The organism is Microcoleus sp. Pol17C6 (assembly GCF_036701145.1).
Lineage (GTDB): Bacteria > Cyanobacteriota > Cyanobacteriia > Cyanobacteriales > Microcoleaceae > Microcoleus.
The window spans coordinates 1-55694 of record NZ_JAUBQH010000044.1; the positions used below are offsets into that span (position 1 = coordinate 1).

Annotated in this window: 41 protein-coding genes and 1 pseudogene; 21 read left to right on the forward strand and 21 right to left on the reverse strand. The window is 44.7% G+C overall.

Going from position 1 to position 55694, the window contains the following annotated elements; all coding sequences use genetic code 11:
* The 4 genes from QUA25_RS20250 to QUA25_RS20265 form a co-directional block, all read right to left on the reverse strand.
* Positions 1-235, reverse strand: a 235-nt coding sequence (locus QUA25_RS20250) for a hypothetical protein (protein WP_333040876.1), incomplete at its 3' end; no start/stop codon positions are given.
* Positions 217-783 (reverse strand): diheme cytochrome C, encoded by a 567-nt coding sequence (locus tag QUA25_RS20255; protein ID WP_333040877.1) that lies wholly within the window; start codon positions 781-783, stop codon positions 217-219. The genes QUA25_RS20255 and QUA25_RS20250, both read right to left, overlap by 19 nt.
* Positions 784-803: 20 nt before the next feature.
* Positions 804-1712, reverse strand: a complete 909-nt coding sequence (locus tag QUA25_RS20260) for an MBL fold metallo-hydrolase (protein ID WP_333040878.1) — start codon at positions 1710-1712, stop codon at positions 804-806.
* A 526-nt stretch (positions 1713-2238) separates the two neighbouring features.
* A complete protein-coding gene (locus QUA25_RS20265) occupies positions 2239-2751 on the reverse strand; it encodes an inorganic diphosphatase (protein WP_006634582.1) in 513 nt (170 codons plus the stop codon).
* Between the two features lie 31 nt (positions 2752-2782).
* Here QUA25_RS20265 and QUA25_RS20270 point away from each other — a divergent pair, with 31 nt between their 5' ends.
* Positions 2783-2962 (forward strand): hypothetical protein, encoded by a 180-nt coding sequence (locus tag QUA25_RS20270; protein ID WP_333040879.1) that lies wholly within the window; start codon positions 2783-2785, stop codon positions 2960-2962.
* A gap of 37 nt (positions 2963-2999) precedes the next feature.
* Here the strand turns inward: QUA25_RS20270 and QUA25_RS20275 are convergent, their stop codons facing one another.
* From QUA25_RS20275 to recN, 5 genes are all read right to left on the reverse strand, one after another.
* Complete coding sequence (locus QUA25_RS20275) at positions 3000-4505, reverse strand: serine/threonine-protein kinase (protein WP_333040880.1); 1506 nt, start codon at positions 4503-4505, stop codon at positions 3000-3002.
* A 142-nt stretch (positions 4506-4647) separates the two neighbouring features.
* Entirely contained in the window at positions 4648-5955 is a 1308-nt protein-coding gene (locus QUA25_RS20280) for a serine/threonine-protein kinase (protein WP_333040882.1), read from the reverse strand.
* Positions 5956-6113: 158 nt separating this feature from the next.
* Positions 6114-6662: an inorganic pyrophosphatase gene (locus QUA25_RS20285; protein ID WP_333040883.1), complete on the reverse strand. Its 549-nt coding sequence runs from the start codon at positions 6660-6662 to the stop codon at positions 6114-6116.
* Between the two features lie 453 nt (positions 6663-7115).
* Positions 7116-10301, reverse strand: coding sequence for a GAF domain-containing protein (locus tag QUA25_RS20290; RefSeq protein WP_333040884.1), 3186 nt, complete (start codon positions 10299-10301; stop codon positions 7116-7118).
* 600 nt (positions 10302-10901) lie between these two features.
* Positions 10902-12659, reverse strand: coding sequence for a DNA repair protein RecN (recN, locus tag QUA25_RS20295; protein WP_333040885.1), 1758 nt, complete (start codon positions 12657-12659; stop codon positions 10902-10904).
* On the opposite strand from recN, the gene QUA25_RS20300 reads away from it, so the two are divergent.
* Positions 12658-12861, forward strand: a complete 204-nt coding sequence (locus QUA25_RS20300; protein WP_333040888.1) for a hypothetical protein — start codon at positions 12658-12660, stop codon at positions 12859-12861. The genes recN and QUA25_RS20300 overlap by 2 nt on opposite strands.
* A complete protein-coding gene (locus QUA25_RS20305; RefSeq protein ID WP_333040889.1) occupies positions 12861-14192 on the forward strand; it encodes a TAXI family TRAP transporter solute-binding subunit in 1332 nt (443 codons plus the stop codon). Before QUA25_RS20300 ends, QUA25_RS20305 begins: the two co-directional genes overlap by 1 nt.
* A gap of 136 nt (positions 14193-14328) precedes the next feature.
* Here QUA25_RS20305 and ruvB read toward each other — a convergent pair whose 3' ends face one another.
* On the reverse strand, positions 14329-15426 hold the full coding sequence (gene ruvB / locus QUA25_RS20310) for a Holliday junction branch migration DNA helicase RuvB (protein ID WP_333040891.1): 1098 nt from the start codon (positions 15424-15426) through the stop codon (positions 14329-14331).
* A gap of 71 nt (positions 15427-15497) precedes the next feature.
* On the opposite strand from ruvB, the gene QUA25_RS20315 reads away from it, so the two are divergent.
* The 7 genes from QUA25_RS20315 (at position 15498) to QUA25_RS20345 (ending at position 28572) form a co-directional block, all read left to right on the forward strand.
* Positions 15498-16037 (forward strand): hypothetical protein, encoded by a 540-nt coding sequence (locus tag QUA25_RS20315; RefSeq protein WP_333040892.1) that lies wholly within the window; start codon positions 15498-15500, stop codon positions 16035-16037.
* 182 nt (positions 16038-16219) lie between these two features.
* Positions 16220-17071, forward strand: coding sequence for an ABC transporter permease (locus QUA25_RS20320; protein WP_445242234.1), 852 nt, complete (start codon positions 16220-16222; stop codon positions 17069-17071).
* A gap of 134 nt (positions 17072-17205) precedes the next feature.
* Positions 17206-18618, forward strand: coding sequence for an ABC transporter ATP-binding protein (locus QUA25_RS20325; protein WP_333040894.1), 1413 nt, complete (start codon positions 17206-17208; stop codon positions 18616-18618).
* A 15-nt stretch (positions 18619-18633) separates the two neighbouring features.
* Positions 18634-20133, forward strand: coding sequence for a methyltransferase (locus QUA25_RS20330; RefSeq protein ID WP_333040895.1), 1500 nt, complete (start codon positions 18634-18636; stop codon positions 20131-20133).
* Positions 20134-20181: 48 nt separating this feature from the next.
* A complete protein-coding gene (locus QUA25_RS20335) occupies positions 20182-25530 on the forward strand; it encodes a glycosyltransferase (protein ID WP_333040897.1) in 5349 nt (1782 codons plus the stop codon).
* Positions 25531-25557: 27 nt separating this feature from the next.
* On the forward strand, positions 25558-27210 hold the full coding sequence (locus QUA25_RS20340) for a class I SAM-dependent methyltransferase (protein ID WP_333040898.1): 1653 nt from the start codon (positions 25558-25560) through the stop codon (positions 27208-27210).
* A gap of 81 nt (positions 27211-27291) precedes the next feature.
* A complete protein-coding gene (locus tag QUA25_RS20345; RefSeq protein WP_333040899.1) occupies positions 27292-28572 on the forward strand; it encodes a glycosyltransferase family 4 protein in 1281 nt (426 codons plus the stop codon).
* Between the two features lie 547 nt (positions 28573-29119).
* On the opposite strand, the gene QUA25_RS20350 is transcribed toward QUA25_RS20345, so the two are convergent.
* A complete protein-coding gene (locus QUA25_RS20350) occupies positions 29120-30664 on the reverse strand; it encodes a response regulator (RefSeq protein WP_333040900.1) in 1545 nt (514 codons plus the stop codon).
* Entirely contained in the window at positions 30664-36591 is a 5928-nt protein-coding gene (locus tag QUA25_RS20355; protein ID WP_333040901.1) for an AAA family ATPase, read from the reverse strand. The genes QUA25_RS20350 and QUA25_RS20355 overlap by 1 nt, the downstream gene beginning before the upstream one ends.
* Positions 36592-37075: 484 nt before the next feature.
* On the opposite strand from QUA25_RS20355, the gene QUA25_RS20360 reads away from it, so the two are divergent.
* A complete protein-coding gene (locus tag QUA25_RS20360) occupies positions 37076-37711 on the forward strand; it encodes a DUF1802 family protein (protein WP_333040902.1) in 636 nt (211 codons plus the stop codon).
* On the opposite strand, the gene QUA25_RS20365 is transcribed toward QUA25_RS20360, so the two are convergent.
* The 3 genes from QUA25_RS20365 to QUA25_RS20375 all read right to left on the reverse strand — a co-directional run bounded on the left by QUA25_RS20365 (position 37698) and on the right by QUA25_RS20375 (position 39889).
* Positions 37698-38348, reverse strand: a complete 651-nt coding sequence (locus QUA25_RS20365; protein ID WP_333040903.1) for an ABC transporter permease — start codon at positions 38346-38348, stop codon at positions 37698-37700. The genes QUA25_RS20360 and QUA25_RS20365 overlap by 14 nt on opposite strands.
* Before the next feature lie 153 nt (positions 38349-38501).
* The gene (locus QUA25_RS20370) at positions 38502-39257 is read right to left on the reverse strand and encodes an ATP-binding cassette domain-containing protein (protein WP_333040904.1); all 756 of its coding nucleotides are present in this window, start codon (positions 39255-39257) and stop codon (positions 38502-38504) included.
* Between the two features lie 74 nt (positions 39258-39331).
* Complete coding sequence (locus QUA25_RS20375) at positions 39332-39889, reverse strand: NUDIX hydrolase (protein ID WP_333040905.1); 558 nt, start codon at positions 39887-39889, stop codon at positions 39332-39334.
* A 252-nt stretch (positions 39890-40141) separates the two neighbouring features.
* Between QUA25_RS20375 and QUA25_RS20380 the strand changes: the two genes are divergently transcribed.
* Positions 40142-40414, forward strand: a complete 273-nt coding sequence (locus QUA25_RS20380) for a hypothetical protein (RefSeq protein WP_333040906.1) — start codon at positions 40142-40144, stop codon at positions 40412-40414.
* 441 nt (positions 40415-40855) lie between these two features.
* Here QUA25_RS20380 and QUA25_RS20385 read toward each other — a convergent pair whose 3' ends face one another.
* Positions 40856-41287: a hypothetical protein gene (locus tag QUA25_RS20385; RefSeq protein ID WP_333040908.1), complete on the reverse strand. Its 432-nt coding sequence runs from the start codon at positions 41285-41287 to the stop codon at positions 40856-40858.
* 267 nt (positions 41288-41554) lie between these two features.
* On the opposite strand from QUA25_RS20385, the gene QUA25_RS20390 reads away from it, so the two are divergent.
* Together QUA25_RS20390 and era are read left to right on the forward strand one after the other, a co-directional pair.
* Positions 41555-41728, forward strand: coding sequence for a hypothetical protein (locus QUA25_RS20390; protein WP_333040909.1), 174 nt, complete (start codon positions 41555-41557; stop codon positions 41726-41728).
* A gap of 68 nt (positions 41729-41796) precedes the next feature.
* Positions 41797-42708 (forward strand): GTPase Era, encoded by a 912-nt coding sequence (era, locus tag QUA25_RS20395; protein WP_333040924.1) that lies wholly within the window; start codon positions 41797-41799, stop codon positions 42706-42708.
* 135 nt (positions 42709-42843) lie between these two features.
* On the opposite strand, the gene QUA25_RS20400 is transcribed toward era, so the two are convergent.
* On the reverse strand, positions 42844-43098 hold the full coding sequence (locus QUA25_RS20400) for a hypothetical protein (protein ID WP_333040910.1): 255 nt from the start codon (positions 43096-43098) through the stop codon (positions 42844-42846).
* 297 nt (positions 43099-43395) lie between these two features.
* Complete coding sequence (locus QUA25_RS20405) at positions 43396-43929, reverse strand: peptidoglycan-binding protein (protein WP_333040912.1); 534 nt, start codon at positions 43927-43929, stop codon at positions 43396-43398.
* A gap of 147 nt (positions 43930-44076) precedes the next feature.
* On the opposite strand from QUA25_RS20405, the pseudogene QUA25_RS20410 reads away from it, so the two are divergent.
* From QUA25_RS20410 to QUA25_RS20430, 5 genes and pseudogenes are all read left to right on the forward strand, one after another.
* Positions 44077-44223, forward strand: a pseudogene (locus QUA25_RS20410) (GTPase Era); the annotation flags it as partial.
* A gap of 182 nt (positions 44224-44405) precedes the next feature.
* On the forward strand, positions 44406-45956 hold the full coding sequence (locus QUA25_RS20415; protein WP_333040913.1) for an ATP-binding protein: 1551 nt from the start codon (positions 44406-44408) through the stop codon (positions 45954-45956).
* A 237-nt stretch (positions 45957-46193) separates the two neighbouring features.
* Positions 46194-46424 carry a DUF433 domain-containing protein gene (locus tag QUA25_RS20420; protein ID WP_006634608.1) on the forward strand — a complete coding sequence of 77 codons (231 nt, stop codon included), beginning with the start codon at positions 46194-46196 and terminating at the stop codon, positions 46422-46424.
* Positions 46421-46753: a DUF5615 family PIN-like protein gene (locus QUA25_RS20425; RefSeq protein WP_333040914.1), complete on the forward strand. Its 333-nt coding sequence runs from the start codon at positions 46421-46423 to the stop codon at positions 46751-46753. Before QUA25_RS20420 ends, QUA25_RS20425 begins: the two co-directional genes overlap by 4 nt.
* A gap of 123 nt (positions 46754-46876) precedes the next feature.
* The gene (locus tag QUA25_RS20430) at positions 46877-47710 is read left to right on the forward strand and encodes a hypothetical protein (protein ID WP_333040916.1); all 834 of its coding nucleotides are present in this window, start codon (positions 46877-46879) and stop codon (positions 47708-47710) included.
* 725 nt (positions 47711-48435) lie between these two features.
* On the opposite strand, the gene QUA25_RS20435 is transcribed toward QUA25_RS20430, so the two are convergent.
* The 3 genes from QUA25_RS20435 to petM form a co-directional block, all read right to left on the reverse strand.
* Entirely contained in the window at positions 48436-49353 is a 918-nt protein-coding gene (locus QUA25_RS20435; protein WP_333040918.1) for an NAD(+) kinase, read from the reverse strand.
* A gap of 1 nt (position 49354) precedes the next feature.
* Positions 49355-50332: an NmrA family NAD(P)-binding protein gene (locus QUA25_RS20440; RefSeq protein WP_190657002.1), complete on the reverse strand. Its 978-nt coding sequence runs from the start codon at positions 50330-50332 to the stop codon at positions 49355-49357.
* A gap of 197 nt (positions 50333-50529) precedes the next feature.
* Entirely contained in the window at positions 50530-50634 is a 105-nt protein-coding gene (petM, locus tag QUA25_RS20445; protein ID WP_333040919.1) for a cytochrome b6-f complex subunit PetM, read from the reverse strand.
* A gap of 71 nt (positions 50635-50705) precedes the next feature.
* Here petM and pdxA point away from each other — a divergent pair, with 71 nt between their 5' ends.
* Positions 50706-51803 carry a 4-hydroxythreonine-4-phosphate dehydrogenase PdxA gene (gene pdxA, locus QUA25_RS20450; RefSeq protein WP_333040920.1) on the forward strand — a complete coding sequence of 366 codons (1098 nt, stop codon included), beginning with the start codon at positions 50706-50708 and terminating at the stop codon, positions 51801-51803.
* Between the two features lie 120 nt (positions 51804-51923).
* Positions 51924-55535 (forward strand): OmpA family protein, encoded by a 3612-nt coding sequence (locus QUA25_RS20455; RefSeq protein ID WP_333040921.1) that lies wholly within the window; start codon positions 51924-51926, stop codon positions 55533-55535.
* Positions 55536-55694 lie beyond the last annotated feature (159 nt).

The following is a 55694-nucleotide window of genomic DNA, read 5'->3' on the forward strand; positions in this document are numbered from 1 at the left end:
TAAACGGAAAAACTTTTTGACTCCAACTTTTTACAACTGATAAAAAAATTCCACACACATCTGCGGAATGTGGGTTGTAAGGTGCGATGCCCAGTAAGAATGAATGGAAAGATCGCACCCACACTTTGAGATAAGTCTCTAGTTCAGAATGCGATCGCCGTTTTCTGGTTAGTGCGATCGTCTCGCACTCGGATATAATTACAAACTTAATCTTCGCTACGGAGAGTTTTCCCACTCGGCGGTAAGCTTGCGGAAATTGTATTGAGATGCGCCGGGGTGACAAGTAACGCAACTGCTGATATTTGCGGGTTGCGACATTTTGACTTTGGGGTGCAGTGCTTTGAAATAGCGAGAACTCGCGACTCGGTAGGTGAGTTCTTCGTCTTTGGCTTGGGGACGGGAAAAAGTTTGCAGGTAGTTCCACACTAGCAGGCGGGGCGGGTCTACTAGCAGTTTGATGGTTTGTCCGTAGTGTTGGGAATCTTGCAGCAATCGGCGCCAAGTTTCTGTAGGTAAGACTTGCGGCGGTAAAGCGATGTGACAGGTAGCGCAGTTTTCTAGGTACAGTTGCTGTCCGAGTTGGTAGCGTTCGGGAATGCGATCGACCGTACCAGTATCCTCGATCGAAGACACCTGAGCAAGTCGCGCGGGAGTGCGAGAGTAGGCAGTCTGAGCTGCAACCCATCCGCCGCAGGTACAGCAAATAATTATCAACACTAGCAACGTTGAGTAAAGCCCCCGCAAGCCTACTCTGCGACGTTTGCGGGGTTTTTCCTGTTTCATAATTCTGAATTTATTTTTGGTTAAATCACGGGTATACTCATGCCTTCGCGGGCTAAGCAGCTATTGGCGAACGCTGCCTGCACCTCTGCTTCTGTACGATCGAGAAAATTGTCGTCGTGACCCGGATCGTGGTGAAACATCACGATTTTTTTGACTCCAGCAGCTTTGGCTATTTCTACTCCTGCTTGCCAAGTCGAGTGTCCCCAGCCGACTTTCGGGGTTTTGAAGTCGTAATACTCTTCGTTGGTGTAGTTGGCGTCGTAAATCAGCACGTCGGCGTTGCGAGCTAGGTGTAACACGTTGTCGTCCAGGCGATCTGGAAAGTGTTCTGTATCGGTGCAGTAGACTGCCGTGTGTCCCTCCCAGGTGACTCGATATCCGATCGCGGTGTTGGGATGGTTGAGCAGCGCCGTTTCTATTTTCACATCGTCGAGTTCGAGAATATCCCCAGGCGTCAAATCGTTGAATTTGAGGTCTGACTGCATCACTTGGATGGGGACAGGAAAATTGGGGTGCAGCATTTGGTCGGCAAGACGGTGTTTGATGGTAGTGCCGTTGGGGGCGATCGCACCGTAAATGTGAAAGCAGTTCCCTGGGATAAAGGCGGGAGTAAAGAACGGAAAGCCTTGAATGTGATCCCAGTGAGTGTGGCTGAAAAACATATGGGCTTCCACCGGCATTTGCCGCAGCAAGTTTAGACCCAGAACTCGCAGGCCCGTACCGCCGTCAAAAATCAGGCGTTTTTTGCCCAAGCGCATTTCTACACAGGAGGTGTTGCCTCCGTAGCGCAGTGTTTTGGTGCCGGGGGTTGCGATACTGCCCCGCACGCCCCAAAACTGAACGACAAACTCGGTCAAAGGACTATTTTCCATAGTGGCTTTGTGATCGGAAGGCTGTGGATTGGGTAGAGAGGGTGCGGAATCTGGCATTTTTTTTAGCTTTGGCGGCAGGAACGGCGGCAGGAACTTGGGAGTTGAAATCTTAGTTTTTACTTTTTAGTGATTAGCAATCTGTACTATAATAAAGCCCTTGATCGGGAAACTATTCGAGTGCCTAATACTTGGGCTGTTAGAACTATCAACCTTACCGATTCGTGTAGGAGATGTCACGCTTGAGAGATTATTTTTTGCATCATGCGGGCTGCCCGGCGTGTTCTGTGTTCTGAGATTAAGATAGCGCCGAACCAGAGTTGTTCGGGTAAAATTTCCTCAAACGTAGAACGCATTCCCCATGGGTAGAATTTGCGCTTCATCTTACTCTAGGAGTAGTATTTTTTTCAAGATTGGGGCCGGGACAGGGTTTTCAGGAATGCCGTTCCGGTGACTCGGCATTCACGACGGATTTAGCCTTCTAGCTACCCGTTCCTCGACTGCATCGCCTCACGTGCAGCATTGCCTTAAGTTCGGCCCCCTGAGTTTTTAGTCGAGTTGCAGTCGAGGAGTGCGGGCTAGGGCTTTATTTGCGATCGGCTGCGATGCACTTTTCCACTAAGGGCATGACTTGATCGACATCTTGCCAACCCAGAATTTCCGTGACTTTTTTCTCCAAATTTTTGTAGGTTCTAAAAAATTCGGCTATTTCGTCCAAGCGGTGGGGGGCTACGTCTTTGAGGGACTTATAGTGAGCATAGCGGGGGTCTTTGTCGGGAACGCACAAAAGTTTTTCGTCCCTGTCGCCTCCGTCGATCATTTCCAGCATTCCGATCGGACGGGCTGCGATTATGCACCCTGGAAATGTGGGCTCATCCATCATCACCATGCCGTCGAGGGGGTCGCCATCATCGGCTAAGGTATTGGGTATGAAGCCGTAGTCGCACGGATATTGGACTGAGGAAGAAAGCACCCGATCGAGAGCAAAGGCTTGCAAGTCTTTATCAAATTCGTACTTGTTTTTGCTACCGGCGGTAATTTCGATGAGGACGTTGAGCAGTCCTGGTTTCGGCTGTGCCGGAATTAGCGATAAGTCCACAACAATATCTCCAAGTTAACAGATGATTGGGATGAGTGCTACTTGCCAAATCCCTTTGATAGCATTTTACGGGCGATCGGGATCGATGCTGCATGAGATTGACCGAAAGCGGGAGAGTGTGTCGCCGGCTGGGGGAAGAATACACTCGACGGGCGAGACGCCCATCCCACAGTTTGAGAGGTACGGGCTGGACGCCCATCCCACAGGTTGAGAGGAGAATGCTTTGTTTGGGCGATCGACAGATATTTTCAGAACCATTTATTCTGTTTACCGTCTGTCAAAATTATTTTAATTTTCAAACCCAACCACAGGCTGAGTTCTGTTGCTAACCACTTGATTTCTGATTCACTTAGTCCCTCCTTCAGTCCTAACTGATATTTATGGTTGCCGGCTTGAACAATCATCTGATAGACTTTCCCTAATTTCACTTCCGAGTAGCTCTTCTGCATAAGTAATGATGCCGTTTGATATAACTCTCTAGGGATTGAAAAAGCAAAAATCATAAGTTTTATAACTTTTACACCAATACCGCTGTTTCTATATTCACGTTGTTGAATTTTCAACTGGCCAATCTCGTTTCTGGGAGATGGCTTGGCATGATTCCATCTCAACCCCAGCAGATTGCTTGTATGCGAGATTTGCAGCCGATCAATTCTGAGGCGCCTTTCCCTAAATAGTGCAAATATCAACTTTAGTCCTACCATACATAACAAACTTCCTGATATTATTATAAAAAATTGGGGATTTATCTTTAACGCATCGCTCAACATATCCCTTGCTATAAATGAGACAGGACTCGCAGATACCACAGCCGAAAGCGTGGCAATTAAACCAAAACCGATGCCTTGTGGCGGAATTACAATTTCTATAAACTCCGAATTTGTTGTAAGTTTAATATCGCTGCCTTGTGGCTGCAGCACCACCATAGGACTTTTGTTGATAAGGCGGGGATTTTTAAGCCCTCGCCATGCTTCCCCAGCCGAAGATAACCGTTTGGACAAACTTGGTTCTGTCATCCACTCCAGCCAATCTATTAAAGTAGGATTGAGCTGCGGTACCCGATCGGCAAATTGAATTTTCAAATCCTGCTGCGACAGTTCGGTGGGATGCAAACCCGTTACCAAATAAATTAAAGTTGCACCTAAACCGTAGAGGTCAGAAGCCGGAACCGAGCGCCCGCCAAATTGTTCGGGTGCCATATACCCGTAAGTTCCCACTACTGTAATTGTGCCGCCAAATTTTGCAGCTTGGTTCTGCACCGAACCGAAATCAACTAAATAAACTTGTCCGACCGAGTTACCTGATCTGCTGTGCAGTAAAATATTACTGGGTTTAATGTCACGGTGAATAACAGGCGGATTTTGCTTGTGCAAATAATTCAAAATTGCTAACAGCGATTTAGCTAATTGTTTCACCTCGCTTTCGCTAAAAGTACGCCCCGATCGCAAATGCTCTTGCAAAGTTTTTCCCTCTACATAAGTCTGTACCAGGGCAAAGCTTTTACTGTTTAGTTCGTCAATTTCCAGGTAGTTGAGGTAGCGCGGAATTGCTGGGTGAGAAAGTGCTTTTAAAGTTTCCGCTTCCCGTTCAAATAGCTTGAGGTCTTGCCATTCAAAATCGCTGCCGAGGAATAGCTGTTTGATAACAACTAATTCTTGAGTTTGTAAGTCACGAGCCAGCAGCGTTTGGCGACCAGTTTGTTTTCCTAGTTGTCGCTGCACTTCGTAGCGTTCTGCTAATATTTTGCTAGTCATATTTTTTTACATGAATTTGAGTGTGAGGGGAGCGTCGGGGTTCAGAAACCGGGTTGTTTAGCGAGTCTGGCGGTTGTAATGCGTCTTTTCGTAAAAACCCGGTTTATTTGCTCGGAGTGCGTCCAGAACTGTAAATTTTAGATTACAGTCCACTTTCTTTTTGATACCACCGGGCAATAGACTTGCTACTTGCCCCCATTGACAGTCCTGCAATTAGCGACGGTGCTAGCACGAAAATAATCTCAAAACTCAAATCGTTTAGCTTATTCCAACCCATTATCCGAAAGTAGACGATGCTTATCGAGGTACAGAGTACAATACTAATTGCAGTTAAAACCTGTCGGTGAAGTTTGGGATTAGTTAGGGGAAAAAACCACAAGCGCGTCACAATTCCTACGATTATTCCGTTCCCAAACCCCAGCAGCAAGCCGAGAAAAAGACCGATAAATCCTCCGAAAATTGTCGCCACTACCGGAAAAATAAAGGTTCCGTAAATTGCTGCACAAGATCCTACGCCTAGAGTTCCCATCCAAGTGCTGCGCCCGATCACATTCTTGAACAACCTAGAGGTATCTAGCGTTTTTCCCAGTCTCAATGTCTGGGAATATTTATTTATTTCCTGTGGTTTTTCTAGAACTTCTTTTGCTATTTGGACTGAGGCGGGACGGCATTCTAAACTCGGATGCGTCATCCACTTCAGCCAATTGGTAAAACCGGGACTGAGTTTGGTCAATTGCTCGAACTCGATCTGCAAATCTTGCTGCGGTAAATCGGCAGGATGCTGCTTGGTAATTAAGGCGATTAATGTTGCTCCCAAGCCGTACAAGTCGGAAGCGGGAACCGCCCTCCCGCCAAATTGTTCGGGCGGCATATAGCCATAAGTTCCGACAACGGTGACTGTTTTTCCTTGTTGGGTTGCTAGGGTTTGAACTGCACCAAAATCGACTAGGTAGACTTCCCCGACGCTGTTGCCCGATCGATTCTTGAGTAAAATATTGCTGGGCTTAATGTCGCGGTGAATCACGGGGGGCTGTCGCTGATGCAGGTATGCGAGGATGTCTAATAATGCTGTGGCTAATTGTTTGACTTCGCTTTCGCTGAAGCTGCGGCCGTCTGAAAGATATTCTTGTAGGGATTTGGCTTCGATGTAACTCTGAACGAGGGCGAATCCTTTGCGGTTGGGCGTGTCGATTTCAAAGGAGTCTAGATATCGGGGAATTGCAGGATGGGATAGGGATTTTAAGGTTTCGACTTCTCGCTCGAACAGTTTTAAGTCTTCCCAGTTAAAGTCGCTGCTGAATGAGAGGAGTTTGACTACTACTTGCTGTTGCGTTTTTAAGTCGCGGGCGAGTAAAGTTTGCCGTCCTGCTTGCTTGCCGAGCCGCCGATCGCACTTATAGCGATCGGCTAATATTTCTTTTGACAAATCGCCGATGTTTTGTCCGCTCATGTTCTCTTGCCCTAGAACCGATTAAACCTAGTGTAGTTGACAAAAGCGCAATAATCGGAAATGTTCGGGCTACGGCAAAAAAAATTTTCTGTCACAGAGCAACCGCCTTTAAGAGCCAGCGATCGCACGATCAAGACCCGCCTGAGTTAAGCTTAAATTTAATTTTGGATTTGCTTGTAAAGTGACTGCACTACGTCGAGCAGACTCAAGACTTGCTGCCATTCGGGGGCATCGGGGTTGTAGCTTTTGGCGCGCTGAGTTTTCAAACTGTGGTGCAAGAGGGAAAGCAGCTCGTCTGGAGACTGTAAGGAATTTTCATCTTCATCTGCTGGGGTTTGGGCTGCATTTTCTTCGATATCTTCTTTAATTTTTTGTGCTCTATCGGCGAGGGCTAAAGATCTGCCTGCAAGGTTTTCCGGCATTTTTGGCTGTTCCGACAAAGACGCGCTGGTTAGTTCTACCAATAGTTGACAGACTCGATCGACCCATTCGTGATCGTTTACTGAAAAGGAACCAGATTTGAACACTTGCCCATCAGGTCTTTGTTGAATGCTTTGTACCTTCTGGATCAGAGGGATAGCCTTAACAGTGATATTTTCCGGGATTCTGGGGATATCTGACAGGGAGCTCCGAGCAATCTCCAGCAATAGTTGGTAAACCTGATCTACCCACTCAACATCTCCCGATTGCGAATTCCAATTATTCATAACTGACGCTAGTGGTTTTCTATATCTAAGACTAGAACATTGATTATCTGCGAAGGAAGCTCTTTTTAGGAGCCACTAACCCTATTAAGACTTACGTGGGCGGGGTGAGAAACCCGGTTTTTGAGCGGATGTTTCGTCGGCTTTCTCCAAGATTTTTCTCAGAAACCGGGTAACGCTGCTGCCAGTCCTAACTATTTTTAAGCGCTTCAAATAATAGAAGTGCTAAGTTTGTTGCGGTAGGTAGTGCGACCGAAACACCTAGGGCGAAACCCCGGCATCTCGCTTGCAAATTCAAATCCGGTTATATAACCATAATACCTGTTGGAGCTTATTTACGATTACCTCAATAGGATATTTAGGTTAATTGGTGGTGGGATGGGAGGCGCACCCCCGATCGCGTTCGCCCCCGCCCCGAACCCTGACGCCACGGCCAGCATTTGCTGTGGGCTAGTGCTATTTTTCTGTGAGATTCCACACACCATCCCAGTTGAGTACGTCTGAAAACCCATGTTGAAATAACATACAGCGATCGATGTGCAATTTAGCTGCCTTGTTTTTCGGGTCAACTTTCAGAACGGCGTCAAATTCGCGTTCAGCGTCTTTAAAGGCTTGCTTGGCTTTTGGTTCTAAGGCTTTCTTAAACTCGCTCAGCAGTTTTTTCACCCGATCGAGTCCCAGGTTTTCAAATTCCTCATCTAACATTTCTGCAACTGTCTCGGAGGCCCGACTTTTAATTTTCGCCTGCAATAGCTGCCTGATCTCGGCAGGTTTCAGCCGCTTGATTTGAGGATTTGATGGTTCTAAGATGTCTGCTTCCAACAGCTTTTTGACATCGCCTTCTTGCAAGTATTTAATATCGTCTGCTGATAGGGGCTTGATTTTTGCTTGCAGCAGCATTTTGGCTTCGTCTTCCGAGAGGTTTTTGATGCCTTCAAATTTCAGCAGTTGGATTTCTGTCTGCAACAGTACGATGAGTTTGTCTGCTTCGGACAGGTTTTTGGGGTCGTACTCTGACAGCTTTTTCAGTTGATATAACAGGTTCTTGAGCTCGTGTTCCAACTGTTGGTCTACAAAATTGCTGGGCAGTTTCTTAATCTCTGCCTCTGGCATGGAGGCGACCTCCTTTAAGATGTTTTTCACCTCACTTTCTGAGAGTCTTTGGGTGACTGGAGCTTTGTAATGTTCGCGCCCCTTGGTGTAATGTTCTATAATTTGTTGCTGTGTTTCGGTTAGTGACTTGCCCACTGGCGAATATCCCTCGCGGATGCCGACGAGTTCGTAAACGATTACGGGTTCGCTTTTGCCTTTGACAGTAATAAAGTCGAGTTCTCGCACGTACAGCCGATCGGCATAATCTCTGTAAGTATTGTCGCTGATGATCAAGTCGGTGCCGTACTGCTTGCTGGCGCCTTCTAAGCGAGAGGCGAGGTTTACGCCGTCTCCGATCGAAGTCAATTCCATGCGTTTGCTACTACCGATGTTGCCGCTGACAACTTCATCGGAATGTACGCCCATACCGATGCCGATCGGCAATTCCCCATGTGCCACGCGATCTCGATTAAACTCGGCCAGTTTTTCCCGCATTTTAACTGCCGTTTGCATAGCGCACCAAGCATGATCCTCTAAGGGTGCTGGAGAGCCAAAAACTGCCATCAGAGCGTCGCCGATGTATTTGTCGAGAGTCCCACCGTACTCGAATACGACATCTACCATCACTTCAAAATATTTGTTGAGCATCACTACCACTTCTTCGGCTTGCAATTTTTCCGTCAGTGTGGTATAGCTGCGAATGTCTGAGAACAGCACCGAAACGTTTTTGCGCTTACCGCCCAATCCAGTATCCCCTGAAGCTAACAAAGCTTCGGCTACTTCTGGAGTCATGTAACGGTACATCAAGTTTTTGATTTGCTTGGCGCTGCTAATATCTTCCATGACGACTAACGCGCCGTTGACCTTGTTGGGGTCGGTAGCGTCAGTCATTGAATTAATTGAGAGATTGATACTCTGCGCTTCTCCTTCAAAGGAAAGCAAAACTTGATCTGGGTAATACTGCTGGCGGTCCTGATTGTCTTCGGGAGACAAAGACGCATCAAACCATTTGGCAAAATCGCCTTTTTCTAACTTAATTAACTCGCGCAAAGATTGACCTTCGGCTAATTCTGCATCGCTGACACCCAGTAATTTTTTGGCACTGGGATTGGTCGCTACTATATTGCCTTTTTTATCTGTAGAAATCACGCCGTTAGTCAGGGCGTGCAGCATATCTTTTTGTCTTTGTTCTTGCTGTTTGACTTCTGCAAACAGTTTGGCGTTTTGCAGCGCCACTCCTGCTTGGATGTTAAACGCCTTCATAAATTCCATGTCATTGCGATTGAAACTCGCTTTCCACTGATCGGGGGCGTGCGGCCAATCTTCCGGGTTGTAGGGCGGGAATTCTCCTTGTCGTTTTTTATTCACTAATTGGGTGACGCCAATCAATTTTTTGTCCGAGTTAAATACTGGCATACAAAGCATACTGCAAGTGCGGTAGCCAGTTTTTTTGTCTGTTTCTTTGGAAGTTTCGGCGCGGGGGTCGTCGTACACGTCAAAGGGAATCAGCAGCGGTTGGCCGGATTGGGCAACAATACCTGCAAAACCAGCCGTTCTGGGTATGTGAACGTCTTGAAGTTTACCCCCAATGAGCATTTTTGTCCAGAGTTGATTTCTGTCTTCATCGATCAGCCATAAGGTGCTGCGATCGGCTTGCATCAGTTCTTTAGCCTGATCCATCACCCGCTTGAGGGTATCTTCTAAGTCTAAACTGCTCTGAGAAAGAGCGTTGACGGCGTTCATCAGCGCTGTCGCGGCCCGCTGTCTTTGAGTTGCTGCGTAGAAAGATTTGGACGATTCTAGAATTAGGCGAATCGACGGGGCAAATTCTCGAAAAACTTGTTCGTCTTCTTGAGTAAATCCTGCCTTATCAATCTGTGATTCTAAAGTACCATAATGTTCGTGGTTGGGTTTGAGTTTATTAATCAGTTGAACTACTGCTACTAACTCTCCTGTTTCTTCGTTGATCAGGGGCATCGCCAGCATTGTATAAGTGCGATATCCTGTTTCTTTGTCAGTTTTTTTTGCGTTAGTCGAGCGGGGGTCGTTATAAAAATCATAAGGAATGTTCACCACTTTTTTTTCAGTGGCTACTTCTCCCGCAATTCCCACATGGGCGGGAAATCGGAGCTCTAGACTTTTGCCATTTTCGTCTTTAGCGACGATCGCCCAGAGTTCATTTTTTTCTTCGTCTAATAAAAATATCGTGCTGCGAGCGGCATTCAGCAATTCCCCTGTTTTGAGGGTAATCGACTGCAACATCTCGTTGAGTATGGCATCAAATCCCTCGCTCTCCAGGATATTGTCGAGCATTCCCAGGGTTTGATTGACAACCTTAAGTTTGTCTTCTACTTCCTTAACTACTACTGTGAAACTTTGCTTATTTAGAAGGTCGAGAATGCCGGAAAGGTTTCCTTGGCGCGGGATAATTGCACTGCTCCTAATTTCTGGGGCAGAATAATGTTCCTGATGATGATTTTCACCGCCGACAACAGCGACATCAATCACGTTGTCCAGAGAAGAGTAATTGGTGGAAGATGCAGATTTCATAGACCTTTACAGAAGCTTAAGTGTAAGGGTTAGTCTCTAAGCGAAGAGAGCGGGTAAGTTGATTAGTGAGTCACTTGTCGCACAAGACTCAAGTATGTGTGAAAGTATTTCCCAGTTTACAGAACTCCGGCCACAAGGCAAGGGAAATTCAGTTGACCTTGCTGCTGAACGGAGGGTGGGATAGTAACGAGGCTGTGGGAGTGCTGCAATCTTTTTAGAGATCGCGAATTTTGTTTAAATGGTTTATTAACTGATTTTGACATTGTGCTTGCCTGGTTTAAGTAATTTCTGCCGCTCTATGAGCCGATCGCCCGCAGGAACATGAATGCGTACTGGGGGAGGACTGGTGAAAGAGGGGTGGCATTGTGGGACTAGCCGCAATTGTGACACTACCAGTTGCTAGTGATGTGTGCCCTTCTCTACACAATTGTGGTTTTTAACTAGAATTTCTCTCTATTTGGCTGCTCTTAGCTTTTATCCCACTAAATTCACAGGGTTTTCAGCTTTTTTTTGTAAAATTTGCGGTTGATATTTTTAGTGTAACCTCCGACTCGGAAAAAACTCCGCCTTTTGACCCCCCCGATCGGCTTGAGGGTCCGATCAGGGTTGGGCCGACGACTGAGTTTGGCGCAATCCGGCGGCTTCGACAAGCAGGGATTCGGCGAAGGCGATGGCTTCTGTTGCTGACCGGCCGCTGGCGAGTTGGGCGAGTTCTTCCCGCCGCTGCTCACTGTTGAGAGCGGCAACTCTGACTACTGTACGTTCCATTGGTTCCGAGTTGGCTGCGGGTTCCTCGATACTTGGTTCTGCTTCGATCGTCTGTTTGTTGACGCGAAAATGAAAATCAGCCATCGCGGCGACCAGCGGCTGGTGGGTGACACATAGAACTTGGTGTTTGTCCGAGAGTTGGTAGAGTTTTTTGGCGATCGCGCCAGCGACTCTCCCGGAGACTCCGGCGTCGATTTCGTCAAAAATCAGCGTACCGGCACTTTCTATTTGGGAAAAACAAGCTTTGATGGCGAGTAGAAAGCGGCTCATTTCTCCCCCGGAGGCGATCGCGCCCAGGGGTTGCAGGGGTTCGCCCGGATTGGGGCTGAAACAAAAGGCGATTTGGTCGGCACCGGTGGCGGTTGGGGTACAAGGCGAGATTTCGACTTGAAACTGCACTTTTTCCATTGCTAACGGCTTTAGTTCTCCTACCAGGTGCGTTTCTAGTTTCAGGGCTGCTTCGCGCCGCAGGGTAGTGAGGTGGCTGCAAGCGTCTTTTAATTGCTCTAAAGCGGTCTGATACGCGAGTTCTAAGGCTTCCATTGACTCGCCTCCTTCTAAAAGTTCATTTAGTTCGTTTTGAATGCTTTGGTAGTAGGCGATCGCTTCTTTGAGCGGCCCGTATTTGCGACAAATTTGTTTGAGTTCCCGAATCCGATCTTCTACTTCTTCGAGTCTTTCGGGATCTGCTTCTAATTGTTCGCCGTAGCTGCTAATTTGCCGGCTGGCTTCTGTGGCTTGAGCTAAAGCATCGCTGACCATTTCTAGGATTGGTTGCAACTGCACATCGTAAACCGCCATGTCGCTTAAAATTACTTCGGCTTTGCTCAACAAGTCGGCGGCTGATGCGCTGTCGCCATCGTTTTGGTACAGGGCTTGGTGGACTTGGTAACTCTGCTGCTGCAATTCGACGACGTGGCCGAGGCGGATTGATTCGTGTTCTAGCTGTTCGAGTTCGTCGGCGTCTTCGATGTGGGCTTCGCCGAGTTCTCGGACTTGGTATTCTAACAAATCAAGTCTTTGTAGTCGCTGCTGTTCCGACTGACGCCTGCGTTTGAGGGCTGTTTTGGCGTTGTTGGCTCCCAGCCACGCGGAGGCGATGATCGATCGCGCTTCAGTGAGCTTTTTGCCGCCGTATAAATCAAGCCATTCTCGCTGGAGGGTTTCTTGTCCGAGGTGGACGGTTTGGCCTTGGGCGGTAATTTCGACCAGCCGATCGCGCAGTTGATCCATTAACTGGCGGTTGACGAGAATTCCGTTCAAGCGGGATCTGGTGCGTAGAGCACCGCTTGATGCGTTAATTTCCCGGCTGCAAACGGCTAAATTTCCGTCTATGGGTTCGATTTCTTGCTCGCCCAGCCACAAAGCTGCGGCTTTGTCCAATTCAAAGGTAGCTTCCAATATTGCCCGCGCTGCTCCGGTGCGAATCGATCGGCGATCGACTTTCCCGCCCAAAACTGCATCGATCGCATCTAGGATAATCGATTTGCCGGCCCCGGTTTCCCCTGTAAATACGTTCAAACTCGGGCCAAATTCTAGATCCAGGCAGTCAATTAAGGCAAAGTTTTCTATTCTGAGGGATATTAACATGGAAGATGGGGGATTGGGAATTGGGAATTGGGAATTGGGAATTGGGAATTGGGAATTGGGAATTGGGCATCGGGCATTGGCCAAACAGGGCATCGGGCATTGGCTCCTCCACTATCGGGCGCGTCGAATTTCCCGAGTCCCATTTTCATTTTTAACTAGAATACTTTTGATTTTGCCATTATTGATGGAGTCTCAACCTTAATGCAAAATAAATTTCTGTTTCCCATTGCTCTATTAAGTGTTGTCTTGATTGGAGCTTTTGGGTGGAATCTGCACCAAGACAAGCAGCGAGTCCATGAATTAACCCTTGCGACTGGAACGAAAAGCGGGAATTATTATCCTTTCGGGCAGGCAATTGCTGAGGTAGTTACGCAACAAAATCCGCGTTTGCGAATTCGAGTTATTGAGAGTCAAGGTGCTGAGGAAAATATGCGCCGGCTTGAGGCAAATGAGGTGCAGTTAGCGATCGTGCAGAACAATACAGAGGGGGGACCTTCGGCGAGGGTAGTGGCTGCTTTGTTTAAGGAGGTTTTTCACTTAATTGTTTCGGAAAAGTCGGGTATTCAAAATGTTGCTGATTTGCAGGGAAGAAATATTGCGCTGATGGCTGAAGGCAGCGGTTCTTACACTTCTTTTTGGTTGGTAAGCAAACATTACGGTTTGAAAGAAAGCGATTTTAAATTTACTGCTGGCTCTTGGGATGATGCTACTAAGTTGTTTGCTAGCGGCGAGGTTGATGCTATTTTTAGGGTGCTACCTCCGGGGAGCGATGTTGTTAGGGATTTGTTGCAAAATACCCGGGGCAAGTTGGTGCCGATTGACCAAGGAGCTGCGATGAGAATTAAAGTACCTTATCTGGAAGCTGATGTGATTCCTAAAGGTACTTACAAGGCAGATCCTGCGGTTCCCGATGCGGATTTACCCAGCGTTGGAGTGCAGGCTAATCTGCTGGCTGGGGAGGATCTAGATCCGATAATCGTCAAGGAAATTACGCGAATTTTGTTCGATTACCGCCGCAACTTGGTAGCTGCTAATTCCCTGGGAGCTATGATTAGTCAGCCGGGAGGCAGCGGGAGTTTGTCTTTGCCCGTTCATGAGGGGGCTCAGGCTTATTACGATCGAGAAAAGCCGGATTTTGTTGCTGCTAATTCTGATGCTATCGGTTTATTTGTGTCCATCGGCACTCTTTTGGCTTCTTGGCTTTGGCAGTTGCGATCGCGCTTTTTGCAGAAACAAAAAAATCGAGCTGATAAATTTAATTTGGATATTTTAAGTTTGATCCAACAAATTCGCCAAGCGAAAGCTTTGGAAGAAATCGATCGGTTGCAGGCTGAGTTATTTGATATTTTTAATCAAGTGATTGTGGATTTGGATGAAGATCGGATTGATTCAGAATCTTTTCAATCTTTTACTTTTACTTGGGAAACTGCGATTAAGATTGCAGGGGAGCGAGAAAAAATGCTGCGGAATGTGCAGTTTGTTTCCAATTGTGTAGAATCTGATGCCACTCTTACCAAAGAGCGGGAGATTTAATTTATATTCCTCGTTGGCATTTGCGCTCTTTGCGCCTGGAGGTTGGTAGTTGCGCTCTTTGCGCCCCAAAGTTTGTAGTTGAGCTTAAGTCCTAAAGCACAACTACAAACGGAATGGCTGCGTAATTCAGCAATTTCTACTCCTTTGAGCCAATAAAGCCTAAGTGTTTCCAAGCAGCGGCTGTGGCAATTCGGCCCCGACTTGTGCGCTGCAAAAATCCAATTTGCATTAAGTACGGTTCGTATACATCCTCAATTGTTTGAGTGTCTTCTCCTGTGGAAGCTGCAAGAGTTTCTAAGCCAACCGGGCCGCCGTTAAAGTTTTCGATCATTGCTGTCAAAAGACATCGATCAGTCCAATCCAAACCTAGCGGATCGACGTTGAACAATTCGAGGGCGACTGATGCAATTTCGGCATTAATTGGTTTTAAATTTTTGACTTCGCTGTAGTCTCTAACTCGTCGCAGCAAGCGGTTAGCGATCCGGGGCGTTCCGCGAGCTCGGCGCGCAATTTCTGTGGCTCCTTCTGGGGTGATTTGAGTGTCGAGAACTTGGGCACTTCTTTGGACAATTAGACTGAGTTCGTCTATTTCGTAGTAGCGCAATCTTTGGATCAAGCCGAAGCGATCGCGCAAGGGAGATGTCAGCGATCCGACTTTTGTGGTTGCGCCTACTAAGGTAAAGGGTTTGAGGGGAATGCTGCGGATTTTGGCGCTTTTGCCTTGACCGATCGTAATATCTAACCGACAGTCTTCCATCGCCGGATAGAGGATTTCTTCTGTAACTTTAGATAAGCGGTGAATTTCGTCTATAAACAGCACGTCGCCTGCTTTGAGGTTGATCAGCAATCCGACAATATCTCGCGGTTTTTCTAAAGCTGGGGCGGTGGTGATTTTGCATTCAACTTCCATTTCTGCTGCTAGAATTAGCGACATTGTGGTTTTTCCTAACCCTGGAGGCCCGTAAAGTAACAGGTGATCCATAGGTTCGCCGCGAGATTTAGCTGCTGCAATTGCGATCGCCAAAACTTCTCTTAAGTCTTTTTGCCCGATGTATTCAGCTAAACGCTGGGGTCGGATTTTGTCGTCTTGTTTGCTATTAATTTCGTCGGGTAGTTCTTGCGCTTCTACCAGAGATTCCGCCTGGGGTTTGGCGACTTTTTTGCGACGGGCTGGGGCTATGTCTTCGGGTAGATTTTGGTCAGAGGGCTGTTGTTTGGAGGAGATAATAGCCATATTTATCTGCGATCGGGCAGCGGGAATTGTTTACAATTATTGGCAGAATCTTGACAATTATTGAGTTCGTTATGAGTATTCCATCTTCTTTATTAGCATCGGAAAGCATAACTTTTGAGGGGGCGATCGAGCTGACTCAATCTTTACTGTCGTTCATTGAGGCCGATCGACTTTTACAAGCCGACATCCAGCAAGCTGTTACATCTCTGGTGAAAACACAGAACGGTGCTAGGGGGTTTTTTGTCACCTATCTAACGGACGATCGACAGGAGGCAGATCACCCGTCACCCGGAGTAGTCGAGGCGCTGCGATCGGCTCCTGAGATCGTAGCAGAACTGCTGGTGAAAAATTTGGCGATGTCGGCGGCAATGGTTGTACATCATTCGCGCCAGCAAAAGGAGGAAATGGCGGCCGATTCTGCTAGAGTGCAGGAGCGATCGCGCAATTTAATTCAAATCCTGCAAATGCCCGCCTGTCAAACTATAGCGTCGCAAATGCTAGAAAGTTTGCAGAGTGCCAACGGCAAGTATGAAAAATTTTTCCAGCGGTGGGGCTACGACGACGAGCAAAAACTAGCGATGGGTTCGGCAGTTCGATCGGCGATCGGCTAAAATAACCTCCGAAGGAAGGGGAAAGTAGAAAGAAGTAACGAAGCCAAAGCCAGGGTGGCAGATGCTTGATCAAAGCGACGGGGCTGTGGAATAATTGCGGTTTAGCAAAAGCTGCACAATTGTAGCTTGAGTTGATTTAGGTGTGAAGCTAGTGAACGAGGGCGAAAAAATTGCAGAGAACTGTGAAAGGAGTTGCCCAAAAGGCCCGAAGGTTGGGCCGGCGGCGGCCGGCAAGTACGCCCCGGCGGTGGACGAAGCTGAATCTGCTGGCAACATTGGTGCGCCGGGACTTGGAATCTCAATACAAAGGCTCGATTCTGGGCAATTTGTGGCCACTGCTGAATCAGCTATCGCAATTGGTGATTTACACATACGTATTTTCGATCGTCCTCAAGGTAAAGCTCAGCCTTGCAGGCTTCCCAGAAAACAGCGACATTACATTTGGAGTCTGGTTGTTTGCAGGTTTGCTGCCTTGGACTGCCTTCACCAGCGGTTTGATCAAGTCGGGAGTATCCGTGGTGGGGCAGCCGAATTTAGTGAAAAAAGTGGTATTTCCTCTCGGTTTGCTGCCCCTAGTGCCGATTTTTACAGCTTTTCTTGAAAGTTCTCTGGGTTTGGCAGCTTTGATTGTGATAGTAGTAGTGTCGTCGCAAAAGCTCAACGCTACTTTATGCTTGCTGCCGCTGGTGTGGGTGCCTCAGTTGCTGATAACTGCTGGTTTGGGATATTTGACAGCGGGCTTGACTGTATTTTTGCGAGACATTCCTCAGACATTAGGTGTTATTCTGAATTTTTGGTTTTATTTGACGCCGATCGTCTACCCAGCATCAATCATCCCCCAAGAGTGGCGAGCGTGGATATTTTGGCTGAATCCAATGGCCGCCATCTCGGAGGTTTATCGAGACCTCATACTGCTTGGAGAAGTTAAGCATTGGGGCGAATGGGGTGTCGCCACGCTAATTTCTGCTGCTATATTTTGTGGAGGTTTGGCGGTTTACCGGCGTTTGCGTCCCGCTTTTGCTGACGTGCTGTAAATTTGTTGGAGATTTACAGTCAATCTAAAATCTAAAATCTAAAATCTAAAATCGATTGTGCTGTAAATATGTTTGAGATTTGAAGTCAATCTAAAATCTAAAATCTAAAATCTAAAATCGATTGACTGCCGCCAATGACAGAAAATGTAATTTCACTAAAAAATGTTTCCAAATGCTTTAAGCGGTACGATCGTCCAGGAGACCGTTTAAAGGAAATTATTTACCCCAGCAAAAAACTGGCTGACGAATTTTGGGCCCTACACGACATCAATCTGGAAATTCCTCAAGGACAAACTCTGGGAATCGTCGGTCGCAACGGTTCGGGGAAAAGCACTCTCCTGCAAATAATTGTGGGGACGCTGACTCCTACCGCAGGAAGCGTCGATGTGAAAGGGCGAGTCTCCGCTTTGTTAGAACTCGGAAGCGGGTTTAACCCGGAATTTACCGGGCGACAAAATGTGTTTTTTAACGCTCAGTTACTGGGATTCAATCAAAAAGAAACTGAAGAAAAGTTTGACGATATAGCTGCTTTTGCTGATATTGGCGATTTCATTGAACAGCCAGTCAAAACTTATTCTAGCGGTATGTTTGTCAGGCTAGCTTTTGCCGTTGCGACTAGCGTCGAGCCAGATATTTTGGTGGTTGACGAGGCGCTTTCGGTGGGCGACGAAGCTTTTCAACGCAAGTGTTTTGCCCGCTTGCAAAGCATTCAGGAAGGTGGCGGAACCATTTTATTTGTTTCTCACGCTGCTACTTCTGTGGTGCAACTTTGTACGTCGGCGATTTTAATGGATAGCGGTGAATTGCTGCTCGCTCACACGCCGAAGGTGGTAATTTCTAAGTATCAAAAGCTGATTTACGCCGATCCGGATCAGGTTCAGGGTTTGAAGTCAGATATTCGAGCTCTGAACCAACTAACAAAACAGGAAAGTCAAGACCACCTTCAGGATGCTAATTTAGAAAGCACAAAGAGGGAAGTTAAACCGGAGCAACATCTCTCCAAACCCCAGGAATATTACGATGAATTTTACGATCCGGGGATGATACCGTCGAATACGGTAAGGTATCCGTCTCGCGGAGCGGAAATTATCAACCCCCACATCGAGACGCTGAAGGGAAATGTGGTAAATCACTTGCTCGGTCGTCAAGATTATATTTACACTTACTCTGTAACTTTCTCGCGGTCAACTTCCAAAGTTAGGTTTGGAATGTTGATTAAAACAATTAGCGGTTTTGAGTTGGCGGGTGCTTCTTTGAAGGCTTCTACTCAGTCAGTTAGGTATGTAGAAGCGGGAACGACAATTGTAGTGAAGTTTCATTTTAAATGTTTGCTGAATCCCGGTGTTTATTTTCTGAATGCTGGGGTTGTGGGAACGGTTGATGGAGATTTAACTTATCTGGATCGGTGCGTTGATGTGGCGATGTTTAGAGTTCAGTCTTGTACTGAGTCCTGCGGTAACGGCATCGTTGACTTGCTGATCGAACCGTGTTTAACTGTTGTTAATGCTGATACTCTAGTGAAAGAGCAGTCAACAGAGGTTATCTAAAATTCTGTAAGAACAATGAACGATATCAATTTAGATTTAGTTGAAAATCCCGTAATCAAAGCATTTATTCAAGATCAAACTAAGTTCCCTGAAAATTTTAAACTGAATATCTGCCAAGACGATGAAATGTATTTGTTCAGTTTGAACAACGTCAAAGACGATCGCGATCGGGCTTTGGTGCGCTATTATTCGATCGGGCGTCGCATCTTGGATACGGTTAAACAAGTTGTGGAATGGCATTTTGGCAGTTTTGAAAATGTACCGTCTTTTCTAGATTTTGCCTGCGGTTACGGTAGATTTACGCGGTTTTTGATTCAGGAAATGCCGCCGGAACGAATTTGGGTTTCTGATATTTATGCTAACGCTGTCAAGTTTCAAACTGAATACTTGGGCGTCAGCGGTATTGTCTCGACGGGAAAACCAGAAAATTATTTAATTGACCGAAAGTTTGACTGCATTCTGGCTAATTCTTTTTTCAGCCATATGCCGGAAAGAACTTTTACGAGTTGGCTGCAAAACTTGTACAATTTGTTGACTGCTAACGGCATTTTGATGTTTAGCGTTCACGATGAGTGTTTGCGAGCCCCTCATGTAGAAATGCCGGCCAACGGTATTTTGTTCAGCGCCAACAGCGAAAGCCAGTCTTTAGATAAGGAGGAATACGGCACAACTTATGTAACTGAAAAGTTTGTGAGAGAATGTGTCGAGCGAGTTAGCGGAGGCAAAGCTTTTGTTCACCGCATCAAAAAAGGCATCTGCAGATTTCAGGATTTGTATGTTGTCACAAATAAGCTAGTTAGAGATTTTTCGGAGTTGAAATTCACTCATCACCCGGAAGGATATATTGATGTTGCTGCTTTTACGAATAAGGAAAATTTGTATCTAGAAGGATGGGTAGCTGATGTGAATCTCGACGGTCGAGTTGAGGAGCTGCAAGTGGTGGTAAACGGCGAGGTTGTACAGAGGTGCGAACCTTTTTACGATCGCCCGGATGTTGCTGGATATTTTCAAACTGATGGGGCTTTGCAGTCGGGTTGGAGGTGTTATTTACCAAAAAACACCGTGGCGCTGGAGGATGTGTTAATAGTTAAAGCTATCAATAAATACGGTTTGGAATGGATTCTGGAAAGTTGCACTGTTAAATCGCTGGTTAACCAAAGGCAATCGCAGTCTTTATTGGGGTCTACTCAGACAAAACTAAAATTACTCGAAACTCAGTTAGCTTCGGCTAAGATAGAATGGGAGCAAAGCCAAAGTAAGTTAATGATTACTCAAACGAAGTTGGAAGAAACTCAAACTGAATTAGTTTTAGCTCAAACGCAGTTGGAGCAAACTCAAAATCAGTTAGTATCTGTGCAAACACAGTTGGAGAAAACAGAAAATCAGCTAATTAGTCTCCAGCAAGAACTAGAGCAAGCGAAGTGTCGGGTTTTGGCAATGGAAAGCAGCAAGTTCTGGAAGATCCGAAGCGCATGGTTTCAAGTCAGGCGGTCCCTGGGCTTAGCTGGAGAGTAGCGATAGCAAGTAATTTGGGTGTGGGAATTAGGGCAAGGGAGAGAAATTGTGAGTATAAATGACAGCAAACCGTCGGTTTTTATTGTTACCGGAATGCACCGTTCCGGTACGTCTTTAACAGCTTCTTTGTTTCAGAAAGTCGGGGTTGATATTGGCAAAAAGTTAGTGGGCCCGGCCGACGGAAATGTGAAAGGTCATTTCGAGAATGTTGATTTTGTGGAGTTTCACAAAAGTGTTTTGCGAGCGCACGGTATTGATGAACTCGGATGTACGTTTGAAAAAACGATTCCGGTAGCAGCAGAATACGTAGAAATCGCCAAAAGGGCGATCGACCAAAATCAACAAACTCACAAACATTGGGGTTGGAAAGACCCGCGAACAGCCCTTTTTTGGGATTTTTGGCTGACTTTACTCCCCGAAGCTAATTTTATCTGTGTTTATCGATCGCCCTGGGAAGTAGTCGATTCCCTTTACCGCCGGGGAACCGATGTCAGCTTGCTGCAAAATCCCGAAAAGGCAGTAAAAATGTGGATTCACTACAATCAAAAAGTTTTAGAACTTTACGAACGTTTCCCCCATCGCTGTCTCCTCGCCAACGTTTACCCCATCGGCAACACTCCTGAACTTTTCCTCGATCGAGTCAACGAAAAATTTAATGTTAACTTAGGTGCGATACCGGGCGACAATTTTGAAGAATCTTTATTAGTCAACGATATTGTCAAAAGTCACAGACCGAGTTTAATAGAAAAATATTTTCCAGAAGCATTAGAACTATATGAACTTTTGGAAACCCAAGCTGGCAATCTGAGCAGCGAATCGAAAGATGCGATCGATCAAGTTATTCATTTCCCAGCATCTCCAGTCTGGCCATTTGAAGATTGGCTAAAAATCCGCTTGCTGGAAAAACAGCAAAAAACGAGTTCTTCCGAACTCAAACAGTGGCAAGAACAATTTCACCAGGCACAGGCGAAAGTGTTGGGATTAGAGACAGAATTAGGAGCAACTCAAGTACAGCTTGCAGGCAAAGAATCAAATTTTCAAGAAGCTTTAGCAAAACTCCTCGGATTAGAAACAGAATTAGGACAAACTCAGGTACAGCTTGCAGGCAAAGAATCGCAATTTCAAGAAGCTTTAACAAAAGTCTTAAAATTAGAAGCAGAATTAGGGCAAACTCAGGTACAGCTTGCAGGCAAAGAATCGCAATTTCAAGAAGCGTTAGCGAAACTCCTCGGATTAGAAACAGAATTAGGACAAACTCAGGTACAGCTTGCAGGCAAAGAATCGCAATTTCAAACAGCTTTAGCGAAAGTATTAGAATTAGAAGCAGAATTAGGGCAAACTCAGGTACAATTTGAAGAGACTGAATTTATATTGCAGCAAAAGTTAGCTGAGTTACTTCAGTTAGAAACAGCACAAAGTCAAACTCAGGAAAGATTCAAGGATACTCAGGAAAAATTAGAACACTCCCGCCAGGAAAATGAAAATTTTCGGGCAGAACTCGCTCTAATCAAGTCTTCAATAGGGTGGCAAGTGAGAGGAAAGTTGGGGGAAGTTCAGCGCAAAATCCGCGACTTGTTCCCTAAATTTATTTTTTCGTTAGATCAACCCACTACTTGGCAAGTTTGTGATTCTAACCTGCTAATTGTGGGCTGGGTTTTTAACCAAAAAAGAGAGATTGCAGCAGTCCGCGCCCGAATTAAAGACCAGAGTTTTGCAGGCGTTTACGGCATAGATAGAAGTGATATAGCGCTAGCACACTCTAATATTCCGGCTGCGAAGAAATCAGGTTTTACAATTCAATTGGAAGCGCCTGCCGGACGGCACGAAGTGCTACTGGAAGCACAAGATGATCGAGGTAAATGGCATTTGTTGGCAGCTTATCCGTTGTTAGTTTCAACGATTCAAGCATCGTTAGATGTACCGGTGGTGTGGGAACAGCGTCAGGGTCAAATTTTGTTTGCAGGTTGGTGCTGCCACCACGATCGCAAAATTGCTAAATTAAGCTTGTTGTGCGGCGATACTTCTGTAGAATGCGCCTACGGTTTACGGCGAAAAGATGTCGGCGAAGTGTTTCCAGACTGGGTTAACAGTTCGGAAAGTGGTTTTGAGGCCCTTGTCGATTTGCCGCCAGGGGAATGGCACGTTTCTCTGCAAGCTGAGTTAGAAAGCGGGGAAATTTTGTCTTTTCAAGCGCCTAAAAAATTGACTGTGCGACGCTACCATATTTGGCAACGAAGTGCTGATAAATTTGAGGAGTTATCAAGGTTTACAGCCGCAATCCAGCAGCGGGCGAGGGAAAGAAAACAGCGTCTGGGCAGGATTGTGCCGATGCCTTGGGAAATTGTGAAAGTGATCCGCCAGTTGGGGAAGATTTATCGGCAGCAAAAACAGTTTACTGCGCCGGGAGATTTGCTGCCGCCTGCGGGTTTTATCGTGCCTAAACCTATTGATAGGTATGACGCATGGCTGGAGGTGAATCAGTGGAACGATCGCGCGCGCGATTACTTGATTTCTCGGTTAAAATCGTGCCGGGAACCCCTGCCAAAAATTTCGGTAGTAATGCCAGTTTACAATCCGCAGATAGATTTTCTCGAAAGTGCGATCGACAGCGTAATCAATCAAGTTTATCCAAACTGGGAACTCTGCATTGCTGATGATTGCAGCACCGATTTCACGGTTGCTGAAAATTTGAAAAGCTGGGTTCAAAAGGACGATCGTATCCACATCACTTTTCGCACAGAAAACGGCAACATCAGCGCAGCAACTAACAGCGCCGCCGCCCTCGCAACAGGCGACATAATCCTGTTTTTAGACAACGACGACGAACTCACTCCCGATGCATTAGGCGAAGTCGCCTTATATTTTGCCTCGCATCCAGCCACCGATTTTCTATATTCCGACGACGACAAAATCGACACTAAAGGTCGCCGATTCGCCCCGCAATTCAAACCGGAATGGTCCCCGGAACTGCTGCTTTCCTATATGTACCTCGGTCATTTATGTGCCGTGAGAAGACACATTTTTGAACAAATAGGCGGTTTACGGATAGGTTTTGAAGGCTCCCAAGATTACGATTTTGCCTTGAGAGCCACCGAAATTTCTCGCCACGTTGCCCACCTGCCGTTAGTGCTGTATCACTGGCGAACCGCACCCGGTTCTACGGCCATATCTGGGGCCGCGAAACCCGCCAGTTTTTCCGCCGGTCAAAAAGCCATTCAAGATGCACTCAATCGCCGCCAAATTAACGGCAATGTCGCTCAGCACGCATGGGCGATCAAAGAAAATCTGGGCATATTTGCCCAGGATTTCCCGGATAACGGCCCATCAGTAACGATAATTATTCCTACTAAAAATCAGCTAAAGTTGCTGAAAGCCTGTCTGGATTCTCTAGAAACTACAACATACAAAAATTATCAAGTTGCCGTTATCGACAACGAAAGCGACGACCCTAAAACTTTGGAATACTTAAAGGAATTAAAGTGCAAAGTTTTGCCTATAAAAAATCCTGGGGGCAAGTTTAGTTTTGCAGCCATTAACAACCGTGCTGCCGAACAAGTTGACAGCGAATATGTGTTGTTTTTGAACAACGATACAGAAGTAATTAACCCGCGCTGGCTGAGTCAAATGGTGGGATACGCTCAAATTCCCGCTGTGGGTGCAGTCGGCGCGCGGCTGTTATATCCAGACGGCAGAATTCAGCACGCGGGCGTAATTCACGGTCTCCATCACGGTTTGGCGGGTCACGCTTTTAAGCTGATGAACAGCGAAAATCGAGGCTATCTTTCTCAAGCGATGGTAACGCGAAATTACTCTGCGGTAACAGCGGCTTGCATGATTACTCCACGTCAATTGTTCTTAGAATTGGGCGGTTTTGATGAGGAAAATTTTGCTGTTGCTTACAATGATGCAGATTACGGATACCGACTGTTAGAACGGGGTTATCGGTGCGTATATTGTCCCGATGCGGAATTGTTGCACAAAGAGGGAACTTCTAGGGGTTTTACCGACAATCCTCAAGAAGTGGCAGCTTTTAGGCGCAAGTATGCGGGTAAAAATGACAGTTTTTACAGTCCTCACTTGTCTTTAGAAGATGAGTATTTCCATATTCAACCTCGCCGGGTTTTTATGAAGGAAGAAGGTTCGGCAACGGATTTTGTAACGGATGTAACGGATGTAACCGAGAAGGAAAAACTAAAATTTAATGATTCTGGTTTGTTGGTAGCAGAAGCGGGGAATCTGATTCATCGTGTTAGGGTTTTGATGTGCAGCAATTCGCTGGATTTTACTGGCGCGCCGCTACATCAGTACGAAATTGCAGTGAAATTAGCGGCTGAGGGTGTGATTAAGCCGATCGTACTTTGCGTAACAGACGGGCCCCTACGTCAAGCTTACGAACAGCAGGGAATTGAAGTAATTGTGCGTGATAATCCTCTCGAACACATCTATCAGCGCGATGCTTATGATGAAGCCATCCGCAGTTTTAGCAAAGAAATTAGAAGTTTAAAAGTAGATGCAATTTATGCCAATACTTTAGAAAACTTTTTTGTAGTTGATGCGGCGCGGCAAATCGGAACTCCTACAGTGTGGAACGTGCACGAAAGCGAACCTTGGCAAACTTATTTTAACAGGTTTGGTTCGGAGATTGCGGCGAGAGCTTTAGAGTGTTTTCGCTTTCCTTACAAAGTTATTTTTGTGGCAGATGCAACGCGGGACAGGTATTTGCCTCTCAACAGCCACCACAATTTTACGGTGATTCACAACGGTTTAGATTTGAGTAAACTGGAAAATTCGGATCACTCTGAATTAGCTAGAAAAACTTTAGGTGTTGCAGCGAAAGATGTGGTAATTTTGCTGCTGGGAACGGTATGCGAACGCAAAGGACAGCAGGATTTAGTTAAGGCACTTTCTCTTTTACCTGACAAATGGCACAATAAAATTAGATGTTTTATTGTGGGCGATCGTCCGAGTATTTACAGCAATAAATTAGCCGATTTGGTGCAGGAATTGCCGAAAGAGTTGCGGCAAAGGGTGACTGTCGTCCCAGAAACTGGGGAGACAGGAAAATACTACAAAGCGGCTGATATTTTTGTTTGCACTTCTCGCGTCGAAAGTTTCCCAAGAGTGATTTTGGAGGCGATGACCTGCGATTTGCCAATTGTTACATCGCCGGTTTTTGGGATTAAAGAACAAGTGCGGCCGGGAATTAATGGTTTGTTTTATACGCCCGATCGCCCGGACGAATTAGTTGCAGCTTTAATTAGTTTATTGGAGGATAAATCATTACGGCAGCAGTTAGCTGAAAACGCTAAATATGTGTTAAAGTCATTGAATACTTTTGAAGAAATGACTCAAGCTTACGGTCAAATTTTTCGCGAAGCTTATTTAACTAAAAAGTAACCGTTCAAGATTAAGGCGTGAAAAAGTATGGATTCAAATTTCGAGTCTATGGAAGATAAATCCTTTGATATATTAACAGCTAAGAATTATTGGGAGAATAATCCAACTGCCGCAATTGCGAAGCAAGGCTACTGGTTGTCTAATCCAATTATTGAAAAAGCTATAAACCATCGGTTGTCAGGTGGTCAGACTAATGATTATTGGCTACAGTGGTTAGTCAAAAATTATTTCAAAAATCGACGGTTCGATCGTCTTTTGTCTATTGGTTGCGGTGTGGGGAATCACGAGATTGCGATGGCTAAATTAGGATTAGTCACTCAAATTGATGCCTTTGACTTTTCTGAAAGTTCTTTAGCAATTGCTAGAAAAGATGCCGCAGCAGCGGGAGTAGAGATTAATTTTTATCAAGATGACTTTAATTTGTTTACGATTGATGATAATAAAAAATACGATCTAGTTTTTTGCTCGGGTTCGCTGCATCACGTCAGAGAACTAGAACGATGTTTATCAATTATTCGGAAATGTTTAAAACCCGAGGGATATTATATTGTAAATGAATATATAGGAGATTGCTACAATATATACAATCAAAATCAAGTAAATTTGATTAATAGCATTTACAAATGTTTTCACTACACGCTACGATCGGGAACAACTGAAATATTTGCTAGTCCAAGTATTGAGAGAGTATTGGCGAAAGACCCTTCAGAAGCAGTTCGGTCAAAGCTGATACTTCCGTTTTTAGAATTCTACTTTGATGTGGAAGTCTTGAATTCAGCCGGTGGGGGGTTGCTTCACGAACTTTACCCTTTGTTAGATCACTATCAACTTTCAGACGGAGAACCCAAGAGTGAAACGATCATCAAGTTATTGCTTGAGATTGAACAAATCTTAATGGCTGTGTCCGGAGGACTATCAAGCGATTTTTGTTTATGTATTCTGAGACAGAAAAAACCAAAAACAATGGAAATAATACCGCCTAAAATAGACTACGAAGGGGCTTGGGACAGCTACGCCCAAGAATGGAAAGACAATAATCCTGAACTCGCTTATTTGGGCGATGAATGGGTGGGGAAAGGTGCCGGTGCTGCTAACTCCCTAGCAGAATACGAAGCGCTGATAGAACAGCAATTTATTGCACCGTACATCAAAAAAGAACATACGGTTTTAGAAATCGGTATCGGCGGGGGAAAAACTGGTTCGCTGCTGCTGAAATATTGCGATCAACTAATTTGTGCCGACATTTCCAGTCAAATGCTGCAAGCGGCCCGATCGCGCTTGGGAACCGATCGCGTTTCTTACGTCAAACTCGACGGTTTAACATTAGACGGCATCGCTCCAGATTCAGCCGATGTCTGCTTTTGTTACGATACAATGGTACACGTAGAGCCGGTAGATATATTTAACTACCTGACTCGAATTCCCAAACTGCTGCGGGGCGATCGAATTTGCGTCTTTCACCATGGGAATATTCTCAGCGAATTAGGGTGGCAAAAATTCGCCAGCGAGTGGGACAAAAACCTGCTCGGACGCAGAGACGGCACTGCATTTTCAGTTATGACTGATACAATTATGGAAAAATTTCTCCATCATTTAAACTATGAAATCATTCTGAAAAATACATCTTCAGTACCGCGAGATTGTGTCTGGATCTGCAAAGCGCCAACCCCCAATGAATAAAATCAAAGCTTTTTAGCCGCCTCACAATATTTTCTTCCAACTAACAACAGTCAACAGTCAACAGTCAACAGACAACTGACAATGAAAGCATTATTTCTCCATCCCAACTTCCCCGCCCAATACCGCCACATTATCACGGCTTTAGGCGCAGATCCGAAAAATCAAATTGTTTTCGGCACTAAAAACGAGCGCCCAGAGTGGAACATTCCCGGCGTTCGCAAAGCAGCATTTACCCCCAGCCGGGAACCCCACGCGCAGACTCACCAATACGTTCGCCCTTTAGAAAGTGCCGTCATATACGGACAAGCCGTATTTAGAATGGCAGAACAACTTAAAGCAGACGGTTTCGTACCCGATATTATCTGCGGACATTCCGGTTGGGGGCCGACATTGTTTGTCAAAGAAGCTTTTCCAAATACGCCGCTTTTGTGCTATTTCGAGTGGTTTTATCATGCTATTGGTTCCGACGCAGATTTCGACCCAGCGGAACCTTTAACAGTTGACGATATGGCCAGAATTAGAATCAAAAATGCGCCGATTCTGATCGATTTATATTCTTGCGATTGGGGTTTATCACCAACTTATTGGCAGCGATCGCAATTTCCGCCAGAATTACAACAAAAATTATCCACACTCCACGACGGCGTAGATACCGATTACTTCAAACCCGACCCCGGTGCTAAACTGGTTTTGCCTAACTTAGACTTGTCTGGCGTTGATGAAATTGTCACCTACGTATCGCGGGGAATGGAACCTTACCGGGGTTTTCCCGAATTCATTGAGTCGATCGCCTATGTACAGGAACGCCGCCCCAACTGTCACGTCGTAATCGTTGGTTCAGAAAGAGTTTGTTATGGGCGTTCTTTACCCAACGGCGAGTCTTACAAAGACTATATGCTCAAAAAAGTACCCCTAGATTTGTCGCGAGTTCACTTTGTCGGGCCCCTACCTTACGGACTTTATCTAAAAGTAATTCAAGCATCCGACGTACACGTTTATCTGACCAGACCTTTTGTGCTATCTTGGTCCATGATTGAATCTCTATCAACCGGATGTTTAGTAATCGGTTCCGACACAGGGCCAGTCAGAGAAGTTATCCGCGACGGAGAAAACGGTTTGCTAGTCGATTACTTCTCACCCAAACAAGTAGCCGATCGCATTGATGAAGTTTTAGACCATCCTACCCGCATGGCAGAAATTCGCATCAAAGCCCGTCAAACCGCCTTAGAACGCTACAGTTTAGCTAAAATGCTGCCGCAACATTTACAACTGATCGAGCAAGTAGCAAATCGTTCCATGCCGCCTACAGTTGGTATGGAACCAGAACGGGAATTAGCAGCATCTTTTGCAGTGAGAATGTAGCAATGTTGGTCAGGACTAAACCCCTGGTCACAAGCTCTCCTGTGCGACTACGCCGCACAGGAGGGTTCACCAACTAGACGATAAACATCGGAAAATCTGGACGTTTTAGTTGCCAAATTAAATATTTTGATAGCAGTCCGTTAATCCCTTCTAGGCTAGTCGCAAACTAGCTTCGAGATCAATAATCTAGGCGTTGCATAATAGCGGGATGATTGTGATTTTTATTGTGGGATGGGCGTCCCGCCCGTCCCGTGTATTTTAGGGCGTTGCATAATCGAAATATGAACTGTCCTAAATGTGAATCCGCCCCACTCAGCCATAACAAGGGAGCATCTAATATTTGTAAAAACACTTCTTCTCCTTCCTTCTGCCTCCTGCCTCAAAACTCCAATTTCTAGCTTGGCTGCAAAAGTGAGAAGCTCCCGAAGGCTTCTATCCGTCTCTTACTTCATTACCTACAGTATTGGAATATCCCCCTGCATGAGCGATTTTGATTATAGTTGTGCGACCCTTAAAATTTATTGAAATTCCCTTAAGTAAAAATCAACTAAGAAATACCCAAAGCTGTTTCAGACATCGTAATTAAATTATTAGAAAAATTTTTGTGGTGAATTGGAATATCAATAATAAATATTGCCCCCTGATTAGGAGCTGAAATACAATTGAGCTGACCCCCGTGTTTATCGACTACAATCTGATGGGAAATTGACAGACCAATACCAGTACCCTTCCCGATAGGCTTAGTAGTAAAAAATGGCTCAAATAGGTGTTGGCTAATTTCTTCTGTCATCCCAGGCCCGTTATCCTTAAAATGAATTAACACTCGATTAGATTCCGTAACCTCCGTGCGAATGAAAATCTTAGAAGGATTAGCTTTCATTTCACTTAACGATCGTGTCGTATTATAATCATCAATGGCATCAATAGCATTAGCAACAAGATTCATAAACACCTGGTTAAGCTGACCCGCATAACACTCTACCAGAGGCAGATTGCCGAATTCTTTTATCACCTCAATTGCAGGTCGATCGCCCCTTCCTTTAACACGGTTATGCAAAATTAACAGAGTGCTATCAATACCCTGGTGAATATCCACTGGTTTCATCTCAGATTCATCCAATCGCGAGAAGATTCGCAGCGATTGAACAATTTCGCGAATTCGGTCTACACCTACCTTCATTGAACTCAGCAATTTAGGTAAGTCTTCCACCAAAAAATCTAGTTCTATTTCGTCTATTTTCTGTTCAACTTTTGGCCCTGCCTCCGGGAATTCTTGGTGATAAAGATTGACGAGCTCAATCAAATTTTGGGTATAATCATGGGCGTAAGAAACATTCCCAAAAATAAAATTAACTGGATTATTGATTTCATGGGCTACACCTGCAACAAGCTGACCTAGAGAAGACATTTTTTCGCTCTGCACAAGTTTAGTTTGCGTGATTTGCAATTCTCGAAAAGCCTTTTCTAAACATTTAGTTTGGGTTCGCAATTGAGCTTCCGATTGTTGCAATCCCGCCTCTGCTTGCAGACGCTCTTGAATCTCCTGTTTGAGAAATTGATTGGATTGCAAAAGTTCAGCCGTCCTTTCCTCAACTCGCCTTTCCAACTCCGATGCCAGCTTCAACAGCGAGGATTCCGCTTCGACACGCTGTTCGATTTCTGCTTGCAAGCACACATTTTTCTCTAGGAGTTTTTTCGACAGGTTGCGGAGCTTCATGTGGACATTAACACGAGCTAAAACTTCTTCATGCTGAAGAGGCTTAGTAATATAATCCACCGCACCAAGACTCAAACCTTTAACCTTATCCACCGTATCAGCAAGAGCCGTCATAAAAATCACGGGAATGTCTCTCGTTAAATCATTCGCTTTCAAACGGCGACAAGTTTCAAACCCATCTATTCCGGGCATCAGCACATCCAACAAAATCAGATCCGGTGGGGCATATTCTACCTTCTGGAGAGCACTTTGCCCATCCCTAGCTACCAATACCTTGAAGCCAAAATCTGCCAAAAAATCGAACAGGACACCTAAATTAGTCGGAGTGTCATCTACGATTAAAATTGTGCTTTGTTCGGGAAGTTCGTTATTCATTATTTGGCAATCCTATATTTCTTAATAAACTCCAAGATTTGTTGTTCTTCAAATCCTTTCACTAACTGGCGTAGATGAGTAGCAAAGGGCCCCCATTGCTCATTGAGTTCTTCTAACTTTTTAGCTTCCTCCCCAATGGCTCGAAGATCGCCCATCATCGCTAAATTGAATAAAACGGCGATTACCTCATCGGGGGGAGCTACAATTTCAGAACTTAGAGATTTTTTTTCTGCTTCTGCTTTCCTAACTTCTTCCAAACTTTCTTCATAAATCCATTCTAACCCTAAATGAGTACATAATTTTTCTAAAAGCTCCTCGATTCGTATGGGTTTGGGAATAAAATCATTGCAACCTACCTCGACACTTTGTTGGCGATCGAAATCAAAAACGCTGGCAGAAGTAGCAATCACCACTAAATTAGTCTGACCTAGTGATTGGCGAATCCGGCGCGTTGCTTCTAAGCCGCTCATTACGGGCATCATCAAGTCCATTAAAATACAGTCGGGCTTAAACTCCACCGCCTTGTTTAAACAGTCCTGACCCTCCGTTGCTTCCAGAATTTCAAATCCTAACGGCTGAAGCATTCCCACGATGATCGCACGATTCTGCCACTTGTCGTCAGCTATGAGAATTTTTCGCTTTCGGCCTTTGAAACCAACGATGGTGTGGGCATTGGCTTTTGCTGCATTAGTCGCCCATTCCGATACTTCTGGCAAATCTAAATCGAACGAGAAAACGCTCCCTTGTCCTAATGTACTCTTCACCTTTATTTCACCACCCATCATCTGGACTAATTGGCGGCTAATTGCCAGTCCCAACCCGGTTCCTTCAACCTTAAGGTTGGCCTCTCCTACTTGGTGAAAAGGCAAAAATATGTCTTGCAATTGCTCTGGTGCCATCCCAACTCCGGTATCTTCCACTTGAAACCGGATTTTGCCATCCTGATATCCTACTTTGAATGCCACTCCGCCTTTTTCGGTAAACTTAATTGCATTCCCGAGTAAGTTGATTAAAACTTGCCGCAACCGTTTTTCATCACCCTCAACGGCAATAGGTAGTTTGGTAATAGGCTCATAAATCAGGGAGATTCCTTTTTGTTCGGCCCGAATCTTACAAATTTCAGCGATGCCTTCTAAAAATTGTGATAAATGGAAATTACTCAAGTGGATTTCCATTTTTCTGGCTTCGATTTTGGAGAGATCTAAAATATCGTTAATTAGGGTTAAGAGGTGTTCGCCGCACTGACTAATCACGTTCAGACCATCTTTTTGCTGGTCAGCCAAGTTTTTTTGTCGTTTGAGGATTTGGGTGTAACCCAAAATGCCATTAAGTGGCGTTCGGAGCTCGTGGCTCATATTAGCCAGGAACTCACTCTTGGCAGAGTTGGCGGCTTTCGCTAATTCTTCTGCTTTTTGTAAATCGATATTTTTTTCTTGTAACTGTTGCGTTCTTTCTGCCACCTTTACTTCTAAAGTAGCATTGGCTGCTTCCAAATCGTTATAAAGACGGGCATTTTCAATTGAAATAGCTGCTTGAGAAGATAACAGTTGTAAAACTTCTAAACGATCGGGAGTAAAAGCACCAGTGGTGAGATTATTTTCTAAGTAAAGAATTCCAGTCAGTTTTCCTTGATGGACGATGGGAGTACATAATACTGACTTGGGTTTTTGGTTGACTATATAATTATCCGCCGTGAAGTTTCCCTCACAACTCGCATCGTTTAATACAACATTTTCCTGAGTTCTGGCAACATAGTTAATCAAAGATATGGGTAGTTGCTGACTTTTTTCTACGGCGATTGTTTGCAGCACTTCTACATCGCTATCTATGGTTCCGTAAGCTTCTATTAGTAAATTTCCAGCTTTTTCTAAAATGAAAATACCACTTTGAGCACCCGCATTCTCGATCGCTATTTTCATCAATTTCGCCAACAGCTTACTTAGTACAATTTCACCAGAAAGAGCTTGAGATGCTTTGATCACAGTAGCTAAATCTAGCACTCCTGCACTCCCTCCACTCGTCGAGGTAGTGTTCATTGTGACCTGGCTACGTTGAGTTTCTGTCTTGGCTATCCGGGAAAATATTTGAGGATATCTGGCTTCCAAATCTTTGACTATAGCTTTAGCTCCCCAGCGACTATATCCGTAGTAAGCATCGGTTAAATAAATCCGAGCAATTTTATCTTTAGCGCGGGAAAAATAAAACTCTGCGGCCAGTTCGTTGGCTAATGCTTCTTCTTGGATATATCCCTGTTCTTTGGCTCCGGCTATAGCATGATCGTAATAATCGCTGGCTTCTAAAGGTTGTCCCAAAATCCGCGCTTTTTCTGCTTCTACTAAGTCATACTTGTGCTGGAAGTTAGACGGTGCATGAAACGCCCAAGTCTTTAATTTTTCTTGATTCGCTGTTAATTCACTTAGGTATTGTTCTTTCTGGGCTGGTTCTGCTTCGGGATATAGTGCTAGGAGGGCAAGAGAATAGTAGAAGTTGTAGATACTCATGTGCATTAATCCTGCCCCCGTGTCAGCATATTTTAATGCTAAGTGGGCACTCGACACTGTTTTATTTGGCTCTTTAAATAGATAAGAGAGAATCATTTTGCCGACATGGTAAGCATAGAGCAAAGTCCCAGTGTTAGAGGCCTCGATTCCTGGCAGTAGTTCTTCTTCATTAAAACTTTCACCTAGTAAATAGTATTTATCTGAGTTTTTGTCGAGTAAATTATCAACTACTTGCTGGTAAATTTTAATAAATAAAGTATCGTATTCTTGTTTTAGTTTAATGGTCAGTGCAACATATTTTGCCTGCTCCTGCTCAAGTTTCTGTAGTTCACCCCCGCTGAAAAATAACTGATTGCAATAATTGACGAGACTGTGACAAGCATATTCTAGGTCTCCAGTTTCCACACCACTTTGACTGGCATCAATCAAAGGTTCTAAGGTGGTATTAAGCGGCTCTTTCCAAAATCTTATCAGACAATTAAATATACAAATAATCTTCGATTTTAGGGTAAGTGTATTAAATTTATCTAGTAATAAAATAGCTAGTTTGCCAAATTGATATCCAGAATTTATGTCTCTTAATCCTCCACAGAGTAGCGCTCCATACCAACCATAAGCAAAAGCGACTTGAGGCGAATTTCCATACTTAATAGACAAAGTTATTTTTGTATAAAGAATTGGCGGAAATATTGCAGTATTTGCTAGATAAGCCGGTGTTGTAATCAGATTTAATATCCGCATGGCTGCGAGTTTATCGGGATCTGTCATGGGCGGCAAGTTAGCTAAATCCTCAAAGATTAGTTCTTGAGGGGGTTCTTGCTCTAGGCGAATTGCGAACATTTCTAGAACCTCGATCCCATTATCTACAGCTGATTGCATCCGGTTTTGAGCCATCTCTAATTGAATTCTCAGTTCGTAGACCTTGGCTTTTTCCAGAAGGGTTTTCGCTTGTTTCAGGATCGTCGCAGACAAATGTTGTGATCGCTCAAAGTTGGTAGTTATGAATTCGGCTTCTGCTGCTTCTAAATGGAGGGCGATCGTTAGATCGTACTGACTCTCCCAGCTTTCCTCCCCAAGCAGTTCCAAACCCACCTTCAAATATTTGACAGCCGACTCATAAGCAGTTGCTGCTTTGGCTTTCTGTCCGGCGATCAGATTGAGTTCTGCCAACTCATATCTTTCCAACTCCAAAGTGATTAAATCGGTGCCGTAATTTAGTTGGTTAACCAGTGCAAAGATATTTTCTTTTCGTTCTTCAGGCGTTGTTGAATGCAGTAGTAGTTGACCGATTTTTAGGTGAGTTTCTTTTTTATGCTCGTCGGGAATTAGAGAATAAGATGCCTGCTGCACTCGATCGTGCAAAAACTTATAAATGACATCAAACTGCTCGGTTGAATTTTCTGTCGATGTTTCCGAGTCAAATAGCAGGGGGATTTTGTAGGAATTATTTAGCGGGATCACAAAACCAGCTTGTAGCGCTTCCCATAAATCTATTGCCGTCTCTGACTGAGATTTTTTATTAGCAATTGCCAAAAATTCTAAACTGAATAGGTCTCCTATACAGGCAGCTAATTTTAAGACCTTCTGCGTCTGGGACGACAGCTTTTGAATTTGGCTAACCATCAATTCGACTACATTATCGCTGATATCAATGCCTTGAAGCAGTTGGATATCCCACTGCCAGCAAACTTGATTGAAATCAAAGGATAGGAGTTTGTCTTGATAAAGGGATTTGAGCAGTTGAGTTAAGAAGAAGGGATTACCCTGGGTTTTCTGAAAAACTAACTCAGATAGGGGTAAAACTTCTGAAATTGGACTCCGCAGGGTTTCGCTCACTAATAGGTTGACATGAGAGATATTCAAAGGTCGGAGGATAATATTATTTACTATCGCCCTGGTATTTTGAATTTGCTCTAAAGTGTAAATTAACGGATGAGTGGCACTGACTTCATTATCCCGATAAGCCCCAATTAATAGCAGATATTTACTATCGGGATCGGTCATTATTAGCTGGATCAGCTTAAGCGAAGCTGAATCTGCCCACTGCAAGTCATCCAAAAATATCACTAAGGGGTGTTCGGCTTTACTAAACACCTGTATAAATTGTTGAAACACTCGATTAAATCGGTTTTGAGATTCAGTCGGTCCCAATGTCGGAACCGCAGGCTGTGGATCAATAATCTTTTCTACTTCCGGAATAACATCAATAATAATTTGCCCATTGGCACCAAGTGCTTCGAGAATTTTAGCCTTCCAAATTGCTATTTGAGCGGAATTTTCAGTGAGCATTTGGCGCATCAATCCTTGAAATGCTTGAATTAAAGAAGCATAAGGAATATTTCGTTTAAACTGGTCAAATTTACCAGAAATAAAATACCCTCGCGCTGCCACTATAGGTTTATCAACTTCGTTAACCAGGGAAGATTTGCCGATACCTGAATAACCAGAAACTAGCATCATCTCCGTTGTCCCACCACTGACGCGAGCGAAAGCTTCTAGCAAACTAGCAACTTCTCTTTCCCGTCCATAGAGTTTTTGCGGAATCAGAAATTGGCTGTAGGAATCTAGTTGACCTATAATAAAGTGGGAAATCTCTCCTGAAGAAAGCATCTCCTGGCAGGTTTCCAGGTCAGCTTTTAGTCCGAAAGCACTTTGATATCTATCTTCAGCGGTTTTAGATAATAATTTCATTACAATTTCCGAAACTGTATCCGGGATTTCTGGATTCAGCTTTTTAGGTTCTATTGGTGCTTTAGCTATATGGCAATGAACGAATTCTAGGGGGTCTTTTGCGGAAAAAGGTAGCTTACCCGTCAGCATTTCATAAAATGTAATACCGAGGGAGTAAAAGTCGGTGCGGTAGTCCACTGAGCGGTTCATTCTGCCGGTTTGTTCCGGCGACATATAGGCGAGAGTTCCTTCTAATAAGTTGGGATTGGTGACGGTTTGATTTTCTCTATCTAAGAGAGAAGCAATGCTGAAATCAATAATTTTTACTTCTTTTGTTTCTGAGTTGATTAGGATATTTTGAGGTTTAATGTCTTTATGGATAACATTACTATGATGGATATCTCCAAGAGTTGTTGCCAACTGAATTCCGATTTTTAGAAATGCTTTTATAGCCAAGGGTTGATTGTTAAGGAAATCTTTTAAAGATTGACCGCTGAAATTTTCTACTATCAGCGCTAAGCCGTTATGATAGTTTTCTAAGGCTATGGGCTTGACTATTCCTTCACTTTCTAAATGTCTGAGGATTTTATGTTCGTGTCTTAAGCGGGAAATTTCTTCGATTGTCGGATGCTCAGTTTTGAATGTTTTGATAATTGCTGAGGTTCTATCAATATCTTTAGTGCCGCGATAAATAATAGTATTGACACTTTCGTAAATGGCTTCGCTGAGGTTGTAACCGAAGATAGTAATACTCATGTGCGTAATTTCACTAATAATAAATTGAACAGCAGGTGGTATTTCAGTAATGATACTGAAATACATGACAGAACCGAATTAAAAAACTATTTTCTATGCACTTTAAAAAAGTATAATCTAAGCTTTTTGAATAATATTTAAATTTTAACAAATCTCAATATGCTTGTTTGGTACTTAATATGCGAGAATCTTTAAACTTTATTAAGTATTTAAGTAAACTCCTGAAAAATTAATGACAAAACTGCTGAATCTACCCGGTGTGATAGTAGAGGATAGCTTGGACACAGAAGAGACGATTATTTATTGTGTAGAGCAATAAAAGCAACAGCAGTTTGCCCACGATGTAGTCCAACCAATTATTGTCTTTATCAAAATAAGGTAGTCCTGACTATGCAGGACTACCTTATTTTAACAGGAAAAAATGGCTGTACTTGCTTTAAAGTACCGATTTTTGTTACTATTGTTAAAACTCAACTAAATTCCTATGAAATCAACTACTAGGGCGCTGAAAGAATGGAATGTAGCAGTTAATGCTTTGGAACAAGGTCAAACGATTGTGCTGTTGCGGAAGGGGGGAATTCGCGAGCAAGCAGGACAGTTTAATGTCACTGACAAACAGGTTTTGCTGTATCCAACTTTTGAACACCAACAGCCGCGTTTATTAAAGCCGGAGTTTGCACATCAAGTCAAAAATGTCGAATCTGGTTGGCATCCTGAAGTTATTAGAATTGGTAGTTGGGCGGAGATTACTGATGTTTTTTTGGTAGCTTGGGAACCGGCAATTACTGCGCTATTTCCGTACCATATTTGGAATAAAAATTTTGTCAGCGATCGCCTGAAATGGAAACAAACTCAGCCAATTTATATTTTATTGCTGCGGGCTTATCGCCTTGCAGAAATCCGCGAAATTCCCTACATTCCTGAATACGGCGCTTGCCGTTCTTGGATCGATTTGGCAGAGGCTATTTCGCTGGAGGGGAGCCAAGCTGTTTTGAGCGATCGAGAGTACATTGAACGCTCAAATGAAATCCGCAATCTGATAGCCAATCCTGCGAATGCTTCGGGTTCGCAGAGAGTGACAACCTTGACGGAAGGTAGCCAGGATTTTAGTCCTCATTAATAGTTTTTAAGGTACTTTTAGAGAGGCGCGCTTCTACCCAACCCAGCCCAAAATCCGCAGCTAAGGCCATTAAAGCAGCCGGAATTGCCCCAGCCAAAAGTAACTGATTGTTGACGGTAGCAACGCCGCGAAAAATAAACACACCCAAGCCACCCGCGCCAATTGCAGCGGCGATTGTAGCGAGTCCGATCGCAATTACAGCAGCAACTCGCACCCCCGCCAGAATCACGCCCAGTGCCAGGGGAATTTCCACTTGCCATAACAGTTGCATATCAGTCATCCCCATGCCTCTTCCGGCTTCCGTAATCGCTGGATCGACGCCAACAATACCAGTATAAGTATTGCGGATAATTGGCAGTAAAGAATACAGAGTGAGCGCGATAATTGCCGTGCGATCGCCTATTCCACCCAATACCGGCACCGGGATTAGCAAGCCAAACAAAGCTAAACTAGGAATTGTTTGCATAATATTAGCAAAACCCAAAATTGGCTTTTTCAATTTGGGTTTTCTGGTGACTAAAATTCCTAGGGGCATCCCCACAATAATAGCGATAAAAATTGCCACAGTTACTAAATATAAGTGTTCACTGGCGCGCTTAATTATCTCAGCGCCATACCGATTGATAAATTGCATCATGTGGAAATTAGTAATTAGGAATTCAGAATTGTAAATTTTACTATAATAGAATATCTCGTAGGAGTCGGTTCACCAATATCTTTAATTTCCCGCCATCAGCTTCAAAAACCGACCGATAGCCATAAACGAATGATGCGATCGCACATCATATCATTACCCAGTTCCGGGTAATTGCAAACATTCAAGAAATGCGCGAGCTTCTGGATGCTGAGATTTCATAAAATCAGCGGGCGATGCCAATTCAATCAACCGTCCATCTTGCATCAAACCTATTCTAGAAGCTAACAAAAAACCTTCTTGAATGCCGTGAGTCACAAAAATCACAGTTTTGCCGAGTTGCTGCTGCAATTGACCGAATTCTCGCTGCAATTCCAGACGAGTAATGGGGTCTAAAGCACCAAACGGTTCATCCATTAACAATATCGGAGGGTCAGCCGCCAGTGCTCTAGCGACCCCCACCCGCTGCCGCTGTCCGCCGGATAACTGATGGGGGTAGCGTTTGGCGAAGTGCTGGGGATCGAGGTTGACTAATTCTAACAGTTGCCGGACGCGAGATTGAATACGATCGCCCTCCCAACCTTCTAATTTTGGCACTAAACCGACGTTTTGCTCGACGGTAAAATGCGGAAACAAACCGATTTCTTGAATCACATAACCAATTTTTCGGCGCAGTTGAATTGGGTTCCACTGAGTTGTCGGTTTTCCCATGACCAGAACTTCGCCGCTGCTTGGCGTTAGTAAATTGTTAATCAATTTCATGGTAGTAGTTTTGCCACTCCCGCTGCGTCCCAGCAATACTAAAACTTCTCCTTGCAGCACTTTTAAATTGAGTTTGTCTACTAAATGCCTGCGGTTGAGGCGATATGTCACGTCGAGGCATTCGACAGCAACTTCATTATTGAGAGGCATGATTAGTCTGGGTAATTTGGGTTTTCAGCAAGTTAAAATCGGCGATCCTCAGAAAACAATTCCTAATCTAAAATCTAAAATCTAAAATCGACTTGATTTTGCCATTCTAGCAGTAAGGCTCGACATTGGAGGCAAGTTAATTTTTTGAGCAAGTCGCGAATTCCGTCTGGGGTGAGAGGATATTCAGCACCGATCCGTTCGGGGTTTACTGTTGCTGTAGGGTGCAATTCTGCAACAAAACCGTAGAGTTTTTGATTGGAGAAGGAACTGTTTATTGCCCAGCCGACGGTGTTAATCGGTTCGAGGCGGGCGATCGCACTTTCTGTCACGCCTAGCTCTTTTTTGAGTATAGCTGGAACTTCCGCGGCTGGCGTTGCTTCGGCTTCTACGCGACCGCCGGGAAAATCCAGGGTTGCTTCTCCTACACCGGGGCGATACATCGGTGGGGGAAACAGCAATTTGTCAGCTTGAATGGTCAAGATTACAACTGAATCTGCTCTTTCTACTCGCCAATATTCTACTGTTTTTCCTTCGGTTGTTTCGAGATGTTCCGCGATTACTTCTACCCAACGAGAGTTGATTTCTAAAAAGCGGTCTAGAGTTTTCCACGGAGATTTTGCACTTTCGTTCATGTCGGAATTTTTGAAATAAATCAGATGTTGTTTGCTATGGTAGGCGATCGTTGCCGAGCACAACAATCGCCGATCGACCTTTTCAGCTTTGAACCAGTTTTTTCCTCTCGATTGTAAATTTTTGCTACAACCTTACACATTCCCCTAGATAATTCCGTAACATAGACTACATAATCAAAGTTTATCTGCGCCTTCGCTCTGCGTTGTTTCAACCGGACCCTGGTGCAGACTCTTAGCTAGACAGGAGTAGTTATGCAACTGCAAACAGATATTCGTACTTGGCAATCCCAACCAACGCCCGGAAGCTTCGCCGGTGTCCGCGACTGGGAAAAATTTGGCTGCGCCGTACCTGCACCAAAATTGGCTCCTTCTATGTGGGTTAAATTGTTCAATCCGCCAACCGCATTCAGCTTTGACGAAGCGTGGCTGTTGTGTGAATGTTCGGAAGAACAGTGGCTAGCTTGGATTCCTGATTATGGCGAAATTTTACTGAGTACACATGAATTTTGCGCTACTAAATCGTGAATTACGCAGACAAACTTTGATAAACCAGGTTTTAAAATCCATATCCCTCGGGTTCCACGGGATTTTTTGGAAAAAATCTGGTTTCTGCGTAATTATGTCGTTTGCAGTGAGGAATGCAAGTCCTTAAACTTTGATAAGGACTTGCATTCCTCCCTACAAACCTCTTATATGATGTCGTTTCAGCCGATATCATATAAGTCCTAATAGATATTAGTTGAAATTTCGCCAACAAAAAGAGCAATAGGTTTTCTATTGCTCTTTTTGTTCAAAAACACTCTCTAGTTTTTATCTTTAAGATAGCGGAAGTTATATCAACTGGCCTCGATTGACCCCCATATCGCTGCGGTGACGGGTTTACTGTATCGATGCTTGCATGGGAGATATTGGTGAACCCGCCGTTACAGCAATTACGGTCAATTTAGCCCCTGTGATATTGCTGGCTTATTTGCAAACTGCACGGTTATTTGCGTTTCTGACAATCGTGCCTACTCTACCATTAATCTGAATCGGGTTCTTAGTGCTTGCTCGAATCAAGAGTGGTTGTTTGGCGAGACATTCTCTGATTGATGCTGCCCAGGCGGTGAGAGCTCCGGTGTATTCTGTACGACCCGCTGGGGCGCGAAACTGATCGGTAATTAGGAAATCCGAGGTGATGCTAGTGTCAGTACCAACATTGGTAATAATTGGAAAGTCAAAAGCTCTGGGCAAGGTTCTGTCTTGGATTCTGCCCGGTAGCAACTGGTATTTCTTCGAGCCACCCTTGTAGTCAATACCTGCTTGAGGGCTTGTGGGAGGGCTTGTTTGAGCCAAGGCGGAAACAGGCAAGCTTGCTACCAAAACGGTGCAGCAACTCCAAAAAAATTTCGATTTCATCTGATTCATCTCCTCAACTTTATGACGATTAGCACTAATTTAGGTATGCTCACAAGACACTAGCTTTTATTGACAAAGCGCCTGATGATATTGAGCTTTTGAGTTTGAGTTCAACTTACCTAATTTATTACCAAACATCTTCAAAAATGTTAAAACTGGTTTGCCTGACAAACTGTAGAAAAGTTTCAGTGGAGTTAGATATTTACCCATCTGAAGTTGTTACAGCATTGGGGAGTCGGTTTTACCAGAATGATTCATTTTTGAGCGATGTCATTGGAACTTTATCAAATTTTGTCTCAGATATCAAGTTTTGCCGATCGCGTATCACGTTTTAACACTGGTTTGCGGCTCGATCGAGCTTTGAGTGTTGCGCGCTATACCAGGGCGAGAAAGATGCTACAGTGCATCGATGGGCGTTTGAGTATTTTCAGGCGACAATAGACAGAGAAGGGGCTTGAAAATAGGTGATTTTAGTGGAAGATAGTAAATTTATCGACGTATCGGACATTATGGGTGTTCCCGTGGCTCCGGCGGGTTACAAATCGGGCTTTGTGGGTATTGTCGGACGCCCGAATGTCGGAAAATCAACGCTGATGAATCAGTTGGTGGGGCAGAAAATTGCGATTACTTCGCCGGTGTCTCAGACGACACGTAACAGGCTGCGGGGCATCCTAACGACACCGGAAGCACAAATTATTTTTGTAGATACTCCCGGAATTCACAAGCCACATCACCAATTGGGCAAGGTTTTGGTGCAGAATGCCCGCACAGCGATTCAGTCGGTGGATGTGGTGCTGTTTGTGGTGGATGGTTCGGTGGAATCGGGAGGGGGCGATCGATATATTGTCGAAATTCTCAGCAATTGCAAAGTTCCGGTGATTTTGGGGATGAATAAGTTGGACGAACAACCGGAGGATTCCGTGTTGATCGATCGAACTTACGAGCAAATTGTCAATCCTGAGTGGCCTGTAGTGAAATTTTCCGCTCTCACGGGCGAGGGTGTCGAGCCGCTGCAACAATTGTTAATCGAACATTTGGAGGTTGGGCCTTATTATTACCCGCCAGATTTGGTGACTGACCAGCCGGAACGCTTTATTATGGGCGAATTGATTCGGGAACAGATTTTGCTGCTGACGCGGGAAGAAGTGCCGCATTCTGTAGCAATTGCGATCGACATAGTTCAAGAAGAAGCAAAAATTACCCGCATTCTAGCGACAATTCACGTCGAACGGGATTCCCAAAAAGGTATTTTAATCGGTAAAAGCGGCAGTATGCTCAAGTCGATCGGCAGTGCGGCCCGGGAACAGATTCAAAAGTTAATTGAAGGCAAAGTATATTTGGAGTTATTTGTCAAGGTGCAGCCGAAGTGGCGGCAGTCTCGCACCCGTTTGGCGGAATTGGGCTATCGCGTGGAAGAATAAAGCGAACTGATGGAGCAAATAAGGGCGATCGTTGAGAGATTTTACAACTGAACTTCCCCTCGCAGGCAGAAGTTCAGTTTAAATAATTGTCCTAAAAACTCCGCCCGCAACTGTCAACTGTCAATCGTCAACTGTTTAAGGACGTTCGGCAAATTTTTGAACAGCTTTTGGTGCAAAAGCAGCAACTAAAAAAGAAGTTGTAATGTATTTGCCATCAGGATTCTTGATAGTTATTGTGATTGCGCCAAACACAATTGCTGCAATCAGTGCAATAAAACTCATCGCTCGCATTGCCGAGTAGTGTCCATTATCTTCCTGCAAAAATTCAGCCAGCTCTTGTCCGTGTTCTGCAGAATTTGCGGGAGCTTCAAGGATAGCAGAATGTGTCATTTGATTAACCTCATAAATGATTAAAGCTTAACTAACAGGACTTACGCAATAACTGATAAACTACACTACCTGTAGTTGTAAGGTGCGCGTTTCACACCCTACAATTAGAGTCGGCACGTAAGTCCTATACAAGTGAGATATACCGCAATACGGTTCAGTTAAAACAGTTTATTCCGGGCGAGATCCCCCTAAATCCCCCTTAAAAAGGGGGACTTTGAAGCAGTTCTTGTCCCCCCCTTATTAAGGGGGGCTAGGGGGGATCGGGCTTAACTGAACGGTATTGAGATATACCGTTGTTTAGTGCGGTAACTTGCTCAAAGCGTGCCAAGTTCTCGGCCCGACAATTCCATCGGCTGGTAAACCCTTAATCGTTTGGAACTGGATCGCCGCTACTTTGGTCATAACCCCGAAGTATCCGTCAACAAAACCGAAATAGTATCCATTCAATTTCAAGACATTCTGAACAATTTTGACAGCATTACCTGAACTACCAATCATTAGAGTCGGCATATTCACAGGTGCACCAGAGTATAGTGCTTGCCAGGTAAGAGGACTGACAATCCCATCTTCAGGTAAAAAGACGCGGTGTTGATAGTCTTTTACGGCGTCTTCAACATAGGTGTCGAAAATACCATCGATCGAAAAACCGTAATAATATCCCCAATGATATAAAAGCTGTTGCAGTTCCTTGACCGCTTGACCAGTAGAACCCCGTTTTAAAGTGGGTTTCATGAGTCCAGACGCTTCAGCAACTGCAAGAGTGGATTGAGAAGTTGTATCGGCGACGAGAGCCATAGCTTGATTATTGAGAGTTTTTTCTTCTGTAAACATGATGGGAATCCTCTGTGCATTCAAGTGTTTTCATTTGATATTTCAGGTATAACTGCTGTCTTCGATGGCTTCACAGTCGCTTTTTATAGTGAAACTTGTGTGAGTTCACACATTGGAGTGTCACTCATTTGAGTTATATGTTTCCGCTTACAGTCGATCGGCAGTGCGGCGCGAGAACAGATTCAAAAGTTAATTGAGGGCAAAGTATATTGGGAGTTATTTGTCAAAGTGCAGCCGAAGTGGCGGCAGTCTCGCACTCGTTTAGCGGAATTGGGCTATCGGGTAGAAGAGTGAAACTTTGGCAGTTGGCAATTGGGGTTCTTCCGTTCTATGAATCAAGAATCGAGCAGGAATTTCGCTCTGAGAGAGTTTCATCGGGTGCGGAGAGTCGATACAAACCCCCGCTTAACAACTAGAACGCCATTCCAACAACACTACACTAAACTGAGAGCAGCCCCATTCGCCCCAGTTGACCTATGCCGCGTTGGTTCAATACTGCTGGCCCCTGCCGCGATGACATCCACTATCAGCTTCCTGCCACCCGTCGCCTCCCAAATTTAGAGCGACTGATTGCTCAGCAAAGCTATTTCGTCATCCATGCACCCCGGCAAGTGGGGAAAACCACCGCTATGCTGGCGTTAGCCAAACAACTCACCGAAAGCGGACAATACACCGCCGTCATGGTTTCGGCTGAAGTCGGCGCACCCTTCAGTCAAGATATCGGCGGTGCAGAAGAGGCCATTCTGGGCGCTTGGCGACGGGCGATATCGATTCGACTTCCCCCAGAATTGCAGCCGCCTGCTTGGCCCTCGTCGGAACCGGGACAGCAAATCGGCCATGTACTCAGCCTGTGGGCACAATCTTCTCCTCGTCCTTTAGTGGTTTTCATCGATGAAATTGACGCACTACAAGACCAAGCTTTGATTTCTATTCTGCGCCAATTACGCGATGGTTATCCCAATCGCCCGAAAGCGTTTCCGCAATCGGTGGGTTTAATTGGTTTGCGGGATGTTCGCGATTACAAAGTGGCTGCGGGGGGAAGCGATCGACTCCATACATCCAGTCCGTTTAATATTAAAGTGCGATCGATTACTCTGAGAGATTTTAATGCCTCAGAAGTCGCGGAACTCTACGCGCAACATACCGAAGATACCGGACAAGTTTTTACACCTGAAGCGGTAGCCTTAGCTTTTGAACTGACTCAGGGACAACCTTGGTTAGTGAATGCTTTAGCTAAGGAAATTGTAGAAGAATTAGTAACAGATGAATCTATAGAAATTACACCACAACATATTTTAGAATCCAAAGAAATTCTCATAAAACGACAAGATACGCATTTAGATAGTTTGGCAGAACGACTGCGAGAAAACCGAGTCAAAGCCATTATCGAGCCGATGCTAGCCGGACGAGAATTGGCAGAATCTTCTAATGACGATCGCCAATACCTCGTAGATTTGGGCTTGCTCAAACGAGATCCAGCCGGGGGTTTAGTCATCGCCAATCCGATTTATCGAGAAGTGTTGCCGCGAGTTTTGGCGCAAGGGCCGCAAGATAGTTTACCGATTATCCGTCCGAGTTGGTTGAACGATCGCGGCGAACTACTACCAGATGCACTCCTGCAAGCGTTTCTTGCGTTTTGGCTGCAACATGGCGAACCGTTACTCAAAAGTGCGTCTTATCCCGAAATTGCACCGCATTTGGTGTTGATGGCATTTCTGCATCGGGTGATTAATGGTGGGGGAACATTGGAGAGGGAATATGCGATCGGGCGCGATCGCATGGATTTATGTTTGCGTTATGGTGAAGTCACATTGGGCATTGAACTGAAGGTTTGGCGGACTCGGAAAGTCGATCCGTTGAGTAAAGGGTTGGAACAGTTGGATGGATATTTGGCTCGATTAGGACAAGATTCGGGTTGGTTGGTGATATTCGATCGCCGCGAGAATGCACCCGAATTAGAAGAACGACTGAATACTGAAATTCATCTGACACCAATGGGGCGAACGGTTACAGTTATTCGTGCGTGAAGAAGTTCTGATAAATGTTTTGGTTCTGGCGATCGTCGATGGTGTGCGATCGACTCTAATCTAAAATATAATTAAGAAGGAGTTGACATACACGATCGAACTGCGGTATTGCTCGATTATATCCAGTATTGTACCGCAACTGCAATACAATTATTCGATCGCGCACCCATGTAACAAGCTAGTATATCTAATCTTTTCGCCAAACCTCAAACCAGGAGATTCTCAAAAATTCCCACTATGAACTACCGAAACCATATCACGATCGAAGCCAATAAACGCGGTGGTAAGCCTTGTGTGCGCGGCTTGCGAATTACGGTTTATGAAGTGCTTGAGTACCTGGCTTCCGAGATGACCGAAGCAGAAATTCTCGACGATTTTCCCGATTTGACGCGAGAAGATTTAAAAGCCTGCATAGCTTATGCTGCTGACCGCGAGCGTCGGTTTATGACCGCCACCTTATCGGCATGAAATTACTCTTTGATGAAAACTTGTCGCCCAAGTTGCCGAATCGTTTGAGCAATATTTTCCCAAATTCGCTTCATGTTCGAGATGTGGGCATGAAAGCAACGATCGACCCAATAGTTTGGGATTATGCAAAAGACAATAATTTGATGATTGTCTCGAAAGACGCGGATATGCACGACCTGAGCTTAGTATTTGGGAATCCCCCGAAAGTTATTTGGCTTCGCCTGGGAAACAGTTCGACATTGCAAATTGAAAATTTGCTGCGTCGGAATTTTAACGCCATCGAATTATTTTATGAAGACGAGAATTTATCGCTGCTTGCTTTATCGTAATTGTACCGCAACTGCGCTCTAATTATAAGTTAGCTTGCCAGCCCAGTCATACTCCAACTCTTACAACTCTGCCTAGTTCCTATAAAGAATCTGAATAATTTCCCTAACTTTGTTTGCTAGTATATGTCTGATAAAATGATTCCTGTCTGTGCCTTTTGTAAAAGACAAAGCCCTTTAACCAAAGAGCATTTGTTTCCTAAGTCATTACTTAACCACAAAAAGGTTGAACGCAATCCAGCTCGTAGTAAGAGGTTCTTAGCAAAAATCAATAAATTTGTGGATGGAGAGCAAACTATTAAAGATGTATGTGCTGTTTGCAATAATGGAGTTCTGTCAAATCTAGATGGTTATTTTAACGAGATTTACAAGAGATATATATGTAACTATGTGGCTTTGGGGCAGTCCAAGAGGTTTACATACGATTTTGACAGGCTCGCTCGCTGGTTACTCAAAATCTCATACAACGTTGCTCGCGTCCATGACTCACCCGACAAATCTAGTTTAGACAAATGCGTAGACTTTATTCTTCATGGTAAACCAAAGCCAAAAGGCTTAAGTATTTTCTTATTACTTGTAACTCCTCACAAAATCCAAGATCCGATGGTATTGCGACCTTCATTACGAGATATTAAAGAGATCAAGCCAGATGTCTTAAGAGCCACACGAGGTGATATCTATTCACCCAATCCAGGGAAAATAATATTCCGAATTGTACATATCAATTCTTATTTTTTTTTATGTTTAGTACCCGATCAAGAATCTTACCGAGCAGCCCAATGGTATCGAGATTTGAAAGGTATCAAAAAACGTTATCCAGGAATTTATCAATTAAGATCGAACGATAAAAATGCTAACGAAACAAGTGTAAATGTTAAAGGTGCTGTTGATATCATTAAGATGTTTGAAGACTATAGCCCATCAGCAAACTTGGAGGACATTTTCGATCTAATTGAATGAAAGAGCAGCCCAACACATTCCCTGAGCTTCACTGATTCAAGTTAGAATATGAAAGGATACTTCTACCGTTATGTCTACCCATAATCCCGTTTCACACTGACTGTACAGAGTCTTTTCATTAGACATCTTCAATAATTCCCAATCTCTTGCCCCGCTTGGTTTCTAGGTGCCGGCATCGGAGGAGCCGGCACTTAGAAACGAAGGCTTGAATAAAGGTTGCAACGGTTTCTCGACAAGAACTAGCCAATTTTATGACCTAAGTTTTACCATTTTTTTTCGAGTTTGTAGGAACTTTTAGTAACACATAACGATCGCACCTATTCGCCACCTTATTAATCCGCATACTACCAGAATTACTGTCGCGTAATTTTTCGCCTTTATGGGAGATGTCTATTTAGTTCGAGAGGTTTTTGCGTCGGGTGAAGTGGGTCGTTAGCTCGCTCCACAACTAGCTTCTGCATTGGTTGTTGAGAGCGATCGACATTGTTTGAGCAGTCCCAGAACCTGCGGGAAGAGAACTTAGTGAGAGCGATCGGTGGTATAGCCCCAGTAGGTGTGGGAGGAGAGGTGTCGTGAGAGCGATCGATGAAGAGTTAGAAGTTCCAGAACCGATCGGACGTAGCATAGTTGAAAAAAATGGACTTGATATGATATCTACGAGCAAGCCAACTGGTTGAGCCAACAATCCCCGTACCTCGATCGTCGGGGAGTGTCAACAACAACTATCAAGGCAACTCAACGGAACTCGGTTTAGCAATGTGAGGCAAACCCCAGCCCAATTTTTCCCGCAAAATGTGGAAAAACTCAAAAGATTGCACGCGAATAAACCGGGCTTGGTACGGAGCTCGCTCGACTTGCACCCAATCTTCAGGCAGAACATAACATCCGCCGTTCCCGTCTACCACCATTACCAGGCGGGTGGGACTCGCCGGCAAAATCTTGACAGGCTCGGTGTTGGAAAACACCAAAGCCCGCGAAGCCATTGAATGCGGGCAAATAGGCAGCAACTGCAACACCGGCACTCCCGGAATGATCACAGGCCCACCGGCAGAAAGGGCGTAAGCTGTCGATCCTGTGGGAGTCGCGATGATGACTCCATCTGCGGCAATGTCAATAGAGGCGTGCTGACCGATCGCCACTTCAAAATGACACATACAAGTCAGCGGTTCCCGGTGCAGCACCATTTCATTGAGACAAAGAGCTTCCCAGAGGCAGTCGTTTTCTCGAAACAGCCGCACCGCCAGCATCGATCTTTCTTCTATTTCGTATTCTCCGGCAATTACCTTTTCCAAAGCTTGCGGCAGCAAGTTCAGGTAAGTTTCTGTTAAAAAGCCCATGTGACCGGTATTGACAGTCAGCAGCGGCACTCCAATCGGAGCAACTTGGCGAAATGCCGACAGCACCGTACCGTCGCCGCCCAAAACCACTGCAAACTCCATGTCGCTGTCAAAACCGGGGGGGACGAGTTGTTCGATCTGAGTGTGGCACAGGGGGCGATCGGGGCTAGAATAGCCCAGAATTCCTCCGGAACCAGAAACCGAGCAAACCTCCCAGCCGCGGGCAGTCAGCTTATCTTCCAACTCTGCGGCGATGCGACAAGCCACAGGTTTAACGTCGTTGTATATAATCCCAGCTTTCGGCACTTTAAAATGTAAAGGGCATTTTTTGTTTACTCCGTTTTTTAGTTTTAAGCTGCTCGTACTCTATTTCCTTGAGCTTCTTCATAATCAGATTAAAGTATTCTTCGAGATAAGATTCCAAAGTAGTAGTTTCTTTGGGGTCGATTCCGAAGACACTGTAAACATCATCCATCGGAGCTTTCAAGGGTTTTCCGGCTGCCAAAACTTCTGAAAAAGCCAATCTGTCAGCTACGTTCCAACTCCACTGAAAGAACTTAGCAAATTGACGAGTAGCCTTCAACAAGGCGTCTGGGGTGCGCGTAATTTTAGCTTGCTTCCCTGACAGCCGTTCGCACAACCGCACGATTTCGTCAGCATCCCAAGCGCGATTTCCCACCACCGGAAAGCTTTTTTTCTCGGTTTCAGGAACGGAAAGGGCGCGGACGGCAAATTTAGCAACGTCCTGAGTGTTCATGTAGGCAAGGGCGGATGGCTTGTTGGGCAGCCAGACTGCCTGATTGTCCAAAATCGGCATTGCATACAGGCTCAGCAGTCCTTGCAAAAAGCCGCAAGGTCTCAAGATTGTGTAGTCTAAACCGGATTCTGCTAAAAACAGTTCGGTACAACGCTTGATTTCCAACAAGGGGACTTGGGGATATTTCTCAGCGTCGAGAAAGGAAAAGAATATGTAACGCTTGATGCCTGCTGCTGCTGCTGCTTGGATCAGCGATACTTTTCCGTCCCAGTCTACTCTTTTGATGCTGACAGAATCGGCTGCACTGGCTGTTGCTGCATCGATAATAGCACTGACGCCTTCTAGGGCCGGAGGCAGACTGTCTGGCTGGCAAAGGTTCCCCGGTACGAGTTCAGCGCCCCATTCTTTCAAAAATGCAGCTTTTCTGTAACTTCTGACTAAACAGCGCACCTGGTAGCCCTCGTCTAGGGCGCGGCGGGCTATCTGGCGGCCGAGAGTGCCGGTGGCACCTAAAATCAATAAAGTCATCTAGGGATTAATTATGAATCTTAAACTTTCAATAAGATGGTATCAGGTTTTTGTTAAGTTTTTTATAAAAACTTAACAAAAACCTGAATTTTTCTCATTTTAGGCTTGAGATATTCGGCAGAAGGCTGGCTTTAGGCAGCAAGTAGACTCTAGAAGGCAGAAGGTAGAAGGCTTCTGAAGGATTGGTTGAAAAAAACTTATTCTTCGCCGCCTTGCAATTTGAGCAGGAGGAAGCCTCCAGCTATACCCACGAAAATTAGGGAAAAGGACAAAAAGGCTGCATTGAAAATTTCAGGATTCATGGTTTTGATATGTCCAATTGGGCGATCGCATTAAATAAAGATAATATAATTTGGGGCAACCAGGTACATGAATGCTAAAATTTCAGTGCCGAAATTGCTGTATTTTCTTGGAGAAAACTGCCTTGAGTCTCGATCGGGAATCACAACTAGCTGTAACTCTTGGAGATCCGGCGGGAATTGGACCGGAAGTGATTCTCAAGGCATTGGCCGATCCCGCTGCTGGCTTGATGGCAACGGTTATAGGCTCTAGGAGAGTTTTGCAGCAAACTTACGATAAGTTGCGATCGAGCAATCCAGCAGCAGAAGCGGCAAATCCCGAAACATTAAACATTATTGATATCGAACCAGACAGCAAGTGGGGCGAAATTGTCCCCGGTGTCGGGAGTGCAGCTAGCGGGGCGGCTAGCTTTGCTTACATGGAAAGTGCGATCGCCCGTACCATCGCCGGCGAATTCTCCGCCATCGTGACAGGCCCGATTTCCAAAACTTGCTGGCAGGCGGCCGGTTACAATTATCCCGGACAAACAGAACTCCTCGCAGAAAGAGCAAAATCGCAGCGATTCGGAATGCTGTTTGCCGCCACATCTCCACACAGTGGCTGGACGTTGGTAACTTTACTCGCTACCACACATATTTCCCTGCGTCAAGTCCCCGATGCGTTGAGTCCCGAATTACTGAGTGAAAAACTAGAATTACTGATAAACTGTTTGCGGGAAGATTTTGGGCTGGAAAGACCGAAAATTGCGATTTCTGGCTTAAATCCTCACAGCGGCGAAAACGGCAAACTGGGAAATGAAGAGCAAGACTGGATGATACCTTGGTTGGAAACGCAGCGCGATCGCTTTCCTCAAGTGCAGTTAGACGGGCCAGTCCCCCCTGATACCCTGTGGGTAAAACCGGCTAAAGTTTGGTACGGTTTAGCCAAGGAAGCTCACGACGGTTACTTGGCAATGTACCACGACCAGGGGTTGATTCCAGTAAAATTGATGGCTTTTGATAAAGCAGTCAACACTACAATTGGCTTGCCTTTTGTCCGCACCTCTCCGGATCACGGCACAGCTTTTGATATTGTAGGTCAGGGGATTGCGGATGCCTCCAGCATGAAGGCAGCATTGCATTTGGCGGCCCAGTTGGCTAGTCGCAGAAGAGCAGTTAAAATAAGGCGATAGCTTTAGTACGCCTGACGCTTGGAAAAATTGTGTCATTCCTATTGATTTTCGCTGGGGTGAGGCGACAAGCAAGCTGGTAATTTCCTTCGGTCGATTAAAATTACGTTTGGGTAGGGCAGTATGGCAGCATCAAATGACAATTCAGGGAAAATATATCAGTCAGAAAAAGAGGTTTCTGATGCAACTATAGCAAGTTCTAAAGCTGGAGAGCAACTTCAGGAATTGCTAACCATACTGACTGAATTCCAGTTATTAAAGAAATCAAAAAAAGAACCAAGCGAGCTGAAGTTACCGCTTGCGGAAAAGTCTGTGCAGCGATTAGAGGATGAGGAAAATCGGCGCAAACAATTGTCTTTCCTGATCGAACCACCGAGTCTTGTACCGGAAGTATTAACTAACGATGAAGAGATCCCCTCTCAAAGACGAGAAAAAAGTAATGAAGAACACGATTTATCTATAACAGCGAAGGTAGCAAAAAATTATCGACCCTCTGAGGAAGAGTTAGAACAAGCAGTAGAGGAGTTTAAGCGGTTGCAACAACTGCTATTTGAAAGGGATTTACCGGAATTTTACAGTAATGTTTTGAGCGTGGAACAAAGGTTAGAAAATTTTGAGAAGTTGATGTCTGAACCTCAAGAGTTGATGACTTTACTGAGACCGTTAATTCCTGAGTTAGTGAGAGATGAATTAGAGGGGTTGAAGTCGGAATTAAAAAATGCGATCGAACTCGCTAGCAGCGATCAAATTAATCAGCTAGAATTGCAGAGCAAAATAGCTGATTTGGAAAATAAAATTGCTAACTTCAACCAGCAGCAACTGCCGAACTCAGAACAGTTAATGCAAAGGGTGATGTTGGTGGTGGGCGAGCTGCTAAAGCGTAAGGTAGAGGAGTCTAAGTTAGAGGTAGCTTCGGCGATCGCACCAAAAGTCAATCAAGTAATTCACAATCAAAACGGACTTGAAGAACAGGTAGTAAGAATTGAAGATAGAGTTGCGAATATTCAGCAGCGTTACCAGCAGCAACCGGAAGATTTAATCAAGCAGCTAGTACCAGTAGTTAGCGAATTGCTAAACCGCAAAATTAGTGAATTAAAAGCAGAGATTGTAGAAGCTGTTACCCCTTCAGTACAGGTAAGAATAGCTTGGGTAGAAATAGAAGAAAAAGTATTGAGCATTATCGAACGCCGACTGGCTACACAACAGTCGCCAATTCAGAAGCCAGAAGAGATAATGGCGATGCTAATGCCCGCAATAACTGATTTGCTGAATCAGAAACTCGATGAATCAAAATTACAAGTAGCAGCGACGATCGAACCTTTGATAGAATCAGCAATTCTTCAAAGAGAAGTTCAAGGAAAATTGAGCGATGTAGAAAGTAGACTAAATAATCTTCAGCGACAGCAAAAAACTCAACCGGAAGATATAATGGCAAGGTTAATGCCGTTAATGATAGACTCGCTGAACCGGAAAATCGAGGAGACAAAGTTAGAGGTGAGAGAGGCGATCGCACCTGGTGTCAACATGGCTCTTCAAAACAGCGGTATTGCAGCACAAATATTAAATAATGAAACTAAGATTGTAGAAGTTCAGCAGCAAGTTTTAGCCGAGATAGAAGGGTTGATGGCAAGAATAATGCCAGTGATTGTGGAAATGCTGTCTCGAAACATCGGACAAGCAAAGCTAGAGATAGAATCTGCGATTGCCCCTGCTGTCGATGCCATCATTCAGAATAAAAGGATCGATCAAAGACTTGGGAAGATCGAACAACAGATTGTGGCGATCGAACACCGGATTTACGAATCGACAGACTTGTTTACAGATTTACTGAAACCTTTGATTGACGAGCTGATGGTTAGCCATCACGCCCAACTGCAAAAGTCTGTCATCGAATCTATTTTACCCTTGTTAGATGAAGTTGTAAGTTATAATTACAGACTCAACGATAAAGTAGGGGAACTCGATCGCAAAATTACTGATGCTGAATGGGGAGGCGATCGGGAAGAATTACTTGCCAGAATTAAAGTCATCTTTCCCGAAATGATGATCCAAACAATTAATGAGTCTAGAAAATCATTTGTCGAAACCATAGCTCCGATAATTGATGAAATAATTAATACGAAAAGCCGAGAAAATAGACAATCAATGGGAGTAGCCATATCGCCGGCTCTGACTGTGGGAATCAGCCACAGAATCAGTGAATCGCCCGATGAAATTGCCATGGCGATCGCGCCGGAAATGGCCACCGCTATCAAACAGCAAATTCATCTCAAGCGAGAAGCAATGTCGGATGCACTTTATCCGATCATCGGCAGCACGATTTTAAAATACATCGCCGAGATGATGCGGGAGATTAATGAAAAACTAGAATCAGCTTTAAGTCCAGAGGGAATTAGTCGCAAAATTAAAGCCAAATTACAGGGAATTTCTGAAGCAGAATTGCTGATAAAAGAAACAACACCAATGAGTGTTAAAGCTGTGTTTTTAATTCAAACACAATCGGGCTTAGTAATTTCAGCAGTGCAGAAGTCTGAACGCGAACAGCTAGAATCAGATATGGTAGCGGGGATGCTGACTGCTATTCGGGCTTTTGTCAACGATTGCATCTCTCAGTCGGGAAATATTGCAGAAATTGATGCAATAGAATACGGCACATCTACAATCGTATTGGAAGTAGCGGGTTCGTGTTATCTAGCAGTAGTGATGCAAGGAGAAACCCGCCAGTGGTTTAAGTACAAAATGCGAGCGATATTCAACAATATTATTCAAGAATACGGAGATCAAATTCAGTCATTTAACGGCGATCCAGCAACGGTACCACCCGAAGTAAACTCGAAATTGCAAAAATTAATCGATACAGAGGTAAAAGTTAAATCTCCTAAACGGCCAATTTTACCCATTATCGGGTTGGCAGCGTTAGGTTTAATTGGCGTACCTTGGGGAATTCATCAATACCGCAGCGCAGTTGAAGCGAGCTTAGAAGCAGATACGAATTTAGCATTACAATCTGCTCCAGAGTTATCGGTTTATCGTATCGCGGCAGATGTTAAAGATAAATTATTGCAGATTTCGGGACGAGTGCCGAATCAAAATCTGCGATTGAAAGCGGAAAAAATCGCTCAGCAAGTGGCTCCACAATCAAGAATTGAAAATAAAATTATAGCCGTTGAAGTACCTCCCGATCCAGTTTTAGTCGAAGCCGATGTCAAGCGGACGGCAGCTCTTTTGAATAAAGTAGAAAGCATTAATATCTCGGCTCGCTATGCAGAGGGAAAAGTCGCCGTTGCAGGCAGCGTAAGCAAAGTGCCAGATGCTCAGAAAATAACTCAAGCTTTTGAGAAAATTCCGGGGGTAAAGTCCGTAACAAATACAGTGATAATAGGAACTCCACCGCCGCCAAAGATAATAATGCCAGTTCGCGTGTATTTCGGTGCAGGTTCGGCAAGTTTGGAGGCGAAAGATGTGGCACAAAAGCTTAGTAAAGTCAAGGAATATATGGAGAAAAACCGCACGAAGAATTTAAGGATAGTTGGCTACAGCGATTTTAAAAGCACTCCGGTAGAAAATCAAAAGTTGGCACTGGAAAGGGCGACAAATGTGAAAAATATTTTGGTTAGACAAGGGATAAATGGCAACAGAATACAAGTTGCTTCTACGAAGGGTCGTCCGGAAGGTGTGGAGGCAAATCAACCGCTGTGGTTGAGCAGATTGGTAGTATTTGAGGTGATAAATTAAAATTGGGAATTGGGCATCGGGCATCGGGCATTGGGCATGGTTAATGGGGAATTTTCCCTAATGACTAATGACTAATGACTAATGACTGTAGTTTAGACTAACCAAAGATGAGAACGGTGGCAAAAGAAGAACTAGAGCCACCGCGCCAGGAGAGAATGA

Bases quoted from the DNA above. Each gene is read 5' to 3' on its own strand.
- QUA25_RS20370 (WP_333040904.1), bottom strand. From the start codon at position 39,257: ATGCCTCTCAATAATGAAGTTGCTGTCGAATGCCTCGACGTGACATAT.
- QUA25_RS20400 (WP_333040910.1), bottom strand. From the start codon at position 43,098: ATGACACATTCTGCTATCCTTGAAGCTCCCGCAAATTCTGCAGAACAC.
- QUA25_RS20355 (WP_333040901.1), bottom strand. From the start codon at position 36,591: ATGAGTATTACTATCTTCGGTTACAACCTCAGCGAAGCCATTTACGAA.
- QUA25_RS20330 (WP_333040895.1), top strand. From the start codon at position 18,634: ATGAACGATATCAATTTAGATTTAGTTGAAAATCCCGTAATCAAAGCA.
- QUA25_RS20255 (WP_333040877.1), bottom strand. From the start codon at position 783: ATGAAACAGGAAAAACCCCGCAAACGTCGCAGAGTAGGCTTGCGGGGG.
- petM (WP_333040919.1), bottom strand. From the start codon at position 50,634: ATGAATCCTGAAATTTTCAATGCAGCCTTTTTGTCCTTTTCCCTAATT.
- QUA25_RS20285 (WP_333040883.1), bottom strand. From the start codon at position 6,662: ATGAATAATTGGAATTCGCAATCGGGAGATGTTGAGTGGGTAGATCAG.
- QUA25_RS20380 (WP_333040906.1), top strand. From the start codon at position 40,142: ATGCAACTGCAAACAGATATTCGTACTTGGCAATCCCAACCAACGCCC.
- QUA25_RS20340 (WP_333040898.1), top strand. From the start codon at position 25,558: ATGGATTCAAATTTCGAGTCTATGGAAGATAAATCCTTTGATATATTA.
- QUA25_RS20350 (WP_333040900.1), bottom strand. From the start codon at position 30,664: ATGAATAACGAACTTCCCGAACAAAGCACAATTTTAATCGTAGATGAC.
- era (WP_333040924.1), top strand. From the start codon at position 41,797: ATGGGTGTTCCCGTGGCTCCGGCGGGTTACAAATCGGGCTTTGTGGGT.
- QUA25_RS20455 (WP_333040921.1), top strand. From the start codon at position 51,924: ATGGCAGCATCAAATGACAATTCAGGGAAAATATATCAGTCAGAAAAA.
- QUA25_RS20360 (WP_333040902.1), top strand. From the start codon at position 37,076: ATGAAATCAACTACTAGGGCGCTGAAAGAATGGAATGTAGCAGTTAAT.
- QUA25_RS20375 (WP_333040905.1), bottom strand. From the start codon at position 39,889: ATGAACGAAAGTGCAAAATCTCCGTGGAAAACTCTAGACCGCTTTTTA.
- QUA25_RS20415 (WP_333040913.1), top strand. From the start codon at position 44,406: ATGCCGCGTTGGTTCAATACTGCTGGCCCCTGCCGCGATGACATCCAC.
- QUA25_RS20325 (WP_333040894.1), top strand. From the start codon at position 17,206: ATGACAGAAAATGTAATTTCACTAAAAAATGTTTCCAAATGCTTTAAG.
- pdxA (WP_333040920.1), top strand. From the start codon at position 50,706: ATGCTAAAATTTCAGTGCCGAAATTGCTGTATTTTCTTGGAGAAAACT.
- QUA25_RS20365 (WP_333040903.1), bottom strand. From the start codon at position 38,348: ATGATGCAATTTATCAATCGGTATGGCGCTGAGATAATTAAGCGCGCC.
- QUA25_RS20430 (WP_333040916.1), top strand. From the start codon at position 46,877: ATGTCTGATAAAATGATTCCTGTCTGTGCCTTTTGTAAAAGACAAAGC.
- ruvB (WP_333040891.1), bottom strand. From the start codon at position 15,426: ATGGCTATTATCTCCTCCAAACAACAGCCCTCTGACCAAAATCTACCC.
- recN (WP_333040885.1), bottom strand. From the start codon at position 12,659: ATGTTAATATCCCTCAGAATAGAAAACTTTGCCTTAATTGACTGCCTG.
- QUA25_RS20385 (WP_333040908.1), bottom strand. From the start codon at position 41,287: ATGAAATCGAAATTTTTTTGGAGTTGCTGCACCGTTTTGGTAGCAAGC.
- QUA25_RS20405 (WP_333040912.1), bottom strand. From the start codon at position 43,929: ATGTTTACAGAAGAAAAAACTCTCAATAATCAAGCTATGGCTCTCGTC.
- QUA25_RS20260 (WP_333040878.1), bottom strand. From the start codon at position 1,712: ATGCCAGATTCCGCACCCTCTCTACCCAATCCACAGCCTTCCGATCAC.
- QUA25_RS20345 (WP_333040899.1), top strand. From the start codon at position 27,292: ATGAAAGCATTATTTCTCCATCCCAACTTCCCCGCCCAATACCGCCAC.
- QUA25_RS20425 (WP_333040914.1), top strand. From the start codon at position 46,421: ATGAAATTACTCTTTGATGAAAACTTGTCGCCCAAGTTGCCGAATCGT.
- QUA25_RS20275 (WP_333040880.1), bottom strand. From the start codon at position 4,505: ATGACTAGCAAAATATTAGCAGAACGCTACGAAGTGCAGCGACAACTA.
- QUA25_RS20280 (WP_333040882.1), bottom strand. From the start codon at position 5,955: ATGAGCGGACAAAACATCGGCGATTTGTCAAAAGAAATATTAGCCGAT.
- QUA25_RS20440 (WP_190657002.1), bottom strand. From the start codon at position 50,332: ATGACTTTATTGATTTTAGGTGCCACCGGCACTCTCGGCCGCCAGATA.
- QUA25_RS20290 (WP_333040884.1), bottom strand. From the start codon at position 10,301: ATGAAATCTGCATCTTCCACCAATTACTCTTCTCTGGACAACGTGATT.
- QUA25_RS20305 (WP_333040889.1), top strand. From the start codon at position 12,861: ATGCAAAATAAATTTCTGTTTCCCATTGCTCTATTAAGTGTTGTCTTG.
- QUA25_RS20390 (WP_333040909.1), top strand. From the start codon at position 41,555: ATGTCATTGGAACTTTATCAAATTTTGTCTCAGATATCAAGTTTTGCC.
- QUA25_RS20420 (WP_006634608.1), top strand. From the start codon at position 46,194: ATGAACTACCGAAACCATATCACGATCGAAGCCAATAAACGCGGTGGT.
- QUA25_RS20270 (WP_333040879.1), top strand. From the start codon at position 2,783: ATGAGTGCTACTTGCCAAATCCCTTTGATAGCATTTTACGGGCGATCG.
- QUA25_RS20315 (WP_333040892.1), top strand. From the start codon at position 15,498: ATGAGTATTCCATCTTCTTTATTAGCATCGGAAAGCATAACTTTTGAG.
- QUA25_RS20300 (WP_333040888.1), top strand. From the start codon at position 12,658: ATGGAAGATGGGGGATTGGGAATTGGGAATTGGGAATTGGGAATTGGG.